General features: G+C 68.6%; 53 protein-coding genes and 1 pseudogene. 35 read left to right on the forward strand and 19 right to left on the reverse strand.

The genetic code is table 11. From position 1 onward, the window contains the following. From N415_RS15545 to nuoN, 8 genes are all read left to right on the forward strand, one after another. Positions 1-760, forward strand: a 760-nt coding sequence (locus N415_RS15545) for a molybdopterin dinucleotide binding domain-containing protein (protein WP_152531418.1), incomplete at its 5' end; no start/stop codon positions are given. A gap of 8 nt (positions 761-768) precedes the next feature. Beyond that, positions 769-2,028 (forward strand): NADH-quinone oxidoreductase subunit NuoH, encoded by a 1,260-nt coding sequence (gene nuoH, locus N415_RS15550; protein WP_161630319.1) that lies wholly within the window; start codon positions 769-771, stop codon positions 2,026-2,028. Continuing rightward, a complete protein-coding gene (gene nuoI / locus N415_RS15555; protein WP_068183431.1) occupies positions 2,021-2,566 on the forward strand; it encodes an NADH-quinone oxidoreductase subunit NuoI in 546 nt (181 codons plus the stop codon). The genes nuoH and nuoI overlap by 8 nt, the downstream gene beginning before the upstream one ends. Next, entirely contained in the window at positions 2,563-3,363 is an 801-nt protein-coding gene (locus tag N415_RS15560; RefSeq protein ID WP_068183434.1) for an NADH-quinone oxidoreductase subunit J, read from the forward strand. The genes nuoI and N415_RS15560 overlap by 4 nt, the downstream gene beginning before the upstream one ends. Further along, positions 3,360-3,659 carry an NADH-quinone oxidoreductase subunit NuoK gene (nuoK, locus tag N415_RS15565; protein ID WP_007168303.1) on the forward strand — a complete coding sequence of 100 codons (300 nt, stop codon included), beginning with the start codon at positions 3,360-3,362 and terminating at the stop codon, positions 3,657-3,659. Before N415_RS15560 ends, nuoK begins: the two co-directional genes overlap by 4 nt. Positions 3,660-3,671: 12 nt before the next feature. Then, entirely contained in the window at positions 3,672-5,558 is a 1,887-nt protein-coding gene (gene nuoL / locus N415_RS15570) for an NADH-quinone oxidoreductase subunit L (RefSeq protein WP_068183438.1), read from the forward strand. Beyond that, on the forward strand, positions 5,555-7,126 hold the full coding sequence (locus N415_RS15575) for an NADH-quinone oxidoreductase subunit M (RefSeq protein WP_161630318.1): 1,572 nt from the start codon (positions 5,555-5,557) through the stop codon (positions 7,124-7,126). Before nuoL ends, N415_RS15575 begins: the two co-directional genes overlap by 4 nt. Further along, positions 7,123-8,703 (forward strand): NADH-quinone oxidoreductase subunit NuoN, encoded by a 1,581-nt coding sequence (gene nuoN / locus N415_RS15580; protein ID WP_068183445.1) that lies wholly within the window; start codon positions 7,123-7,125, stop codon positions 8,701-8,703. Before N415_RS15575 ends, nuoN begins: the two co-directional genes overlap by 4 nt. Before the next feature lie 12 nt (positions 8,704-8,715). Here the strand turns inward: nuoN and N415_RS15585 are convergent, their stop codons facing one another. From N415_RS15585 to N415_RS15605, 5 genes are read right to left on the reverse strand one after another with little or no spacing between them, the layout of a single operon-like run. Then, on the reverse strand, positions 8,716-9,162 hold the full coding sequence (locus tag N415_RS15585; RefSeq protein WP_068183449.1) for a hypothetical protein: 447 nt from the start codon (positions 9,160-9,162) through the stop codon (positions 8,716-8,718). After that, positions 9,159-10,418 (reverse strand): DUF58 domain-containing protein, encoded by a 1,260-nt coding sequence (locus tag N415_RS15590; RefSeq protein ID WP_068183451.1) that lies wholly within the window; start codon positions 10,416-10,418, stop codon positions 9,159-9,161. The genes N415_RS15585 and N415_RS15590 overlap by 4 nt, the downstream gene beginning before the upstream one ends. Before the next feature lie 5 nt (positions 10,419-10,423). Continuing rightward, positions 10,424-11,392: a MoxR family ATPase gene (locus tag N415_RS15595; RefSeq protein ID WP_068102835.1), complete on the reverse strand. Its 969-nt coding sequence runs from the start codon at positions 11,390-11,392 to the stop codon at positions 10,424-10,426. Next, complete coding sequence (locus N415_RS15600; protein ID WP_068183455.1) at positions 11,389-11,871, reverse strand: hypothetical protein; 483 nt, start codon at positions 11,869-11,871, stop codon at positions 11,389-11,391. Before N415_RS15600 ends, N415_RS15595 begins: the two co-directional genes overlap by 4 nt. Then, positions 11,868-12,836, reverse strand: a complete 969-nt coding sequence (locus N415_RS15605) for a DUF4129 domain-containing protein (RefSeq protein ID WP_239645579.1) — start codon at positions 12,834-12,836, stop codon at positions 11,868-11,870. The genes N415_RS15600 and N415_RS15605 overlap by 4 nt, the downstream gene beginning before the upstream one ends. Positions 12,837-13,408: 572 nt before the next feature. On the opposite strand from N415_RS15605, the gene N415_RS15610 reads away from it, so the two are divergent. From N415_RS15610 to N415_RS15655, 10 genes are read left to right on the forward strand one after another with little or no spacing between them, the layout of a single operon-like run. Beyond that, complete coding sequence (locus tag N415_RS15610) at positions 13,409-14,170, forward strand: ABC transporter permease (protein ID WP_068139521.1); 762 nt, start codon at positions 13,409-13,411, stop codon at positions 14,168-14,170. Between the two features lie 9 nt (positions 14,171-14,179). Continuing rightward, positions 14,180-15,040, forward strand: coding sequence for an ABC transporter permease (locus tag N415_RS15615; protein WP_068183461.1), 861 nt, complete (start codon positions 14,180-14,182; stop codon positions 15,038-15,040). A gap of 3 nt (positions 15,041-15,043) precedes the next feature. Further along, positions 15,044-16,096: an MCE family protein gene (locus tag N415_RS15620; protein WP_068183465.1), complete on the forward strand. Its 1,053-nt coding sequence runs from the start codon at positions 15,044-15,046 to the stop codon at positions 16,094-16,096. Continuing rightward, complete coding sequence (locus N415_RS15625; RefSeq protein WP_068183469.1) at positions 16,093-17,103, forward strand: MCE family protein; 1,011 nt, start codon at positions 16,093-16,095, stop codon at positions 17,101-17,103. Before N415_RS15620 ends, N415_RS15625 begins: the two co-directional genes overlap by 4 nt. Continuing rightward, complete coding sequence (locus tag N415_RS15630) at positions 17,103-18,125, forward strand: MlaD family protein (protein WP_068183474.1); 1,023 nt, start codon at positions 17,103-17,105, stop codon at positions 18,123-18,125. Before N415_RS15625 ends, N415_RS15630 begins: the two co-directional genes overlap by 1 nt. 1 nt (position 18,126) lies before the next feature. Further along, complete coding sequence (locus N415_RS15635; protein WP_068183477.1) at positions 18,127-19,284, forward strand: MlaD family protein; 1,158 nt, start codon at positions 18,127-18,129, stop codon at positions 19,282-19,284. After that, complete coding sequence (locus tag N415_RS15640) at positions 19,281-20,354, forward strand: MlaD family protein (RefSeq protein ID WP_068183479.1); 1,074 nt, start codon at positions 19,281-19,283, stop codon at positions 20,352-20,354. The genes N415_RS15635 and N415_RS15640 overlap by 4 nt, the downstream gene beginning before the upstream one ends. Then, a complete protein-coding gene (locus N415_RS15645) occupies positions 20,351-21,316 on the forward strand; it encodes an MlaD family protein (protein WP_068183482.1) in 966 nt (321 codons plus the stop codon). Before N415_RS15640 ends, N415_RS15645 begins: the two co-directional genes overlap by 4 nt. A gap of 16 nt (positions 21,317-21,332) precedes the next feature. Then, positions 21,333-22,088, forward strand: a complete 756-nt coding sequence (locus tag N415_RS15650; RefSeq protein WP_068183490.1) for a hypothetical protein — start codon at positions 21,333-21,335, stop codon at positions 22,086-22,088. A 46-nt stretch (positions 22,089-22,134) separates the two neighbouring features. Further along, entirely contained in the window at positions 22,135-22,872 is a 738-nt protein-coding gene (locus tag N415_RS15655; RefSeq protein ID WP_068183575.1) for a hypothetical protein, read from the forward strand. Between the two features lie 4 nt (positions 22,873-22,876). Here N415_RS15655 and N415_RS15660 read toward each other — a convergent pair whose 3' ends face one another. Beyond that, entirely contained in the window at positions 22,877-23,254 is a 378-nt protein-coding gene (locus N415_RS15660; protein WP_068183494.1) for a hypothetical protein, read from the reverse strand. A gap of 89 nt (positions 23,255-23,343) precedes the next feature. Between N415_RS15660 and N415_RS15665 the strand changes: the two genes are divergently transcribed. Both N415_RS15665 and N415_RS15670 read left to right on the forward strand, forming a co-directional pair. Next, positions 23,344-24,726, forward strand: a complete 1,383-nt coding sequence (locus N415_RS15665; protein ID WP_068183497.1) for a 13E12 repeat family protein — start codon at positions 23,344-23,346, stop codon at positions 24,724-24,726. Between the two features lie 29 nt (positions 24,727-24,755). After that, positions 24,756-25,361, forward strand: a complete 606-nt coding sequence (locus tag N415_RS15670; RefSeq protein ID WP_068183500.1) for a class I SAM-dependent methyltransferase — start codon at positions 24,756-24,758, stop codon at positions 25,359-25,361. On the opposite strand, the gene N415_RS15675 is transcribed toward N415_RS15670, so the two are convergent. Then, positions 25,348-26,220 carry an SDR family NAD(P)-dependent oxidoreductase gene (locus tag N415_RS15675; protein ID WP_068183503.1) on the reverse strand — a complete coding sequence of 291 codons (873 nt, stop codon included), beginning with the start codon at positions 26,218-26,220 and terminating at the stop codon, positions 25,348-25,350. The genes N415_RS15670 and N415_RS15675 overlap by 14 nt on opposite strands. Continuing rightward, a complete protein-coding gene (locus tag N415_RS15680; RefSeq protein WP_068183506.1) occupies positions 26,217-26,819 on the reverse strand; it encodes a TetR/AcrR family transcriptional regulator in 603 nt (200 codons plus the stop codon). The genes N415_RS15675 and N415_RS15680 overlap by 4 nt, the downstream gene beginning before the upstream one ends. Positions 26,820-26,878: 59 nt before the next feature. Here N415_RS15680 and N415_RS15685 point away from each other — a divergent pair, with 59 nt between their 5' ends. Both N415_RS15685 and N415_RS15690 read left to right on the forward strand, forming a co-directional pair. Further along, positions 26,879-28,036, forward strand: a complete 1,158-nt coding sequence (locus N415_RS15685; RefSeq protein ID WP_068183509.1) for a phosphotransferase family protein — start codon at positions 26,879-26,881, stop codon at positions 28,034-28,036. Then, a complete protein-coding gene (locus tag N415_RS15690) occupies positions 28,036-29,151 on the forward strand; it encodes a hypothetical protein (protein ID WP_068183512.1) in 1,116 nt (371 codons plus the stop codon). Before N415_RS15685 ends, N415_RS15690 begins: the two co-directional genes overlap by 1 nt. Here the strand turns inward: N415_RS15690 and N415_RS15695 are convergent. Beyond that, positions 29,148-30,143 (reverse strand): TIGR03617 family F420-dependent LLM class oxidoreductase, encoded by a 996-nt coding sequence (locus N415_RS15695; RefSeq protein ID WP_068183515.1) that lies wholly within the window; start codon positions 30,141-30,143, stop codon positions 29,148-29,150. The genes N415_RS15690 and N415_RS15695 overlap by 4 nt on opposite strands. A gap of 81 nt (positions 30,144-30,224) precedes the next feature. On the opposite strand from N415_RS15695, the gene N415_RS15700 reads away from it, so the two are divergent. Next, positions 30,225-31,571, forward strand: coding sequence for a flavin monoamine oxidase family protein (locus N415_RS15700; protein WP_068183518.1), 1,347 nt, complete (start codon positions 30,225-30,227; stop codon positions 31,569-31,571). Here the strand turns inward: N415_RS15700 and N415_RS15705 are convergent. Continuing rightward, positions 31,566-32,495 (reverse strand): alpha/beta hydrolase, encoded by a 930-nt coding sequence (locus tag N415_RS15705; RefSeq protein WP_068183520.1) that lies wholly within the window; start codon positions 32,493-32,495, stop codon positions 31,566-31,568. The genes N415_RS15700 and N415_RS15705 overlap by 6 nt on opposite strands. Positions 32,496-32,653: 158 nt before the next feature. On the opposite strand from N415_RS15705, the gene N415_RS15710 reads away from it, so the two are divergent. Further along, positions 32,654-34,000 carry an NAD(P)/FAD-dependent oxidoreductase gene (locus N415_RS15710; RefSeq protein WP_081665294.1) on the forward strand — a complete coding sequence of 449 codons (1,347 nt, stop codon included), beginning with the start codon at positions 32,654-32,656 and terminating at the stop codon, positions 33,998-34,000. A 6-nt stretch (positions 34,001-34,006) separates the two neighbouring features. Here N415_RS15710 and N415_RS15715 read toward each other — a convergent pair whose 3' ends face one another. The 3 genes from N415_RS15715 to N415_RS15725 are packed head-to-tail and all read right to left on the reverse strand — an operon-like array spanning position 34,007 to position 36,713. Next, complete coding sequence (locus tag N415_RS15715) at positions 34,007-34,444, reverse strand: SRPBCC family protein (RefSeq protein WP_068183526.1); 438 nt, start codon at positions 34,442-34,444, stop codon at positions 34,007-34,009. A gap of 47 nt (positions 34,445-34,491) precedes the next feature. Next, on the reverse strand, positions 34,492-35,562 hold the full coding sequence (locus N415_RS15720) for a helix-turn-helix domain-containing protein (protein WP_068183528.1): 1,071 nt from the start codon (positions 35,560-35,562) through the stop codon (positions 34,492-34,494). Then, on the reverse strand, positions 35,559-36,713 hold the full coding sequence (locus N415_RS15725; protein WP_081665295.1) for a glycosyltransferase: 1,155 nt from the start codon (positions 36,711-36,713) through the stop codon (positions 35,559-35,561). Before N415_RS15725 ends, N415_RS15720 begins: the two co-directional genes overlap by 4 nt. A 165-nt stretch (positions 36,714-36,878) precedes the next feature. Here N415_RS15725 and N415_RS15730 point away from each other — a divergent pair. Then, positions 36,879-37,735 (forward strand): annotated as a pseudogene (locus N415_RS15730) (chemotaxis protein CheB). Between the two features lie 13 nt (positions 37,736-37,748). Here N415_RS15730 and N415_RS15735 read toward each other — a convergent pair. The 3 genes from N415_RS15735 to N415_RS15745 are packed head-to-tail and all read right to left on the reverse strand — an operon-like array spanning position 37,749 to position 41,419. Beyond that, the gene (locus N415_RS15735) at positions 37,749-39,596 is read right to left on the reverse strand and encodes a CheR family methyltransferase (protein ID WP_068183577.1); all 1,848 of its coding nucleotides are present in this window, start codon (positions 39,594-39,596) and stop codon (positions 37,749-37,751) included. Positions 39,597-39,648: 52 nt separating this feature from the next. Continuing rightward, complete coding sequence (locus N415_RS15740) at positions 39,649-40,407, reverse strand: STAS domain-containing protein (RefSeq protein WP_068183580.1); 759 nt, start codon at positions 40,405-40,407, stop codon at positions 39,649-39,651. Continuing rightward, entirely contained in the window at positions 40,400-41,419 is a 1,020-nt protein-coding gene (locus N415_RS15745; RefSeq protein ID WP_068183535.1) for a chemotaxis protein CheB, read from the reverse strand. The genes N415_RS15740 and N415_RS15745 overlap by 8 nt, the downstream gene beginning before the upstream one ends. A 97-nt stretch (positions 41,420-41,516) precedes the next feature. Between N415_RS15745 and N415_RS15750 the strand changes: the two genes are divergently transcribed. Together N415_RS15750 and N415_RS15755 are read left to right on the forward strand one after the other, a co-directional pair. Continuing rightward, positions 41,517-43,646 (forward strand): catalase, encoded by a 2,130-nt coding sequence (locus tag N415_RS15750; RefSeq protein WP_068183538.1) that lies wholly within the window; start codon positions 41,517-41,519, stop codon positions 43,644-43,646. A gap of 19 nt (positions 43,647-43,665) precedes the next feature. Then, a complete protein-coding gene (locus N415_RS15755) occupies positions 43,666-43,923 on the forward strand; it encodes a Rho termination factor (protein WP_068183541.1) in 258 nt (85 codons plus the stop codon). A 134-nt stretch (positions 43,924-44,057) separates the two neighbouring features. On the opposite strand, the gene N415_RS15760 is transcribed toward N415_RS15755, so the two are convergent. Beyond that, a complete protein-coding gene (locus N415_RS15760; RefSeq protein ID WP_068183544.1) occupies positions 44,058-44,642 on the reverse strand; it encodes a nucleotidyltransferase in 585 nt (194 codons plus the stop codon). Positions 44,643-44,809: 167 nt separating this feature from the next. Between N415_RS15760 and N415_RS15765 the strand changes: the two genes are divergently transcribed. Genes N415_RS15765 through N415_RS15780 form a run of 4 tightly spaced genes read left to right on the forward strand, consistent with a single transcriptional unit; the run spans position 44,810 to position 47,874 of the window. Then, positions 44,810-45,754: an acyl-CoA dehydrogenase family protein gene (locus N415_RS15765; protein WP_068183547.1), complete on the forward strand. Its 945-nt coding sequence runs from the start codon at positions 44,810-44,812 to the stop codon at positions 45,752-45,754. After that, positions 45,751-46,524, forward strand: a complete 774-nt coding sequence (locus N415_RS15770) for a PIG-L family deacetylase (RefSeq protein ID WP_068183549.1) — start codon at positions 45,751-45,753, stop codon at positions 46,522-46,524. The genes N415_RS15765 and N415_RS15770 overlap by 4 nt, the downstream gene beginning before the upstream one ends. Then, positions 46,521-47,078, forward strand: a complete 558-nt coding sequence (locus N415_RS15775; protein WP_068183551.1) for a class I SAM-dependent methyltransferase — start codon at positions 46,521-46,523, stop codon at positions 47,076-47,078. The genes N415_RS15770 and N415_RS15775 overlap by 4 nt, the downstream gene beginning before the upstream one ends. A 31-nt stretch (positions 47,079-47,109) precedes the next feature. Next, a complete protein-coding gene (locus N415_RS15780; protein ID WP_068183554.1) occupies positions 47,110-47,874 on the forward strand; it encodes an endonuclease/exonuclease/phosphatase family protein in 765 nt (254 codons plus the stop codon). Positions 47,875-47,878: 4 nt separating this feature from the next. Here the strand turns inward: N415_RS15780 and N415_RS15785 are convergent, their stop codons facing one another. Next, positions 47,879-48,154 (reverse strand): DUF3349 domain-containing protein, encoded by a 276-nt coding sequence (locus N415_RS15785; RefSeq protein ID WP_068112193.1) that lies wholly within the window; start codon positions 48,152-48,154, stop codon positions 47,879-47,881. 112 nt (positions 48,155-48,266) lie between these two features. Further along, a complete protein-coding gene (locus N415_RS15790; protein ID WP_068183557.1) occupies positions 48,267-48,503 on the reverse strand; it encodes a general stress protein CsbD in 237 nt (78 codons plus the stop codon). Positions 48,504-48,672: 169 nt separating this feature from the next. On the opposite strand from N415_RS15790, the gene N415_RS15795 reads away from it, so the two are divergent. The 4 genes from N415_RS15795 to N415_RS15810 form a co-directional block, all read left to right on the forward strand. Next, complete coding sequence (locus tag N415_RS15795; RefSeq protein WP_068183562.1) at positions 48,673-49,515, forward strand: NAD(P)H-binding protein; 843 nt, start codon at positions 48,673-48,675, stop codon at positions 49,513-49,515. Between the two features lie 270 nt (positions 49,516-49,785). Continuing rightward, a complete protein-coding gene (locus N415_RS15800; protein WP_068183564.1) occupies positions 49,786-50,184 on the forward strand; it encodes a heme-binding protein in 399 nt (132 codons plus the stop codon). 111 nt (positions 50,185-50,295) lie between these two features. Beyond that, positions 50,296-51,351, forward strand: coding sequence for a DNA topoisomerase IB (locus N415_RS15805; RefSeq protein WP_068183567.1), 1,056 nt, complete (start codon positions 50,296-50,298; stop codon positions 51,349-51,351). Positions 51,352-51,667: 316 nt separating this feature from the next. Continuing rightward, positions 51,668-52,656: glycosyltransferase (locus N415_RS15810; RefSeq protein WP_068183569.1), on the forward strand; the 989-nt coding region annotated here is incomplete at its 3' end.

Below are 52,656 nucleotides of genomic sequence, written 5' to 3' on the forward strand. Positions count from 1 at the left end.
CGACGGCATCCTGGCCGCCGCCGCCGACGGGTCCCTGGCGGCGCTGGTGGTCGGCGGCATCGAGCCCAACGACTTCCCCGATCCGGAGGCGGTGCTCGCCGCGCTGGACGCAGCCGGATTCATCGTCAGCCTGGAGTTGCGGCACAGCCCCGTCACCGAACGCGCCGACGTGGTGTTCCCGGTCGCGCCGACGACCCAGAAGTCCGGTGCCTTCGTCAACTGGGAAGGGCGCTACCGCGCGTTCGCGCCGGCGCTGCGCGGCACCACCGGCGAGGCCGGCCAGTCGGACCACCGGGTGCTGGACACGCTGGCCGACGAGATGGGTGTCTACCTGGGAACGACCACCGTCGAGGCGGCCCGCGAGGAACTCGCCGCCCTGGGCACCTGGGACGGCGGACACGTCGCCGACCCGCAGGTCGCGGCGTCGGAACCGGCCACACCCGGGCAAGGGCAGGCCGTGCTGGCGGGATGGCGGTTGCTGCTCGACGAGGGCCGAATGCAGGACGGCGAACCGCATTTGGCGGGTACCGCCCGCAAGCCCGTCGTGCGGCTGTCGGCCGAAACCGCCGCCGAGGTCGGCGCGGCCGACGGTGACAACGTCACGGTCAGGACCCCGCGTGGCTCGATCATGTTGCCGCTGGCCATCACCGACATGCCCGACCGGGTGGTGTGGCTTCCGCTGAACTCGCCGGGTTCGGCGGTGCACCGGAAGTTGGGCGTAACCCTGGGCAGCATTGTCGAGATCGGAGTGGGCATATGACGGTCCCCTTGTCCGCCTTCGGACACGATCCGTGGTGGTTGGTGCTCGGCAAGGCGCTGGCCATCTTCGTCTTCCTGATGCTGAACGTGCTGCTCGCGATCCTGCTAGAACGCAAGATCCTGGGCTGGATGCAGCTGCGGCCCGGACCGAACCGGGCGGGTCCATGGGGCGCGCTGCAGAGCCTGGCCGACGGGATCAAGTTGGCATTGAAGGAGAGCATCACTCCGGGCGGCGTCGACAAGTTCGTGTACTTTACGGCGCCGGTCATCTCGACGATTCCGGCGTTCACCGCGTTCGCGTTCGTCCCGTTCGGTCCGGTGGTGTCGGTGTTCGGCCACCGCACGCCGTTGCAGCTGACCGATCTTCCGGTGGCGGTTCTGTTCATCCTCGGCCTGTCGGCAATCGGGGTGTACGGCATCGTGCTGGGCGGCTGGGCGTCGGGGTCCACCTACCCGTTGCTCGGCGGGGTGCGCTCCACCGCGCAGGTCATCTCCTACGAGGTGGCGATGGGGTTGTCGTTCGCCGCGGTGTTCCTTTATGCGGGCTCCATGTCGACGTCGCAGATCGTCGGCGCACAGGACCGCGTCTGGTACGTCTTCCTGCTGCTGCCGTCCTTCGTGATCTACCTCATCTCGATGGTCGGCGAAACCAACAGGGCGCCATTCGATCTGCCCGAGGCCGAGGGCGAGCTGGTCGCCGGATTCCACACCGAGTACTCGTCGCTGAAGTTCGCGATGTTCATGCTGGCCGAGTACGTCAACATGATGACGGTTTCGTCGCTGGCCACGGCCCTGTTCTTCGGTGGCTGGCATGCGCCCTGGCCGCTGAACATGTGGGCGGGCGCCAACACCGGGTGGTGGCCGGTGCTCTGGTTCACCGCCAAGATGTGGACCTTCCTGTTCATCTATATGTGGCTGCGAGCCTCACTGCCCCGGCTGCGCTACGACCAGTTCATGGCGCTGGGCTGGAAGCTGCTGATCCCCGCCTCGCTGGTGTGGGTGCTGATCGCAGCGGTGATCCGCACCGCGCGCAACCAGGGGTACGCGCATTGGACGCCGATCCTGGTGGTCAGCAGCCTGGTCTTCGCCGCGGTGCTGGTGCTGCTGTTGCGAAAACCGTTCAGCACGCCGACGATTCGCGCGCTGGAACGCGAGCTGCGCCGCGAGGGCGGGGAAGGTCCCGGCCCGGAAACAACCGAGCCGGCGTTCCCGACACCGCCGCTGCCGGCACAAAAGGTCGGCGCGAGCAAGGAGAAAGCACGTGCCTAGATTCTTCGACGCCGTAGCAGGTTTCGGCGTGACGTTCGCGTCGATGTTCAAGAAGAGGGTCACCGAGGAGTATCCGGAAAAGCCGGGTCCGGTCGCGCCGCGCTATCACGGGCGCCACCAACTCAACCGGTATCCCGACGGGCTGGAGAAGTGCATCGGCTGCGAGCTGTGCGCCTGGGCGTGTCCCGCCGACGCGATCTACGTCGAGGGCGCCGACAACACCGAGGAGCTGCGGTATTCGCCGGGCGAACGCTACGGCCGCGTGTACCAGATCAACTATCTGCGCTGCATCGGCTGCGGCCTGTGCATCGAGGCCTGCCCGACCAGGGCGCTGACCATGACCAACGACTACGAGATGGCCGACGACAACCGCGCCGACCTGATCTACGAGAAGGACCGGCTGCTCGCCCCCCTGCTCCCCGACATGACCGCGCCGCCGCACCCGAGGGCGCCCGGCGCCACCGACAAGGACTACTACCAGGGCAACGTGACCGCTGAGGGATTGCGGGCGCGCGAGAATGCGGGAGACAACCGATGATCGCTGTGCTCGCCTCAACCCCGCTCGCCTCGGAGACCATCGTTCGCACCTCCACCGGCGAGGCGGTCACGTTCTGGGTGCTGGGCGCCGTGGCGCTGATCGGCGCGGTCGGGGTGGTGCTCGCCGTCAACGCCGTGTACTCGGCGATGTTCCTGGCGATGACCATGATCATCTTGGCGGTGTTCTACATGATCCAGGACGCGCTGTTCTTGGGTGTAGTTCAGGTGGTCGTCTACACCGGTGCGGTGATGATGCTGTTCCTGTTCGTCCTGATGCTGATCGGCGTCGACTCCGCGGAATCGCTGAAGGAGACGCTGCGGGGCCAGCGCGTGGCCGCGGTGGTCACCGGCCTCGGGTTCGGGATCCTGTTGCTGGCCGGCATCGGCAACGTGGCGACCGGAGGGTTTCTCGGGCTCACCACCGCCAATTCGGGCGGCAACGTGGAAGGCCTGGCCGCGCTGATCTTTTCGCGTTACCTGTGGGCCTTCGAGCTGACCAGCGCCCTGTTGATCACCGCGGCGGTCGGCGCGATGGTGCTGGCGCACCGGGAACGTTTCGAGCGGCGCAAGACCCAGCGCGAGCTTTCCGAAGAACGCTTCCGGGCCGGCGGGCGCCCCACCCCGCTGCCCAACCCGGGCGTCTACGCGCGCCATAACTCCGTCGACGTCGCCGCGCTGCTGCCCGACGGCTCGTACTCGGAGTTGTCGGTGTCCCCCATCCTGCGGATCCGCGGCGCGGACGGCGGAGACGTCGCAGCGACGCGCTCCACCGAAGCCGTCAAGGGCGGTGCGTCGTGAATCCGGCCAACTACCTTTACCTTTCGGCGCTGCTGTTCACCATCGGGGCGTCGGGGGTGCTGTTGCGCCGCAACGCCATCGTGATGTTCATGTGCGTGGAGCTGATGCTCAACGCCGTCAACCTGGCGTTCGTCACGTTCGCGCGAATGCACGGCCACCTCGACGGACAGATGATCGCGTTCTTCACGATGGTGGTGGCCGCGTGCGAGGTCGTCGTCGGCCTGGCCATCATCATGACGATTTTCCGTGCCCGCAAATCCGCTTCCGTCGACGACGCGAACCTACTCAAAGGCTAAAAGAACGCCGAGATGACTGACTACACCTGGCTGCTGGTGGCGCTGCCGTTGGCGGGTGCCGCGATCTTGTTGTTCGGGGGCAGGCTCACCGACGCGTGGGGCCACCTGCTGGGTTGTGCCACCGCGCTCGCGGCGTTCGGGGTGGGCGCGACGCTGCTCGCCCACATGCTCGGCCGCGGCGAGGCCGACCGCGCCATCCACCAGAAGCTGTTCACCTGGATCCCCGTCGGGCAACTCCAGGTCGACCTCGGGCTGCAGATCGACCAGCTGTCGATGTGCTTCGTGCTGCTGATCACCGGGGTCGGATCGCTGATCCACATCTACTCGGTCGGCTACATGGCTGAAGACCCCGATCGCCGAAGGTTTTTCGGCTACCTCAACCTGTTCCTGGCCTCGATGCTGCTGCTGGTGGTCGCCGACAACTACGTGGTGCTCTACGTCGGCTGGGAGGGCGTCGGCCTGGCCTCCTACCTGCTCATCGGTTTCTGGTACCACAAGCCGTCGGCCGCCACCGCGGCCAAGAAGGCGTTCGTCATGAACCGGGTCGGTGACGCCGGGCTGGCGGTGGGAATGTTCTTGATGTTCAGCACCTTCGGCACGCTGTCGTACGCCGGGGTGTTCGCGGGCGCGCCTTCGGCCTCGAGCGGCGCGCTAACCGCGATGGGGTTGCTGTTGCTGCTGGGCGCCTGCGCAAAGTCCGCGCAGGTTCCGCTGCAGGCGTGGCTCGGCGACGCGATGGAAGGCCCGACACCGGTGTCCGCCCTGATCCACGCGGCCACCATGGTGACCGCCGGCGTGTACCTGATCGTGCGGTCCAATCCGCTCTACAACCTCTCGCCCGGAGCGCAATTGGGCGTCGTCATCGTCGGCGCCGTCACCCTGCTGTTCGGGGCGTTCATCGGCTGCGCCAAGGACGACATCAAGCGCGCCCTGGCGGCGTCCACGATGAGCCAGATCGGCTACATGGTGCTGGCCGCCGGCCTCGGCCCGGCCGGCTACGCCTTCGCGATCATGCACCTGCTCACCCACGGCTTCTTCAAGGCCGGCCTGTTCCTCGGGTCCGGGTCGATCATCCACGCGATGCACGAGGAGCAGAACATGCGCCGCTACGGCGGCCTGCGCAAGGCCCTGCCGGTCACGTTCGCCACGTTCGGGCTCGGATATCTGGCGATCATCGGCGTGCCGCCGTTCGCGGGCTTCTTCTCCAAGGACGCCATCATCGAGGCGGCGCTGGCCGCCGGCGGCACCCGCGGTTACGTGCTGGGCGGTGCCGCGCTGCTGGGCGCCGGCGTCACCGCGTTCTACATGACCCGGGTCATGCTGATGACCTTCTTCGGTGAAAAGCGTTGGGCCCCCGGCGCCCACCCGCACGAGGCGCCCGCCGTGATGGCGTGGCCGATGATCCTGCTCGCCGTCGGTTCGGTGTTCTCCGGCGGCCTGCTGGCCTGGCGGGGCACCATGCAGCACTGGCTCGAGCCCGTCGTCGGGGTGCACGAAGAGGCCGCGCACGCCCTGCCGGCGTGGGTCACCACCGTCATCGCGTTGGGTGTCGTCGCCGTCGGAATCGCGGTGGCCTACCGGATGTACGCCACCGCGCCCATCCCGCGGGTCGCTCCCGTGCGGGTCTCGGCGCTCACGACCGCCGCGCGCGCCGACCTCTACGGCGACGCGCTCAACGAGGAGGTGTTCATGCGCCCCGGCGCGCAGCTGACCGAGGCACTGGTCGAGGTCGACAACGCCGGCGTCGACGGCTCGGTCAACGCCCTGGCCGCGCTCGTCAGCCGGACGTCAAACGGCCTGCGGCGCTTCCAAACCGGATTTGCCCGCAACTACGCATTGTCGATGCTCGCGGGCGCCGTGCTGGTGGCCGCACTGATCCTGGCGGTGAGGGTGTGGTGAGTAACGTGCCGTGGCTGAGCGTCCTGTGGCTGCTGCCGCTGGCGGGCTCCCTGCTGATCATCCTGCTGCCGCCGGGGCTGCGGCAGCTCGCCAAGTGGACCGGCCTGATCGTCGGGGTGCTGACGCTGGCGGTGGCGATCGTCATCACCGTCGGCTTCAAGAGCGGCGGCCCCACCTATCAGTTCGTCGAAAGCCACAGGTGGATACCGGCGTTCGGCGCCGGCTACTCGCTCGGCGTGGACGGCATCGCGGTGGTGCTGGTGCTGCTGACCGCGGTGCTGATCCCGCTGCTGCAGGTGGCCGGGTGGAACGACGGCAACAAGGGCACGCAGGCGAATACCCGTAGCGTGCACGCCTACGTCGCGCTCACGCTGGCCATCGAGGCGATGGTGCTGATCTCGGTGGTCGCGCTGGACGTGCTGCTGTTCTACGTCTTCTTCGAGGCCATGCTCGTGCCGATGTACTTCCTGATCGGCGGCTTCGGGCAGGGTTCCGGCCGGTCGCGCGCGGCGGTGAAGTTCTTGCTGTACAACCTGTTCGGCGGCCTGATCATGCTGGCGGCCGTCATCGGGCTGTACGTGGTCACCGCGCAGCACGGCTCGGGCACCTTCGACTTCCGTGACATCGTGGCCGGCGTCGCATCGGGCCGCTACGGCGCCGATCCGGCGGTGTTCAAGGCGCTGTTCCTCGGCTTCATGTTCGCGTTCGCGATCAAGGCCCCGCTGTGGCCGCTGCACCGCTGGCTGCCCGATGCCTGCGTCGAGGCCACCCCGGCGACGGCGGTGCTGATTACCGCCGTGATGGACAAGGTCGGCACCTTCGGCATGCTGCGCTACTGCCTGCAGCTGTTCCCCGACGCCTCAACGTATTTCCGTCCGGCGATCGTGACGCTGGCGATCATCGGCGTGATCTACGGCGCAATCGTGGCGATCGGCCAGACCGACATGATTCGCCTGATCGCCTACACGTCGATCTCGCACTTCGGGTTCATCATCGCCGGCATCTTCGTCATGACCAGCCAGGGGCAGAGCGGGTCGACGCTCTACATGCTCAACCATGGCATCTCCACCGCCGCGGTGTTCCTGATCGCGGGATTCCTGGTGACGCGGCGCGGCAGCCGGGCGATCGCCGACTACGGCGGCGTCCAGAAGGTCGCACCGATCCTGGCCGGCACGTTCCTCGTCTCGGCCATGGCCACCCTGTCGCTGCCCGGGCTGGCGCCGTTCGTCAGCGAATTCCTCGTCCTGCTGGGCACTTTCAACCGGTACTGGCTGGCCGGCGCCTTCGGGGTAACCGCCCTGGTGCTCGCGGCCATCTACATGCTGTGGCTCTACCAGCGGATGATGACGGGACCGGTGGCCGAGGGTAACGACCGGATCACCGACCTGCGGGCGCGCGAATTGGTCGTCGTGGCACCGTTGCTCGCGCTGCTGTTCGTGCTGGGCGTCTATCCCAAGCCGGTGCTCGACATCATCAACCCCGCCGTCGAGAACACCATGACCACCATCGGCCAACATGACCCAGCGCCGAGCGTGCCGCCCCGGACTGCCGAAGGACCGCACCGATGACCCTGCCCACCCCCAGCGTCGAGTACTTCCTGCTGTGCCCGATGCTCATCGTCTTTTCCGTCGCGGTCGTCGGCATCCTCGTCGAGGCCTTCCTGCCCAGGCGGATTCGCTACGCCGCGCAGATGACGCTGGCCCTCGGCGGCCTGATCGCGGCGCTTTTCGCGGACGTGGAAGTCGCCGAGTCGATTCCCGCGTCCGGTCGCACCGCCGTGCTGGGCGCGGTGGCCATCGACCGGCCGACGCTGTACCTGCAGGGCACGGTGCTGCTGGTCGCGGTGCTGGCGGTCATCTTCATCGGCGAGCGGACCCAAGCCAAGGCGGAGAGCAAGGTCGCCGCGCGGGTGGGCGCTGGCGGATTGGATTCCTTTACACCGCAGGCGTCCGCGGTTCCCGGGGGTGAGGCGGAGCGCGAGGCCGAACGGGCCGGGGCCGCGCAGACCGAGCTTTTCCCGCTGGTGATGCTGTCGGTCGGCGGCATGATGGTGTTCCCCGCGTCCAACGACCTGCTGACGATGTTCGTCGCGCTGGAAGTCTTGTCGCTGCCCCTGTACCTGATGTGCGGGCTGGCCCGGCATCGCCGCCTGCTGTCCCAGGAAGCGTCGATGAAGTACTTCTTGCTGGGCGCGTTCTCCTCGGCGTTCTTCCTCTACGGCGTCGCGCTGCTCTACGGCGCGACGGGCACGCTGCTGCTGCCCGGGATCCGAGATGCCCTTGCCGCCCATGGCGATAGCTCGATGGCGCTGATCGGCGTCGCGCTGCTGTCGGTCGGCCTGCTGTTCAAGGTGGGCGCCGTCCCGTTCCACTCCTGGATTCCCGACGTCTACCAGGGCGCGCCCACCCCGATCACGGGATTCATGGCGGCGGCCACCAAGGTGGCGGCGTTCGGCGCGCTGCTCCGCGTCGTCTACGTTGCGCTGCCCCCGCTGCACCACGAGTGGCGCCCGGTGCTGTGGGCCATTGCGATCCTGACCATGGCCGTGGGCACCGTCACGGCGGTGAACCAGACCGACGTCAAGCGGATGCTGGCCTATTCCTCGGTCGCGCACGTGGGCTTCATCCTCACCGGCGTGATCGCCGACAACACCGCCGGCCTGTCCGCCACGCTGTTCTATCTGGTCGCCTACAGCTTCAGCACCGTGGGCGCGTTCGCCATCGTGAGCCTGATCCGCAACGCCGACGGCGTCGAAGACGCGAAGATCTCACACTGGGCCGGGCTCGGGCAGCGCTCCCCCATTGTGGGCGTGATGTTTTCGATGTTCCTGTTGGCCTTCGCCGGCATCCCGTTGACGAGCGGATTCGTCAGCAAGCTCGCGGTGTTCAAGGCCGCCGCCCAGGGCGGCGCCGTGCCGCTGGTCATCATCGGCGTCATCGCCAGCGGTGTGGCCGCGTACTTCTACGTGCGCGTCATCGTGTCGATGTTCTTCACCGAAGCGACCGACGACACCCCGCACGTCGTGGAGCCCGGCATCCTGAGCAAGATCGCGATCGCGGTATGCGCCGCCGTCACAGTGCTTTTGGGGATCTTCCCGCAACAGCTGCTCGAGCTGGCCGACCAGGCGGCCCAGCTGCTGCACTAGAAATCCCCCGCGTCAGCTCACGAACGGGCGGGTCGCCAGCACGTAGATCGCCAGCACCCCGACCGGCGCGGCCAACGGCAACCACGGCAGCTGCAGCGGGAAGGCCGTCGCGACCAGGCCCGCGAACATAAAGCCTACGGCCGCAACGGCGGTCGGCCAGCTCCACATGACGCCGCCGACCGTCCCGACCGCGTGCCGGCACACCAGATATGCGACCGCGCACAGCCCGGACCAGGCGGCGAAGACGAGCGAGGGGTCCGACGCCAGGATGGTCGCCACCGACAACAGCACGGCGACGGTCGCCGCCGGGCGGAAAACCACGGAGACAGCCACCGCGACGGCGGCCGCGACGCCCGCGACGACCGCCGGCCCGTGCGAGCCGAACGCGGCCAGCCCCACCATGAGTGCGCCGAAAACCGTTGAGATGCCCAGTGTTGCGGGACGCGCGATCGAGCTCATGCCCGCAGCCGTCCCCGGACGCGATGGCGGCGGTCGGGCAGGACGGCCATCGACTGATCCAGCGTGCTGTCACCTCGCCACGCCACGATGTCGACGCCGACCGTCGCCATGTCGCGATACATGGCCGAGCGCTGCAGCGCCCACATCCGGTCGATCAGCGGATCCTGCTGGCTTTCGAAGGGCGAGGTGTCAAGGATGTCGACGGCGATCACGACGTGGCCCCGCTTGCGCAGGTCGATCAGGGCCAGCGCGAATTCCGTGTCGAGCAGCGTGGAGAACGCGATGACGATCGCGCCCACGGGAACCGCGGCGCGCGGCGCCAGTGTGCCGGTGGTGTTTTCGAATCGGTCGCCGGCGCCTAGGACGGTGTCGAGCACCCGGTAGAACTGGCGCTGTCCGATGTCGGCGCCCAGCCAGCGCGGGCGGTTGCCACCCAGGGCGACGATCCCGGCGCGATCGCCGTGCCGCAGCGCGGTCTGCACCACCTGCGCGGCGCCGCGCACGACGCGTTCGGTGGCTTCGGTTGCCGGGCCGGCGGGTTGGCGATACGTGTCGATCAGCACCACCACGTCGGCGGCGCGATCGGTCAATCGCTGGGTCACGTGCAGCTGACGCCGGCGCGCGCTCACCGGCCAGTTCACCGCCCGCAACTGGTCACCGGGCACGTAGGGGCGGATGTCGGCGTACTCCACACCGGGGCCGATGTGGCGGGTCAGGTGGGCACCCAGCCGGTCGAGCAACTCGATCTGCGGGATCGGTGTCGACTGCGGGGGCGTCAGCGGGAACACGATCACGTCGGCGGCGTCGACGGTGCCCGTTCCCGTCAGCAACCCGCCCCGCGCCAGCACCTCGACCCGCGCCCGCACGGGGTAGCGGCCCCAGCGCTGTGCCGTTGCCGCAACGGTTTTCGCGTGCCGGGAATCGGCATCGAGCGCTTCGAGCTGCATGCCCGCGACGGGCCGCACGGTCAGCTCCACCGCCGAGGGCCCGGCGTCGCCCTCTTCGCTCAGCCACACACGCACCCGCGCCTGTTCGTTTTCAAAGCATCGCTGCGAATCGGGTGCGCCGTGCACGCGAATCTTCGGCACCGCGGGTTGCCAGCTGATCGAACACAGCACACCCAGCAGTGGCGCGGCGAACGCGAGCAGCTGCCAGCGTGCGCCGATCACCGCGGCCGCCAGCGCAACCCCGGCGCAGGTCGCGATCGAGAGGGTCAACGGCGATGCGCGCCAACGGAACTCGACTTCGGTGCCCATCGGGGTCAACCGTGTCCCCCGCTCGTTCGGGGCACCGGCAAGCGTCGCAGCAATTCTCCGACCACGTCGGCCCCCTGGATCTTGCGAACCCACATCTCCGGCCGCAGGGTGATGCGATGCGCGACGGCCGCGACGGCGAGCGCCTTGACGTCCTCGGGGATCACATAATCGCGGCCGAGCAACAACGCCCGCGCGCGGGCGAGTTGAACCAGGTCGAGTTCGGCGCGCGGGCTGGCGCCCACGGCGACCTGCGGGTGGTGCCGGGTGGCGGTGGCCAGCGACACCACATAGTGCAGGACGTCCTCGTGCACGGTCACTTGCTCGACCGATTCGCGCATCGCCAGCAGGTCGTGCCCGTCCACCACCTGGTTGACCGTCGGCTCGGCCGAGCCGCGTTCGAGGCGGCGGCGCAGCATCGAGGTCTCGTCGCGCTCGGAGAGGTATCGCAGTTCCAGCCGGATCGCGAACCGGTCCAGCTGCGCCTCGGGCAAGGGATACGTGCCCTCGTACTCGATCGGGTTGTCGGTCGCCAGGACGATGAACGGCGTTGGCAGCTTGTGGGTTTCGCCGTCGATGCTCACCTGGCCTTCGGCCATCGCTTCGAGCAGCGCCGCCTGGGTCTTCGGCGGCGTGCGGTTGATCTCGTCGGCGAGCAAAAGGTTGGTGAAGATGGGTCCGGACCGGAACGCGAAGTTGCCGGACTGCATGTCGTAAATCGTCGAGCCGAGCAGGTCCGCGGGCAGCAGGTCCGGGGTGAACTGCACCCGGGTGAATCGAAGCCCCAGCGCGGCGGCGAAGGACCGCGCGATCAGCGTCTTGCCGAGGCCGGGCAGGTCCTCGATGAGGACGTGGCCGCGCGCGAGCACCGCGGTCAGGATGAGCGTCAGCGCCGAGCGCTTCCCCACCACCACCCGTTCGATTTCGTCGAGGACAGCCTCGCAGCGTGCGGTGGTGGTCGCGACCGGCAGCGTCATATTTGCTCCAACCTTCGCAGAATCTCCTCCAGCACCCCGCGGCCGGGCCCGGGTTCGCGGTCGCCGGTGCGCGTGACGTTGTTCGGATTGACCCATTCCCACAGTTCCGGGCCGAAAAGCATTCGGCCGCTGGCGTGATAGGCGCCTGCGTCCTTGGATTGCTTGTGCCCCGTGGTCATTTCGTAGCGCCGGGCGAGCATGGGGCGCAGATGCCGGTCCCAGTCCGCCCGGGTGGAGTCCGACCGCCGGATCGTCGCCTCGGTGGTGGACAGCCAGCGGCGCAACGAATCCCCCAGCTCGTCGTAGTCCGGCTCGGCCGCCGGTTCGTTGCCGCGCCCCACGTAACGGCGAACGTTGAGCAACACCAGGGCCAGTCCGACACCGGAGGCGGCCAACAGGAAGCGGCGGCCGTGCAGCGTCAACGCCAGCAGCTCGATCCCCACGACGAGGCAAACACCAAGGACGACAAGCCTTTTCATACCGGGCTCCGCAACTCGGCAAGCACCAGCCGCAACACGTCGACCGCCACGTCGCGATGCCCCTCGTTCATCACGTGCGGGGAAAAACGCGCCTCTTCGAACAGGTTGACCAGCCGCTCCGCGTTCTCGGCGTGCAGCGCATGGTGTTCGACGGCCCGAACCAGTACCTCGGTCGGCGTATCGAAGTCCTGCGGCGCGGCGCCGGGCACGCGGGCGAGCTCACGTTCCATCGCCGCGTAGCACGCGATGATCGCCTCACGGGGTTCGCGGCTGAGGTCGCCGATCTCGGCCAAACCGACTTCGGCCGCGCGGGCCAGCGACTCCGACGGCGGCTCCGGTGCCGGCGATTCGATGCGATCGTCGGCCGCCAGGACCGGTCTGGGGACCGGCCTGGGCGCCCGCCACCGCCGCCGCGCCATGATCAGCGTCCCGGCGACTATCACCAGCATCATCGGGATCGTGCCGGCAAGCAGAACACCGAACATGTCCCCCGAACCATTGCCCGGGCGCGGCTGGTTCGCCGAGCCGCTGGGGGGGCTCGATGTCCGTGCGGCGGGGACTTGGGTGGGGGCCGACGGATTGGCGTGGTGCGGCACCAGGTAGCGGACCAGCAGGGTCACGATCAGCAGCCAGGCCACGATCAGCAGCAATCCGATCAGCAACACGCGCCAGCTGGGCCGGCCCTTGCCGATGCCGAGCAGGTCGGACAGGTCCGCCTGAGCGGGTGCCGGCGCGCGCGGATCCCGTAGCCGCGCGATCACCGCGATCGCCAGCAGCGCGAGCGCCCCGCTCAGGGCAGCGATGACGAAAAGCAGGGCCGCCCGGCCGCCGCCCGGCTCGCTATGAGCCGCATGGCCTTGGGCCGGGAAGTACCCGCGCAGCGCGGCGGCGGCAAAGATCAACAGGGCGATCAGGGCAACCACGCGCCCCGTCGGCTTGTCAATACCGGGCTTCATAACGGGCAAGGGGCACCACCCGACCGGTTGCATACGCGGTTGCGGCTCTGTCTTGGTTCATACTGGCACGTCAAGCGGCCATCCCGCCAGGAACGACGCCGGCGCCGACGCGCGCCGCCGACCCCGGGACGGACCTCGGTTGCGGCTTTGTCCACAGGCCAGAACCGCCGCCGCTCACGGTGTGCAACTTCAACGGATTGTGGCGTACATCACACTCTCGCTACCGCCGGTACAACCCGCGTACTCGGTGCGACTATTGGACGCACGTCGACCAAGCCCCCAATCTTTGATTGGCTGAGAACCCGTGGCAGCGATTAAGGAGGGACCCGCCGTTGACCGCCGTATACAACGCGACAGCGGCTGAACCACCGACTGAGACCGAAGGCGACGCAGTCGCCTGTATCGACGCCGACGCCGGCATCACGACAAACGGCCAGCCTGCCCCCAGTCAGGCGGTGGAGACGCCTGACCAACCGGACGAGGGCCAGGCGGCCCCGGAGGCCGCGGCGCCGACGGGCCGGCGGACCGTCACGGCACTGGGCAAACCCTTCCGATACGTCCTGCGTCAGCTCGATTCCTCGATGCAGACGCTGGGCCGTTTCTTCGACCTGGCCGCCCAGTCCTTCAGGTACCTGATCACGGATTTGATCCGGTTGCGCCACCCCTGGCGGGACACCATCAACCAGGCCTGGTTCATCATCAGCGTCACCGCGATACCCGCGTTGCTGGTGTCGATCCCGTTCGGGGTCATCGTGGCGGTGCAGGTGGGGAACTTCGTCCAGCAGGTCGGCGCCTCGTCGGTGTCGGGCGCGGCCGGCGGCCTCGGGGTGATCCGGCAGGGTGCGCCGGTCGTCGCCGCGCTGCTGCTGGGCGGCGCGGCCGGTTCGGCGGTGGCCACCGATCTCGGCGCCCGCACCATTCGCGAAGAGGTCGACGCGCTGCGCGTCATGGGCATCAACCCGGTGCAGCGGCTGGTCACCCCCCGGCTGGCCGCGATCGTCATCGTGGCGCCGGTGCTGTGCTCCTTCATCATCTTCATGGGGCTGGCGGCGGGCTACGCGATCAACGTCGGCTTCCAGTCCGGCACCCCGGGGAGCTACATCGCGTCGTTCGCGTCCTTCGCCAGCGTCAACGACGTCGTGGTGGCCGTCCTCAAGACCTGGCTGTTCGGCGTGATCGTGATCCTGGTGGCCTGCCAGCGCGGGCTGGAGACCAAGGGCGGCGCCCGGGGCGTGGCCGACGCGGTCAACGCCTCCGTGGTCATCGGCATCGTCTCGGTGTTCGTTATCAACCTGGTGATCACGCAGGGGCTGTCGATGTCCATGCCGCTGCGAGTGGGCTGACGGCCGCCGATGACACAGCCGGCTCGATACGTACCGACGCCTTTGCGGGCCCCGCGATGGTTCGCGCACCGGGGCGACTCGCTCGTCCAGCGCCTCGGTCACCAGGTCACCTTCGGCGCCCAGGTGCTCGGCGCGATTCCGCACACGCTGAAGCGCTACCGGCACCAGACCGGCGTGCTGCTGGTCGACATGATCTGGGGAAACGGGTCGCTGATCGTCGGCGGTGGCACCATCGGCGTGCTGGTGTTCATGGGCGCGGCGGTCGGTGGTTCGGTCGGGGTCGAAGGGTACGGGGCCCTCGACATGGTCGGCATGGGCCCGCTGACCGGCTTCGTCTCCGCGTACGCGAACACCCGCGAGATGGCGCCGATGATTGCGGGGATCGGCTTCGCGGCCCAGGCCGGGTGCCGCATGACGGCAGAGATCGGCGCCATGCGGATCTCGGAGGAGATCGACGCGCTGGAAGCCCTTGGCATTCAGTCGGTCCCGTTCGTGGTCACCACCCGGGTGATCGCGGGCATGATCACCATCGTCCCGCTGTACGTGGTGACGCTCGCGTTGAGCTACGCGTCGTGCGCGATGGTGGTCAACGTGCTGCACGGGCAGTCGTCGGGCACCTATTACCACTACTTCGACTCGTTCATCCAGCCGACCGACGTGGTGTTCTCCGTGCTCAAGGCCGCCATCTTCGTGACGCTGATCATCGCCATCCACTGCTATCAGGGCTACTACGCCAGCGGGGGTCCCGAAGGTGTCGGGCGGGCCTCGGGCCGGGCCATCCGGGCCAGCATCGTCACCGTGGTCGCCGCGGACATGGTGCTGACGCTGTTGTTCTGGGGCAACAGCCCCGGCATTCGGATATCGGGATAGCCCATGGCGACACTGCCGGGTTCGGACCAGGGAGCGCGGGCGCCCAGCTCACGCTCGTTGCGGATCCGTGGACTGATCTCCGCCGTAGCGCTGGCGATCGCGGGCATCGTGCTGTATCAGCTGGGCACCGGCGGCTACGCCGACACGTTCACGCTGACGGTGGTGGCCGATTCGATCGGTGAGGGCCTGACGCCGGGCGCGGAGGTCAAGTTCCGCGGCCTGACGATCGGATCGGTGAAGACCCTTCAATCGGTCGGATACAACAGGCAGAAGATCACGGTGGAACTCGAGCCGCGGCAAGCGAGGGCACTGGCCGCCGACACGACGGCGAACTTCATGTCGTCGAACACTTTTGGCCTCGCGGCGGTCGAACTGGTCAGCAGCGGCGTCGGTCCCCGGCTGCGGCCGAACCAGATGCTGCTGATCGGCGCCAACGCGCGGTCGGCCTCCATCACCGGGCTGCTGCGTCAGGGCCAAAAACTCGGCCGGATCGCGGACTCGCCCGATGTCGACCACATCATCGAGGTGGTGCGCCGGCACGCCGACCTGACCGAGCCGGTCACCCGGTCGTACTTCGACCTGGTCAAGATGCTCGTCGACTCCCAGAAAGTGCCGTTCTCGCAATCGCTTTCGGTGTTCGCCTCGGTGGTCAACGGCGCCAGCGACTCCATCCCCCTCATCGGCCTGGCCTACGACCTGCTCAACGGGATGGAGTTCCTGGCTCAGCCCGACGGCGTCGAACGCATGAACACCATCCTGGACCAGAGCGCCAAGCTCCTCTTCACCAGCGACAAGATGATCGTGAAGAACGTCTCGTGGCTGGCCCCGTTCATGCGCGCGACGACGGACGTCTTGCTGCCGCTGTCGTACATGCAGGGCAGCATGGCGCCGGTTTATGACCGGCTCTCGGGTCTGCTGGACCGCACCAGCGCGGCGTTCCCCGTCATCGACGGCAAGGTCCGCATGCAGATCGAGGTCACCCTGGACACGATGCCCGGGCTGGCGGCGGCCCTGCCCTCCCCACCGCCAGCGGCGCCGCAGCGGGGTGGCCGATGAGAAGTGTCACCAAATCGGTGGTGTGGCTGACGATCTTCACCGCGGTCGCGGTGGTGTGCACGCTGATCGTGCTGACCGCCTTGCGTTCGCCGGTCACCGGGGCGGTCTCCCGCTACACCGCCGCGTTCTCCGACGTGTCGGGGCTCTACGTCGGTGACGACGTCCGCATTTCCGGTGTGCAGGTCGGCAAGGTGGAAACCATCCGGCTCGACGGGCGGATCGCCAAGGTCGATTTCACCGCGCAAAACGATCACCCGGTGTTCGCCAACACCGTCGCCGCGGTGCGCTATCAAACCCTGCTCGGTCAGCGCTACGTGGAACTCGTCCAGCCGGCCAAGCCGGAGCAACGGCTGCCGGCCGGGGGCACCATCGCGCTGGCGCAGACGATCCCGTCGTTCGATGTGGCCAAGCTGTTCAACGGGTTTCGGCCGATCTTCCAAACCCTCGACCCCGCCCAGTTCAACCAGTTGGGCGAGAACCTGCTGCGGCTGATCCAGGGCGACGAAAACGGCATCGGCCCGTTCCTGCACGACCTCGACGTCATTTCAAAGCTGGCCGTGGACCGGCAGGCGGTCATCGCCGGCGTGCTGCGCAACCTCAGCGCGATCTCGGCCGACCTGGGCGGCAAATCGCAGCAACTGTTCCACCTCATCGCCACGCTCAACGACGTGGTGACGAAGTTCGCCTCCAAGGGCGAGGAGTTCAGTCAGGCGATGGAAGCCGGACTGCCCGTCTTGCGCAACACCACCCATTTCCTGCAGTACTTCGAGCGCATCTTCGACGGGACGACGGTCCCGCTGTACGACCTGTTCAGCCGGATGTGGCCGCAGACCGCGACGATCATCGCGGGCCTGTCGCTGGCGCCGTCGCTGATCCAGGGCATGCGGGACTGGCTGGCCGACGAAAAGCCCGCCACGCCAACGTTTAACTGCTCGCACGGCGAAGTGACGCTGCCCGGGATCGGTCAGGTGTCGTTCGCGCAACAGAACTTGGTGGTGTGCCGGTAATGGTGTTCGGCGACAAGGGGACGGGACGGCGGCGTCCCGTGCTCGACGAGCGTGCCGCTGCCGTCCGCAATCGCCGCAACGGCATCGTGGGCGTCGTCGTCATCGTTGCGGCGTTGGCCGCGACCGCGATGGCATACCTGAATCCCACCGGCCAGACCGGCTACACCGCACACCTGCCCAACTCCGGCGGCGTGCGCGCCGGCGACCAGGTTCGGATCGCGGGCATCCCGGTCGGGAAGGTGACCGGCGTCCGGCTCGCCGGCGCCGTCGTCGAGATGAAGTTCGACATCGAGCAATCGGTGGTAGTCGGTTCGGAATCCACCCTGGACATCAAGCTGCTGACCCCGTTGGGCGGCCATTATGTGGCGCTCGACCCGAAGGGCGGTTTGCCCCTGGGCCACAAAGTGATTCCGCCGCAACGTGTCACGCTGCCGTTCGAGGCCAACGACATCATCCAGGCGGCGACGCCCCTGATCAAGCAAGTCGACGGCCAAGTCATCCACGACACCTTCACCGAGGTGGCCAACGCCGCCAACAGGTATCCCGACGCAGTGCGCGACCTGCTCCGGTCGGCCAACGCGCTGACCGCGTCGTTAAGCAAGACAACGGCCGACTTCCATCGCGGCCTGGACTTCGTCAACAACGGCCTGCGCGCCACGGTCGCCGAGCGTAAGCAGCTCATCACGCTGTTCGAGCAGCTCGACATCCTCGGCCAGGCCTACACTTCGAGGTCGGTCGACATCATCGAATTCTTCGGCCTGTTATCCGAATTGGCCCGCATCATGGACCGCATCACGGTGTTTTGGGGGCGGGAGGTCGCGCCGGTCGTCAACGGGCTGGACGACATCAGCGAGACGCTGGGCGCCCACCCCGAGCGCATCGGCGAGGCGCTCGAGAACCTGGGTCAGACCCTCAACATCGTGGGGCCGATGCTCAGCGGGAACGGGGTCGTCTTCGACAAACACAACCGGCTGGTGCCCGGGCAGGATCTGTGCCTGCCCAACATCATGAGGAACTGTTGAGGTGGCCCGGATTTCGGCGCTCGGCTCGCGGCTGCGGTCTCCACTGGGGATCGCAGCGGTGCTGGCCGTCGTCGCGGCGGTCGCGGCGGCGGCGGTCATCGGCGCCAAGCTCCTCGCGCCGGGCCACAGCCGGGCGATGTGCGCCGAATTCACCGACGCGGTAGGGCTTTACCCGGGCAACAAGGTGGCGCTGCTGGGCATCGAGGTCGGCTCGACGACCGCGATCCTCAACAAGGCCGACCACGTCGAGGTCGACTTCACCGTCCCCACCGACCTCGATCTGCCGGCCGACGTCGGTGCGGTCACCTACTCGCAATCGATTGTCACCGACCGCCATATCGAACTGACCAAGCCCTACACCGGGGGCCCGAAATTCACCGGCCCGGGCTGCATCAAGCTGAAGTCCACCAAAACGCCGATCAGTGTCAGCGAAACCTTCTCCGCCGTAGGCAAGCTCGCCGACACCATCATGGGTCCCCAACCCGGCCAGGACCCGTCGAAGTCGCCGGGCGTGCAGGCCATCAACGACAGCCTGCGGGCGTTCAGCCGCTCGCTGGACGGCACCGGCCCCGGGCTCAACCAGACGCTCGGCAACCTGGTGACGATGCTGGCCGACCCGTATAAGGCCGACGCCGACTACCGGCAGCTGTTCGAGAACAGCGAGATCCTCACCTCCGACTTTCTCAAGAACTGGGACAGCTTCGCCTCGTTCGTCCGGATGCTGCCGACCACCACCGAATTGATCGAGGGCCTCTCGGACAACTTCGGCGCGGCCCTGAGCCACATGTCGCACCTGCTGCCGATCCTGGTCGAGGCGCTGGACCGGTGGGGGCCGCGGCTCTATCAGAAGCTGGACAAGGCGATCACCTGGCTGCGCGACATGCTGAACCGGCACACCCCGGCAATCCTCGCGATGATCAACTCCTGGCCGCAGTTCAGCCACTGGCTCAGCGACATCTACGAGCCGGCGTGGGGAACCCACAACGTCACGTATATCCCTCCGCAGGTGGCGATTTCGCCGACGCAGGCCGGCGCCATCTGCGAGGGGCTGCGGAAACGCAACGTCCCCGGTGCCGCGGCGGCGTGCGCGTCGGGCACCGCGTCGGATCCGGTCACCCTCGGCCTGACCGATCTAATCCTGGGGGCCGCGCTGTCATGAGCCGACGAGCGATGCGCGTACTGGTAGCCCTGCTGACGATCGGCCTGACCGCGGCATGTTCGCTGGATCCGACGCGGCTGCCGGTCCCGGGCGCCTACAGCCCCGACCACTCCTACCGGGTCAAGATCCAGTTCTCCAGCGTGCTCAACCTGCCCGCCCGCGCCAAGGTGGACTTCGGCGGGATCCAGATCGGTGTGCTCGACCACGTCCAGCTCGACGGCACCACGGCGGTCGCCTACGTCGATATCGCCGGCGACAGCAGGCTTCCCGCCAACACCCGTGCCGAACTGCGCCAGGCCACCCCGCTCGGGGACATCTACATCGCGCTGCTGCCGCCGGAGGATCGGGCTGGGGATCGATCCGGGGATGGATCCGGGGACCGGTCGGTGGCGCCGTTGCGCGACGGCGACACGATTCCGTTGCGCAACACCGCGCCGGCCGACAACGTCGAAGACGTGTTGCGCTCGGTGTCGAACCTGGTGGCCGGCGGCGCGATCGGCACGCTGCAAAGCACCGTGGTGAACCTCAACCACGCGTTCCCCAAGGATCCCGCCGAGCTGACGCGGGCCCAGCAGACCGTCGCCGGCGTGCTCAACGACCTGGCGGCCAACCAGGACACCATCGACGGGATCCTGTCCAGCATGGACAACATCACCACCAACGTGGCCGCCAACACCACGGTGTTCAACCGGCTCGTCACCGAAGGCCCGCCCAAGCTCCAAGGGCTGTCGGCGATCACCCTGGCCATCCTGAGCGTCGTCGGGGACTCCAGAGAAATCGGCGACCTCGGCGGGCAGATCCTCAACCCGGTCGCCGGGGACATGATGCAAATGCTTTCCTACATCACGCCATTGGTCGGAACCGTCGCGACCCTCGACACCACCATTCCGGTGCTGGCCGACAAGCTGATCGCGTTCCTGCACTACAAGCTTCTCGGATTTTTCCGCAATGGCGGCCCGAAATACATTGTCTCCGAACTTCATCCACCCACCGGCCACGAGGGCGTCGATCCCGCCGACAAGGCTGATGCGGCCGTCTCGGCGATGCAGACGATGGGAATGCTGCCATGAAGTTCAATGCCGGCGTCACGCTGGCCATCCTGGCGGTGATGACGCTGCTCGGCGCGGCCTACATGTCGATCGGCGTGCTCGACATCGGGCCGACGAAACAGGTCACCCGACTCACCTTGCTGCTCAACACTTCCGGCGGCCTGATGCCCACATCGGAAGTCACGATGCGCGGCATCAAGGTCGGTCGGGTGACCGGCATCCAGACCACCGCGACCGGGCTGGCGGTCTCAATCGACCTCGACCGCGAACACCCGGTGCCCGCCGACAGCCCGATCAGCGTGGAAAACCTCTCCGCCGCCGGCGAGCAGTACATCGACTTCAAACCGAAACTCATTGCGCCGCCGTACTTCGCCGACGGCGCGGTGATCCCGCCGGACCGCGTCGCGCCGATGGTTACCGGCGCCGACTTGCTCACCAAGGTGAATGCCCTGGTCTCGGCACTCAACCTCGACCAGGTACGCACCATCATCAGCAACGTCGCCGCCGCGTTCGCCGGCAACGACGCCACCCTCGATTCCCTGGCCACCACGGCTGGGTTGACGGCCAAGGTGATCCACGACGACAAGCAGTTGATGGCCACCCTGTTCGAGAACGTCTCGACGATGACCACCAACCTGGGTGACATCAACGCCGGCGAGGTGATCAGCGATACGGGAAAACTGCTGCCGCGTTCGGTGCCGGCATTCCTGCGGATGGTCCACGAATTCGAAACCCTTTCGCACACCGGCGTCGGCGTGGTGGGCCCGGACGACCCGGTCGGCATCCTGGTGGGCAAGATGAGCCAGTACATCGACATGCTGGCCGGTCCGCTGAGCACCTTCGCCACCGTGCTGGAACCCGCGCTCGCACCGCTGCACGACGTCAAGGTCGACGCCGGGCATTGGCTCGACTTCTGGGAATCGACCTTCAACGACACCGGCGGCATGCGGGTTCAACTGAACGTCCCGGCATGGCACCAATGATCAAGAAAGAACGGGCATGACCAACTCAACTGTCGACAAAGATGAAACCGTGGACGACACCGAGCCCACGGCGCCCGAGGACGGCGCAGAAGACACCGTCGAGGCCGACGAGGCCGTCGAGGCCGACGAGGCCGACCCGCCGCCCCGACGATTTTCAAGGTTCCGGCCGAAGATCTCGAGGCGATGGGGGGCGGCCGTTGTCTCGGCGGCGGTGCTCGCCGGCGGGGTGTTCGGGTTCATCAAGTACCACCAGGTGACCGGCCAGCTCGCGCAGCTGCGTCAGCAGCAAGCCGACCGCGACGCCGCGGCACAGCTGGCCAAGGAGTATGCGCTGAAGTCGCTGACGTACAGCTTCGAAGACCCGGACGCCTTCTTTCGTTCGGTCGAAGACGGTGTGTCGCAACAACTTAAGGACAAATACGTCAACGCCTCCGATTTGCTGAAGAGCATCATGCTGCAGGCGCAGGTCACCTCCACCGGTGAGGTGCTGGCCACGGACCCGGTGGCCCAGCCCGGCGGGGTCTACCAGGTGGTGGTGTCGGCCCATCAGACCACCCGCAATCTGCAAAACCCGACGCCGAAGGTGTCGATCATCCTGCTGCAGGTCACGGTGAACAGGGTGGGCAATGCCTGGCAGGTCGCCGACATCGGCCCCAAGGCCGGCGCCCGCCCGCCGATCGAGCAGCAGCTCCCGGCGCCCGAGCCGCCTCCCCCGGCCGCTCCTGCTCCGGCGCCCAGTCCGGCTCCGGCCAAGCCGGCACCGAAACGGTAGGCGCGCACCCGTGCGGCGGCTGGCCCTGCTGGGCGCGATCGTGACGATGGCGACGGCGGGCACGGTGTGCCCGATCGCGTCCACCGACACGTCGTTGCCTTCATGCCCGCAGACAGCCGCGGTGATCGCGCCGAGCGCGGAGTCGCCGCACACGGACTGCCGAATGCATTCCGGCGCGCTGGATTTCGCGGTCACCTATTGGACCGTGCCCGAGCTGCCCGGGCCCCGCGCGGTCAAGGTCGTCGTGACCGACGCGTCGGGCGAGGTGGTGCAGACGATCGACGAGCTGTTGGAGCCGTCCAGCCCCGGCGGCGTCGGGTTGGAGGACATCGACGGCGACGGGCGCGACGAGCTGATCATCCCGATCGCGCGACACCCGTTCAACGGCAGCCCGAATACCCGGTTCACGGTGTGGCGGGCGCCGGGCGACCGGCTGCATTTCGAACGCACCCAGATGGTCGCGCAGGCCGCGTATCCCAGCGGCGACGGCTACCTGGTGACCAACGCCGGGGCGCTGGACAGCCGAGACCTGACCTTCTATCTGCCCACGGGAGCCGGCTACACGCTGGTCGTCGTGTTGACCATCGAGGCCGAGCAGGTCGACCCCGACACCCACCGGGTCCTGACCGTCATCTGCCGCGCCCACCAGGAAGACGGCCTCCACGCGGTCGACATGAGCCTGCGCCAGGCGGAGGAAACGTTCTGCGCGTCGCCGGCCGCCATGGCTATCTGGCCGGGCGCCGAGCGCCTTGACATCCGGCGCTGGCGCCGTGGGCAGCAATAACGTTTCAAGGTGCGCACGCTGCGCGGGACACCGCCAGCTGTTGTCGCGCCTGGACGAGATCGCCGGCGAGTAGTTCCGGGCTCGCCGGTCGGTAGGGGTCGCTGGCGTCGATCTGCGCCGCCAGCATGTCGGATCGAAGCCGCAGGTCGACCGCGGCCGGACCGCGCAAGCCGTTCAGTGGTGACAGGGCGTTTCTGATCTGGCCCGCCACGTAAGGCGGTGTCCCGGAAGGGCTTACGAGGTCGAGGACGTTCTCGAGTCGGTCGGCCACCGGCACGACAATGCTGCATTCCCAGTCACCGGCGGCCGACGCCGGCGGGCACATCGTGACCGCGGCGACCACGAGCGGTACGGGCAGAATTCGTTTCAAGCGTGGGCGCATTGCCCCTACCTTTATCCACAGTTGAGGTTTTATCCACAGATTGTTATTTGACCGGCCCGATTCGCACATTTGTTCGATAGGTTGGTGGTGTGGGATTCATCAGCGCGGAGGCGGCACGCGAGCGGATCAGCGCCGCTTTGGACGCGATCGACGCCGCCCACGATGTGCTGCGGGAGACCTCGTCGGATCTGGTGGGCAACGACTTTCGGGTGGAGGTGGCCCAGCGGCTTGAGACCCAGGCGCGGGTGAATCGGGGGTTGATGTATCGGGTGTTCGCCGAGATCGCCGAGCCGCCCGACGGCGCCGAGTCCAGCCCGGGGCTGCGGGGCCGGGTGTGCGCGCGACTCCGTCTGACTTCCGGGGAGGTGACGCGCCGGTTTCGGTTGGCGGCCCGGATTCGGCCGCGGCGCTCGCTGACCGGCCCGCCCCTGCCGCCCGAACTGGAGATGGTGGCGGGAGCGGTCGAGGCGGGCGCGCTGGGTGAGGACCATCTGCGCGTGATCTGTCGCGCCTTGGATGTGCTGCCCGCCGCCGTGGCCCCGGCCGACGTGGCCGAGGCCGAACGCGTCCTGGTCGAGCATGCCTCCAAACTGGACTCCGCCGTGGTGACCCGGCTGGGGCAGCGCATCGCCGACTACCTCAACCCCGACGGCACCTTCACTGACGAAGACCGGGCCCGGCGGCGCTCACTGCACCTGGGCCCGCAAGGCCCCGACGGCATGTCGCGGCTGTCCGGGCTGCTCGACCCCGAGGCCCGCGCCTACTTCGAAGCCATCGCGGCCGCGGTGCGCCCCGGCCGCCACCAACCCGAGGGCACCCCCGCCGAGGAGCGCGACACCCGCAGCCAAGCTCAACGCGGCCACGACGCCTTCAAACTCGCGATGAAAACCGCGATCGGCTCCGGCGAGCTCGGCACTCACCGCGGCCATCCGGTCACCGTGGTGATCACCACCACCCTGGGCGAACTCGACCAAGCCGCCCACGCCGCCGTTAACACCGCGATCCCGATGCCCGCCCCGGCGCGCACCGGCGGCGGATCGCGCCTGCCGATGCCCGATCTGATTCGGATGGCGGCCAACGCGATTCACTACCTCGCGGTGTTCGAGGACCACACCAGCCGCCCGCTATACCTGGGCCGGCAAAAACGCCTCGCCACCGCCGACCAACGCCTCATCTGCCACGCCCGCGACCACGGCTGCACCCGCCCCAACTGCCTCGAATCGGGCTACCACTCCGAAGTCCACCACGTCCCCGACTGGGCCCAAGGCGGACAAACCGACGCCGACAAACTCTTCTTCGCCTGCGGCCCCGACCACACCGGCGCCACCAACGGCGACTACCACACCGAAGTCACCGACACCGGACGACTCGCCTGGACCGACGGCACCAGCCCGCCCGAAATCAACCACGCCCATCACCCCGACGAACTCCTGAACGGAGACCCCGACCCGCCCGACGAAGACGAACCGTGAACCGCCGCGTTGCGTGCCAGACTGGGCGGGTGCCGCCGCACCGCGATCTGGCCGCGTTCAACGACCGAGCGCCCGAGTACGACCGCGGGTGGCGCGGCCGCTTGCACCACGAGATCTCCGAACGCACGGCCGACCTCGCGGTGGCGACCGCCGCGTCCGCCGGCAGCGTGCTGGACGTCGGCTGCGGGACGGGCTACCTGCTGCGCGCACTCGGTCGTCGCTACCCGGACGCCCGGCAGCTTTGCGGCATCGACGCCGCACCGCAAATGATCGCTACGGCAAGGGCTTTGGAGGCCGACGACAGGTTGAGCTTTACCGTCGGGGTGGCCGAGGAGCTCGGCTACCCCGACGGCAGTTTCGACCTCGTGGTCAGCACGACATCGTTCGATCACTGGACGGATCAACAGGCCGGGCTCGTCGAATGCTCGCGGGTGCTGCGCCCGGGCGGTCACCTGGTGCTCGTCGACCAGTTCTCGCTGTGGCTGCTGCCGACCCTGGCCACCAGCCGGCGCGGCAAGGCCCGCACCCGACGCCGCGCCACGGCGCTGCTACTGCGCGCGGGGTTTCGCTCCCCGCAATGGCACCGGCTGTACGCGCTGATCATCAACGGCGTGACGGCAACTAAGCCAGCGTGAAGGGCCGGAAGCTGCCGTCGAGCACGTTCAGGTGCCCGATCGTGCGCCCGGTGACCACCGCCGGATCCACCAGCGCCAATTCGACTGCGGCGCGGGCGAAATCATCGGCAGAGGCGGTGTCGACGAAGCCGCTGGCGTAGTAGGCCAGGCCCGGCGTAAGGATCGGCTTCGACGGCGACAGCGCGTTCACCGCGATGTTGTGGTCGGCCAGGTCGTAGGCCGCGCACTGGGTGAGATGCTCGAGGGCCGCCTTGGATCCGCCGTAGCCGGGCAGGACGCCGCCGCTGCGGTCGGGATAGGGTCCGTCCCCGGGCATCCGCGACGCGACCGAGGTGATGTTGATGATCGAGCCGCCGCCGGCGTCGAACATGTCCGGACACACCAGTTGCATCAGCTCGTAGGCGGCGAACACCGCGATGTCGAAATGCCGGCGAAACGCCTGCAACGGTGTGCTGACGAACCCCGGCCAGCCGGGCTTGGCGCCGCCGCTGGCGGCCTTGGGCGGTTTCGCGCGCGGTTGCGAACCGGGGACCGATGGCCGGCCGGGCGCGGTGAAGGCCGCGTTGTTGACCAGAATCGTGATGGGCCCCAAGGCCTCTCGCGCCTCGCCCACCAGCCGCGCCACGTCGTCGCGGTCGGTCAGGTCGGCGCGGATCGCCACGGCGCGCCCGCCGGCCCCCTCGACCTCGGCGACCGTCTCGCCAATGGTGCCGGGCAGCCGGTCGTCCCACACCTGTTCGGTGCGCCCGACGACGGCCACCGCCGCGCCCTCCGCGGCCAAGGCCAGCGCGATCGCCCGGCCCAGCCCGCGGCTGGCGCCGGTGACGATCGCGGACCGTCCCGCCAATCGCCCCGTCATCCCGTCACCCCGTGCACGACGATGGCGGTCGTCTGCTCCACCCAGGTGTCGTCCAGCTGCTCCTCCGGGCGCAGCAACATCCGCAGCATCGTCGCCCCTCCGATCAGCTCGATCAACCGATCCGGGTCCACGTCGGGATGCGCCTCACCCCGGTCGATCGCCTCGCGCAGCCGCACCCGCACCGCCGTGAACACGCCGGCGAAGCGCGACATCACCCGGGCGTTCAGGGCGGGATCGGCCGTCATGTCGGCGACCAGGCCGGGCAACGCCGCACGTACCACCGGCGTGGTGAAGACGTCGCGGGTGGCCTCGATCATCATCCGCACGTCGGCGGCGATGTCGCCGGCCGGGGCCTGCAGCGCGGTGGGCGCCGTCGGAAACGCGGCCTCGTGCACCAGTTCCGCCTTGCTCGACCACCGGCGATACAGTGCCGATTTGGTGGTCCCGGCGCGTTCGGCCACCGCGGCGAGGCTGAGGTTCGAATAGCCGATCTCCACAAGCAGTTCCGCGGTCGCCGTGAGGATGGCAGAGTCGATGCGCGGGTCCCGGGGCCGCCCGGCGCCCGGGGCCTTGTCAAGGTAAGACGGGTCTGCTTTCATAACGCTACCTACCGTATCGTAATTGCCTCACGGAAGTCTCGAAGAATGGAGGCACCTTGATGTCGAAAACGTCGAACGAACCTGTGCTGGACAAAGTCGACCGACTTCAGCGCTCCAGCCGGGACGTCACAAAGCTGCCCGCGGTGATGTCGCAGTGGCTGTCCACCGTGTTGCCGGGCGGGGTCAAGCCGCAGGTGACGGTCGAAAGTGGCGTGGACGCCACCGGCATGTCGTCGGAAACCATCATCTTGACCGCACGCTGGCAACAGGACGGCGAACCGATCGAACAGCGGCTGGTGGCGCGGGTGGCGCCGACCGCCGAGGACGTGCAGGTCTTCCCGACGTATCGGCTCGACCACCAATTCGAGGTGATCCGCAAGGTCGGCGAAATCACCGACGTGCCCGTCCCGCGCGTGCGCTGGCTCGAGCCCACCGGCGACGTCCTGGGCACGCCCTTTTTCGTGATGGATTACGTCGAGGGCGAGGTGCCGCCCGACGTCATGCCCTATACGTTCGGCGGCAACTGGTTCGCCGACGCCCCCGCCGAACGCCAGCGTCAACTGCAGGACGCCACGGTGGGCGTGCTGGCCAAGTTGCACGCGATCCCCAACGCCGAGGAGACATTTGGGTTCCTCTCCACGCAAGGCGGTGACACGGCGCTGCGCCGGCACTTCAACTGGGTCCGCGAGTGGTACGACTTCGCGGTGCCCGACATCGGCCGATCGCCGCTGCTGGAGCGGACTTTCGCGTGGCTGGAAGACAACTGGCCGGACGAGGCCGCCGCGGCCGAGCCCGTCCTGCTCTGGGGCGACGCGCGGGTGGGCAACGTGCTGTACCGCGACTTCGCGCCGGTCGCGGTGCTCGACTGGGAGATGGTGACGCTGGGGCCGCGCGAGCTCGACATAGCGTGGATGATCTACGCGCACATGGTGTTTCAAGAACTTGCGGGCCTGGCGACGCTGCCCGGGTTGCCCGACGTGATGCGCGAGGACGACGTCCGAGCCACCTACCGTCAGCTCACCGGCGTCGAGGTGGGCGACCTGCGCTGGTTCTACGCCTACTCCGGGGTGATGTGGGCCTGCGTGTTCATGCGCACCGGCGCGCGCCGGGTGCACTTCGGCGAGACCGAGAAGCCCGACGATGTCGAATCGCTGTTCTACCACGCCGGATTGATGCGGCGTTTAATCGATGACAGCCTCATCGGAGAGGATCAGTAATGCTTGGCCCGCTTGACGAGTTCCCGGTACATCAGGTTCCCCAACCGATCGCGTGGGCCGGTTCCTCGGACCGCAACTTCTACGACCGCTCCTACTTCAACGCCCACGACCGCACCGGGGACATCTTCGTGATCAGCGGCATCGGCTACTACCCCAACCTCGGCGTTAAGGACGCGTTCTTCCTCGTCCGGCGCGGGGACACGCAGACGGCAGTGCACCTGTCCGACGCCATCGATCAGGACCGGCTGAACCAGAACGTCAACGGCTACCGCATCGAGGTCAGCGAACCGCTGCGCAAGCTGCGTTTGGTCCTCGACGAAACCGAGGGCATCGCAGCCGATCTCACGTGGCAGGGCCTGTTCGACGTCGTGCAGGAACAGCCCCACCTGATGCGGTCCGGCAACCGGGTGACGCTGGATGCGCAGCGGTTCGCCCAGCTCGGTTCCTGGAGCGGGCGCATCGCCATCGACGGCGAGGAGATCGCCGTCGACCCCGCGACCTGGCTGGGCAGCCGCGACCGGTCCTGGGGCATCCGTCCGATCGGTGAGCCCGAGCCCGCGGGCCGGCCCGCCGACCCGCCGTTCGAAGGGATGTGGTGGCTCTACGTGCCGATGGCGTTCGACGAGTTTGCGATCGTGCTGATCATCCAGGAGGAGCCCGACGGGTTCCGATCGCTCAACGACTGCACCCGGGTGTGGCGCGACGGGCGCGTCGAGCAACTGGGCTGGCCGCGGGTGAAAATCCACTACCGCTCGGGCACCCGCATCCCGACCGGGGCCACCATCGATGCGACCGCGCCGGACGGCACCCCGGTGCACTTCGACGTGGAATCCAAGCTGCCCGTGCCGATTCACGTCGGCGGCGGCTACGGCGGCGACTCGGACTGGCTGCACGGCATGTGGAAGGGCGAGAAGTTCGTCGAGCGGCTGACTTACGACATGACCGACCCGGCCATCGTCGCGCGGTCCGGCTTCGGCGTCATCGACCACGTGGGCCGCGCGGTTTGCCGCGACGGCGACGGGGATCCGGTGGAGGGCTGGGGCCTGTACGAGCACGGCGCGCTGGGCCGCCACGACCCGTCGGGCTTCAAGGACTGGTTGACGGTCGCGCCCTAGCCTTTTCGACCCAACTCGCGCAGTTCGTCGACGATCTCCGACAGCGTCTCCACCGCGATAGGCGACGGCTGATACAGGCACACGGTGTCCGAGACGCCGTCGACGCGATCCCGGATGTGGGCGGCGATCTCCTTGGGCGTCCCGCAGGCGGCGATGGTGTGCAGTATCTCGTCGTCGATGAGCCCGCCCATCTCCTCCCACCGGCCCTGTTTTGACATCGCGTTGAGTTCCGGCTGCAGGTCCTCCCAGCCGTGGGCGGCCAGCACCGGCCGGTAGGCGGGGGTGGACCCGTAGAAGGCCAGCAGCCGGCGGGTGGCCGCGTGATCCGAGCCGGCCGACACGATGATCTCGGGAATGACGGCGAACTCCCCGGGCCGCCGGCCGGCGGCCCGCAGGCCGTCGCGCACGGCGGGCATCGTGTGCTCGTGCAGGAACCGCTTGGTGCCGAACGGCATCACCAGCAGGCCGTCGGCGTGCTCGGCGGTGGCGCGGGTCAGCCGTGGCCCCAGCGCGCCAACGTAGATCGGCGGCGGACCGTATGGATTCGGGCCGGGGCTGAAGGTCGGCGTCATCAAGGTGTGCCGGTAGTAGTCGCCGCGAAAATCCAAGCGGCCGCCCGTGTTCCAGGCCTCGAAGATTGCGCGCAGGGCCGCGATCAACTCGGTCATGCGCGCCACCGGGTGGTCGAACTGCGCGCCGAATCGCTTCTCGATCTGCGGACGAATCTGGGTGCCCAGGCCGAGGAAGAACCGCCCGCCGCTCAGCAGCTGGTGATCGTTGGCCTGGTGCGCCAGGTGGATCGGATTGCGCGGAAACGCGATGGCCACATTGGTCATCAGGTCCAGGCCGCCCACCGTGGCGGCCAACGTCAGCGGGGCGAACACGTCGTGCTGACCCTCGAAGGTGGCGACGCCACTGGCGCCGGCGTCGCGCAGCGCCCGCGCCCGCCCGGCCGCGTCGACCGGCCCGTACAACGCCGTGAAGACCCTCATTTGCCCACCTTGAAGCGCGTACTTAGACCGGCAATGGAAATTTATCCTACGAAATCGTCAAAATGCTGTTGACTAGACGGCGTGACAAAGCCGCCGCCGGTCGTCGACGTCGTCGTGGTCGGTGCCGGATTTGCCGGGCTGTCCGCCGCGCGCGAGCTGACGCGGCAGGGACACGACGTCCTCGTCTTCGAGGGCCGGAACCGGGTGGGCGGCCGCTCGTACACCGGCAGCGTCGCCGGGCTGCCCGCCGATCTGGGCGGCACTTTCGTCGGCCCGACCCAAACCGCCGTCCTGGCGCTGGCGGCCGAGCTCGAGGTGCCGACCACTCCCACCCACCACGACGGCAAGAACGTGATCCACTGGCGCGGCTGGGCGCGCCCCTACCGCGGCACCATCCCGCGCGTGTCGCTGACCGGACTGCTCGACATCGGCCGGCTGCGTTGGCAATTCGAGCGGATCGCACGCAGCGTGCCGGTGGCGGCGCCGTGGGACGCCCGCCGCGCCCGCGAGCTGGACGGCATGTCGCTGGGCGGATGGTTGCGCTCGGTGCGCGCGTCGGCGTCCTCGCACGACCTGATGGCGATCGTGGCCCGGGTGACGTGGGGGTGCGAACCCGACGAGGTGTCGATGCTGCACGCCGCGCGCTACGTGCACGCGGCCGGCGGGCTGGACCCGCTGCTCGACGTCGAGAACGGCGCCCAGCAGGATCGTTTCCCGGGCGGCACCCAGCAGATCGCCGAGGCCGCCGCCGCCGAACTCGGCGCGCGCGTGGTGCTGGGCGCGCCGGTGCGGCGTATCGAGCGGCATGGGGCCGGGGTCACCGTCACGACCGACACCGGCTCGGCCGAGGCCGGGTTCGTCATCGTCGCGATCCCGCCGGCCCATCGCGCGTCGATCGAGTTCGCTCCCCCGCTGCCGGCGGAATACGAGCAGCTCGCCGCCAATTGGCCGCAGGGCCGACTCAGCAAGGCGTACGCGGCCTACGAGACGCCGTTCTGGCGCGCCGACGGATTTTCCGGGCAGGCGCTGTCCGACCAGGGGCCGGTGTTCATCACCTTCGACGTCAGCCCGCACCCCGACGGCCCGGGCATCCTGATGGGCTTCGTCGATGCCCGCGCGTTCGACTCGCTGCCCACCGAGCAGCGCCGCCGCGACACGTTGCGTTGTTTCGCGTCGCTGTTCGGCGACGACGCGCTCAAACCCCTCGACTACGTCGATCAGCGTTGGGGCGCAGAGGATTTCGCTCCGGGCGGCCCGACCGCCGCGGTGCCGCCCGGCTCGTGGACGCGATTCGGTCCGTGGTTGCGCGCGCCGGTCGGGCCGATTCACTGGGCAGGCACCGAGACGGCGGACGAGTGGACCGGATTCCTCGACGGCGCCGTCCGGTCCGGACAGCGAGCGGCCGCCGAGATCGCCGCCCTGCTATGAGCTGATCCGGCGCACCCGCGCGTCCTGGGTCACCGATTCCACCAGGGCCCGCAGGTGGCGGTTGACCTCGCGCGGCTGTTCGAGCATCGAGCAGTGGCCGCCGGGCAGCTCGACCAGGCCGACGACGTTGGGCGCGGTTCGGGCGATCCTGCGGGACTGGCCGATCGGTGTCAGGCGGTCGCGCTCGCTGCCGATCACCAGGGTCGGCACCGTCAGCCCGTCCAATTCGAGATGCCGCGAACCCAGCGCATCGACGAGCATCTTGGCGCAGCCGCCGCGCCCGGCTGACGAGGTCTGCGCGAACAGCTCGTAGACGACCCGCGCGGCGTCCGGGTCGGCGTCCTTTGCGACGGCCAGCATCGCGACCACGTAGCGGCTCGGGATCCGGGCCGCGGCCGGCAGGGGGAACCCGCCGAAAGCGGTGATCAAACCCCGGGCCGCCAAAACCCTTGCCGGCGAGAGTTCGCGCGGCACAGACAGCAATTTCACCTGGCGCACCAGGTCCCCGGTGGTGGTGTTGATCAGCGCGACGGCATCGGCGCGCCGGCGGACCTTGTCGCGGTAGTGGGATGACCACGCGGCGATGGCTATGCCGCCCATCGAATGCCCCGCCAGCACCGCCCGCTCGCGCGGCGCCAGCGTCGCCTCGAGCACCGAATCCAGGTCGGCGGCAAGGTGTTCGAGGCTGTAGCCGCCGCGCCGGGGAATGCCGCTGCGCCCGTGGCCGCGATGGTCGAACGCGATGACCCGGTATTCGGTCGCCAGGTCGGCGATCTGGTGGGCCCAGGCGCGGATCGCGCACGTGATCCCGTGCGTCAAGACGATCGGATAGCCGTCGGGCGGGCCGAAAACCTCGGCGTGCAGCGCGGTCCCGTCGGCCGCTCGCACGGTCAGGGTGCGGCTTGGTGGCAGCTCGGCACTCATCGCCGTTCCCCCTTCGAACACGGCCCCATCGCCAGTTCTGGACGTAGGCGAAGTGTAGCCCTACCTCAACGACGAACTGGTGAAAACGGCCCATTACACGCGGCGATTTCGGGCACGATCGTGCAACAACTTGTGAGACGCTGACAGCCGTGAACCCGATGTCCCGTCGGGAGTTCTTCGCGGCCACGACCAGCCTGGTGGGCGGCGGGCTGACGGCCGGCTGCGGCTCGGGGCCGCCGCCCGCGCCGGACAGCAAGGCGGTGCTGGTCGTCGGCGCCGGCATGGCCGGCCTGTCCGCCGCCCGCAGCCTGGCCGACGCGGGATGGCCGGTGCGCGTCATCGAGGCCCGCGACCGCATCGGCGGCCGGGTGTACACCGACCGGGGCTGGGGCACACCGCTCGAGATGGGCGCGTCCTGGATCCACGGCACCACGGACAATCCGGCGATGGAGCTGGCGCAAAAGGCGCGCGCGCAGCTCGCCACCACCGATTACTACGGATGGGCGAAGCTGGCCGTCGACCCGCGGCTCCCCCCGCTGGCCTACGACCCGCAGACCTGGCGCACCTTCGTGAAACGAGCGCGCGGCCGCGTGGACGACGGGAGCCTCGGCGCCGCCGTCGACGCCGCGGCGACCCGCGCCGAGCTCGCCGATTCCGACCGCGCCCAATTGGCCTTCTACCTGACCTCCGAGATCGAGAACGAATACGCCGCCGGCGTGGATCAGTTGTCCGCCAAGACCTTTGACCGCGGCGAGTACGCCGACGGCGACCAGGACGTGATCACCAACGGCTACGACGCCCTGCCCCGGCTGCTTGCCGAGGGCCTCCGGATCGAGCTCAAGACGCCGGTCACGGCGATCGCGCGCCGGGACAGCTCCGTCGTCGTGCGGGCCGGCGACCGGTCGTTCGAGGGGCCCGCCGCGATCGTCACCGTGCCCCTCGGAGTCCTCAAATCCGGCGCGATCGCCTTCGACCCGCCCCTCCCGGACGAACACCGAAAGGCCGTGCAGGCGCTGGGATTCGGCGTGCTGTCCAAGAGCTACTTTCGCTTCGCCCGGCGGACGTGGGACGTAGAGAACGCCTTTTACCAGTACATCGGCAGCGAGCCCGGCGTGTGGTCACAATGGTTCACGCTGCCGAGCGGAGCGGGCCCAATCGTGTTGGCTTTCAACGCCGGTGAGCGCGGCCGGTGGGCGGAGTCGGCCGCGCCGGGCGACCTCATCGCCAACTCGCTGCCGATCGCGCGCCAGCTGTTCGGCGGCGACGGCGCCGCGGTCGACGTGCGGACGTCGAATTGGTCCGTCGACCCGTACGCGCTCGGCTCGTATTCGTTTCATGCGCCCGGTTCCGGTCTCGCCGACCGGCGCCAGCTGGCCGAGCCGATCGGCGATCGGCTGTACCTGGCGGGTGAGGCCGTCGGCGTCAACAATCCGGCCACCGTGACCGGCGCCATGGTCAGTGGGCGATACGCCGCGGGCCAAGTGATGCACCGGCTGAGCGGGTGAGGGCGGTTATTCGGTCTCGAGCGCATTCGCGCAGGCATCAAGGATGGCAAGGAAACTCGAGCGCAGCAGCCGATAGCTGACCACCTCCAGCAGCTTGCCCCCAGCCAGAGTGGGATGGGTGTAGTTGCTCAGCCAGTCCACGTGGGTGCCGTCCCCCGAGCCGGTGAATGTAAGGGTGCCGCCCTCGTGGTTGAACGGCGGAAACGACCGAACGATGAGATATGAATAGCGGCCCGGCCGATCGTAGGCCGTGATCTCCTCCCGGAACCACGTGCCGATGCCGACCACCTCGCGCACCGCGCCCGCGCCGTGGCCGGGCGAATCCTTCGCATAACCGGCCTTGAGAACCAGCGGAGCGGCGGCCGGATTTACGGGGTCGGCCAGCCAGTCGAAGACCTGTTCCACGGGTGCGGCGATGGTTCTTTCCACGTGAATCTCGACCATTCGGCCCATGCTATGCGCCGCTCAGAACCCGGCGGCCGGTAGAGCCGTTACCTCACCTGTTTGAGCGTGGTGTGGGGGCTCTGGCCGTAGGTCTGTCGATACAGCACGGCGAAGCGCCCGGTGTGCGCGAAGCCCCACCGCTGCGCGATCTCGGTGACGGTGGTGCCGGCGCGCTCACCGGCGAGCAGTTCCTGGTGCGCGCGATGCAGCCGCACGCGACGCATGTACTCGGTGGGAGTGGTGTCGAGCTGGCGCCGGAAAAGGTATTGGACCGCCCTGGGTGTCAGGTGCACGGCCCCGGCGATGTCGTTGATGCTCACGTCGGCTGCGGCATGCCGGTGGATGAAAGCCACCGCCTCCTTCAGCGTTTCGGGCAGCGAGGGGTCACCCGCCAGGTCCTGGTCGGTCGCGTTGGACGGGTAGCACTCCAGCAGCGCGCCCGCCAGGAGCGGGGCCATCGCGGCCACGATCATCGGCTGCTGGGCTGTGTCCGGCGCGGCCAATGCCGCGGTCACGTAATCAAGCGCCCGATGCCACGCGCGCACGGCGCCCCGCGACCGTGGGCGCCAGTTGAGGAACCGGATGCGCTGCGACGGCGGCGAGTGCCAGTCCATGGTGATCTTGTGCAACGCTTCGGGCGCGATGGTCACCACATCGAACCGCGCGCCGTTCACCTGCAGCGCGCACGACAAGCCGTGGGCTACCAGGACGGGGCAGTCGACATTCGGGAACGGTCCACCCGTCACGGTCAAGGAACCGGCGCGGGGCTGAATCACGACAACCGTTTCGGCGGGCGGGATTTCGAAGATCGCCGGGCCGTGGATCAGCACTTCGTCGATCGCCAACGAATCCACCGCGCAGCGCCGATAGGTGAGGGCCGAGCGGGTCGTGAGGCCGCTGACGCGCCAGCCCGGGGAGTACGCGCCGGCAAAGAACCGGCGCATGGCGTCGGGCTGGACGGTGCGGAATTGCTCGTACCGGACCGCGACCGCGCCCTGGGCCGGCACCGTGGCGCGCGCCAGGGTGTGCCGGGCGGGGCGCAGGTCGACCTGGATCTCGTCGGGTTCGCCCGCTATGGCGACCGCGCCGGTCGCCACGCCGTCGGCGGTGGTCGTCATGTTCGCGCGGCCGATCGTCGCGCCGTCGCTGCGTCCGCCACGACCGCGGCAGGCCCCGACGGTTGCGAGGCGAGTTGCCGATAGATGTTCAGCGCGTCGAGCCCGATCCGGTCCCAGGAGAAGCGTGAGACCGCGCGGCTTCGCCCCGCCGCGCCCATGCTGTCACACTGAAAGCTTTGGGCCAGAAGGCTTCTCAACGCCGCGGCGACCGCGGCGGGGCTGCGTCGCGGCAGCAGCAACCCCGTGACGCCGTCCACCACGGCATCGGTCAGGACGCCTACCGGTAGCGCGACCACCGCCACACCACTGGCCATGGCCTGCAATACCGCGGTGGCCCGCGGTGGTTGCCGCGGCGTGCACACGACCACGTCGGCGGACCGCAGCAGCGACGGCAGCTCGTCGTCGTCGACCGCGCCCGCGAAGCGGACCCGGTCGGCGACGCCCGACTCGGCGGCGAAACGTTTCAGCTCGGCGCGCGCCCGGTCGTGGCCGGGCTCTCGGGCGCCAGTTTCGGCGATCACCAACTCCGCGCCGACGACCTTGGGCAATATCCGAATGGCAACGTCTAAGCCATTGTCCGACAACGGATTCGGTGCCACGCAGACAATCCGGTGACGTGCGTCGCGGCCGACCGCTGGGCCCACCGGGCTGTATCGCTCGATATCCACGCCGCTGCACAGGACGGCCGCTCGGGCCCGCCCGTGCCGTAGCCGGGCCAGCACGTCGGCGTCGGCGCTGCATTCGCCCGTCACCCACGTCGCGCCACGCGCGAGCAACGGTTCGATTCGTTCGCGTCCACGCTGCGCGGCGGCACCGTTGGAGCGTGACGTCACGGCCAGCCCCTGAAAGCTCTGCACCGTCGGTATCCGGTGCCGGCGCGCGGCCAGCTGGGCGGCCAACCCACCCAGCCAGCCGTAGGCGTGCACGACGTCCGGCCGCTCCGATGACCACAGGCGCTCGAGTGCCCGCGCCCAGTCGCCGACATACGGCAGAACCTCCGCAGCGGGCGCCGGCGCCCCGGGGCCGACCTGGATCGGGCCCTGGCCCCTGGCGTAGACCGTCGCCTCGTGTCCTCGGGTCACGAGCGCGGCACGCAGTTGCTCCGGGTCGTCGCCGGCGAGGTCGTCACCGCAGACGATCGCAACCTTCACCATGACAGCCCTCCAACCCGCGTGCGGCCCGTTCAAGAGAGCTACCCGGCTCACGGCCGGCGAAACGCCGGACTTCGCGCGCTTCGTCCGAGGCGTCGGCGTTTCGCATCGCGGATCTGCGGACATGCGCTGGGACGACGCCCCCGCAGGGAGGAGACTGGGGGCATGACGAATTCCGAGCCACGTCCGCCGGTCGAACTGGTGGTGCTGCTGGCGTCGGCCGGCGGGTTGGACGCGCTGTCCATCGTCCTGCACGATTTGCCGACGGAATTTGCGGCCGCGGTCGTCGTGCAGCAGCACCTCGGCGGCCTTTCCAGCGTGCTTCCGACCATCCTGGGCCGACAGACCCCCATCGGGTCAGCTGGGCGCAGGACGGGCAGGCCGTAGTGCCGGGACAGGTGGTGGTCTGCCCGCCGGGTGTCCACCTTGAGATGACGCCGGACGGTCGCTGTCGCCTCCACAAGATGGTGGCGCTGCTGGAACGCCGTTTCGACGTGCTGCTGGCGTCGGTCGCCAAGTCGTACGGACCGCGCAGCGTGGCGGTGTTGTTGTCGGGGTCCGGCCAGGACGGCGCCGTCGGCACCATCGCGATGAAGCAGGCCGGCGCCCTCGTGATAGCCCAAAGCCCGAACACCGCCCAGTACCCGTCGCTGCCGACCGCGGCCGCGCGCGCGGGAGCCGATTTCGTGCTGCCGATTCACGAGATCGGGCATGTCCTGGCGGACGTCGTCAGCGGGGCACCGCTACCGGCCAAGGACCGGTCGCCAACGCCGCCGAGGTCGCTGCCAGCGGTCACGAAGAACCCGGCAATCGACCGCCGTCCCAACAACGCGGCCACTCGCGCCGAAGCGGCACGGCAGCGCGCGGCCGAACTCCAGCGCCGGCGCCATGAGCTGTCCGAAGGTTTCGGCGCGACCGAGCAGACTGTGTCGATCGCGCGGCGCAGAGCCCAAGAGTCGCTGCGCCGCGCGCAATTGGCGCACCAAGCGGCCTCGGAGGCATCCGCGCGGTGGGGACACTGACCGCCGCGCCACGCTACGACGGGCTCACGACCTCCATCAGCAACAGCGCGCCGCCGACGCTCGCGTCGCCCGATCGAAACGGTGTGCAAACCACCCGCACCCGTGCCGGGCGGCCGCGCCGATTGACAGCGTCGACCACCGTTTCACCGGAACTTTCCCCATCGACGAACGCGTTGCCGATCAGCGGCCGCACGCTGTCGAGCGGCAATCCGATGTCCAGCCCGGTCAACCGAGTGCCCATCGTCTCGTCGGCCCGCAGTCCCCACAGGTCCTCGCAGCCCCGGTTCCACACCACTACCCGCATTTCCCGGTCCACGACGACCATCCCCAGGCGAACCGAGTTGATCAGCGAATCCAGGAAGTTCTTGGCATCGTCCAGCTCCACGCTGCGTTCGCGCAGCGTCTCGTTGATGGTGTGCAGTTCGTCGTTCGTGGACTGCAGCTCCTCGTTCATCGTCTCGAGCTCTTCGTTGGTGGACTGCAGCTCCTCGTTGGTCGTCTCGAGCTCCTCCACCGTGGACTGCAGTTCCTCGTTGGTCGTCTCGAGTTCCTCGTTGGTGGACTGCAGCTCCTCGTACGCCGCCTCGAGCTGGCGGTTGGTCTGCACCACCTTGTCGAGCAAGGCGCGCGTCGCCGTGACGTCGAAGAACACGATCGATACACCGAGCAGGCCGTTCTCGGCGTCGACGAGCGGATTGACGTGAATCTCGAACCACACCGTGTCGGCGCCTGGCCGTTGCCACTTGACGTCCGGGATCCGCGCCGACCGCCGCTCCACCTTGGCCTGCTCGAGGTAGGCACGCAGCTCTACCGGGCGGTAAGACACCTCGAGGTCGCGCAGCAGCCGGCCGATGTCGCGGGCCGAGAGCCCAAAGACGCTCTCGGCCTGCTGGTTGATCATCGCGACGGTGTCCTCGCCGGTGATGACGATCTGGGCGACGGGGCTGGCGCGAAAAGCCAAGTCGCGCACCGTGGTCAAGCCCGGCAGCTCGCCGTGGCGTTCGTAGAACGCGGCGGCCGGGTCGTAGCGATCGCCCGCGATCTGCGTCCCGGCGACCTTGCGGAAGATCCGGTGCTTGAGGTTCAACGGAGCGAAGCGGTCACTGTGGCTCAACAGCATCTCGGCGTGCCCGAGAAACAAGGTTCCCTGCGGAGCCAGCGCGAAATGCAAGCGCCCCACCACGTTTCGCTGTGTCTCGGCGTTGAGATACATCAGGGTGTTGCGGCACACCAGCAGATCGACACGCGAAATCGGCGCGTCTTTGACCAGGTCGTTCCGCCCGAAGATGACCGCGCGGCGCAGATCCTTGTGGAAGACGTAGCGGCCGTTGACCTGTTCGAAATAGCGCGTCAACAGATCCGGCGGCACCGACTCGACGGCCTTGGCGTCGTAGGATGCCGTGCGCGCCTCGGTAAGCGCCTCCTCGTCGATGTCGGTCGCGTAAATCTTGACGCGCTGACGGAACTCATCGGGTCCCATCGCCTCGGCCAGCAGCATGGCCAGCGTGTAGGCCTCCTGCCCGGACGCGCATCCCGCGCTCCACACCCTGACCGGGTCACCCGGCCCGCGCTCGGCCAGCATCCGCGGGATGACCTCTGCGCTGACGAATTCCCAGGCCTCGGGGTCCCGGAAGAAGGCGGTGACGTTGATCAGGATGGTGTTGAACAGCGAGGCGAACTCGTCGGAGCTGGCCTGCAGCACGTCCAGGTATTCCTCGTATGTGGCGTACCCCGCCTGGTCCATGCGGTGCCGGACCCGGCGCATCAGCGACGTGCGCTTGTAGCCCGTGAAGTCGAAGCCCCGGGAATCGCGCATGTAGCGCAACAAAGCCTCGAAGGCCTCGTCCGTCGTGCCGTCCATCAAGGTCCCGTCGCAAGAGCGTTTGCTGTCGGACTCGAACATTACTCCGACGTCACAGGAGATTTTCGCGCCCGACCAGTGCCCAGACCGTCTTGCCCGACGACGTCGGAGTGGCGCCCCAGGCGCGGCACAACGCGGACACGATTGCCAGCCCGGAGACGATCTCGGCTCCGCGATCGCCGTCCTCGTGCCTCCCGGGCAGGCGGTCGCTGCGATCCTCGACCGCGACGGTGATGGTGTCCCGATGGCTCTCCACGATGAGCACCGGCGCGCTCTGCGTGTGGTCGATGACGTTTTCGACGAAGACGGTGCCCACCGCGGCAGCGACCGGGATCAGGTCGCGCTTGTCCCATTTGGTGAGCCAGTCGGTGATTATGGCGCGGGCCAGGCCGACGCTTTGCCCGGCTGCCGGTAGCTCGCTTCGCGCGCACCACCGGATGGCCAAGGGCTGGCCGCGCACGGCGTCCAGCGCCGACAGCCGCGTGGGGTGCACCGGCACGTATCGGGTCACGCCGCCGGCGGCGATCGACCGCCGGACCTGCGGCTGCTCGCACACCAGCAGGATGGGCACGTCCGGCCACACGCTGACGTGCCAGCGGGCGCTGGTGAACACGGTCCATGCCGACGCGGACGGCACGGACAGACGGTTGACGTCGACGATCACCGCTCGCGGCTCGTCGAGCGCGGCCTTGATCACGGTGTCGCGCACGGTCCGGTACGTGGAGCTGTCCAGCACCCCGTCCATCGCCAGGACCGGCACGTCGTGTCGGGGTGCCCTCTCGATCCGGATCGTCGACCGCGGTTCAGCCACCGGGATCACCGGGATCCGGGGCGGTGGCCGCGAGCCGGTCGCCGAGCACGGTCAGTGCCCTTTCGCTTTCCTCGGCAAGCGTGTGGTAGCGGTGAGCGACCGGACCGGGACCCGCTTTTTCGGCCAGCTGCCGGGCCAGTTTGGCCTTCTCTTGCAGGCTGCGCAGGGCCACCCACAGGGCGCCCTCGATCTCGCGGTCCCGCGCCGCGAGCAGAGCATCGGAAGTCCAGGCGTGGCCGACGCGGCAACGGAAGTTGCCCTCGCCGAGGGAGATCAGCGAGCCGTTGCAGTCGGGGCACGTGTACCCCGACGGCATGCCGAGTTCCTGGGTGTCGAATTCGGTCGAAAACCGGGAGGTCATGGCGATACGGTTTTCGAGGTCCAGCGCCGCGTCGGGTTCCATGACCGGGTCCTCGATTCTTCTCTGGGACAGCTCTTTGAGCAGCGCCCCGACCTCGGCCGCGGCGGCCTGCCGATCCAGCACGCCGGCGTCGCGCGCGTTGGTCGGCAGGGCCGGGAACAGCGCGTCCTCGGCCGACTGGCCGATGGTGGTGCCGCCGCGCGAGCGGATCGCGGCCAGCCCCAGCACGCCGTCGTCGAGCACACCCGAGAGCAACACGCCGATCGCGCGGGGGCCGAACGCCACGGCGACCGAACGGAACAAGGCGTTGATCGCGGGCCGGTGCCCGTTCTCGGTCGGCCCCTGAGACAGCACAACGCGATGGTCGGCGACCAGCAGATGACGATCCGGGCCGCAGACGTAGATGTGGCCCGGCTGCAGCGTCGCGCCGTCCTCGGCGGTGACCGCCGGCAGCGGGCCGCTGCGATCGATGATCCGGGCCAGCACGCTCGGCGCACCGGCGGGAACGTGCAGCACGATCAAGTACGCGTACGGCAAATCCGGCGACAGACCGGCGGCGAACCGTGAGAGGGCTTCGACTCCGCCGGCCGAGGCGCCGATGGCGACCACTCCGCGCAGCCCATCGTTTTGGTTGGTCGCGTCAATCACCACCCTCGGCTACCCGCATCAAGCCTACGTAACCGGGCGGTCGTTAGACAGGGAAAACGCAGGCCCGTTTATGACCCGTCAACCGTGGTAACCGAACGCCATGGGAGCCAATGACACGCCTGATCCAAAACAGCGCGACCTCGAGCCGTCGCGCGTGCGCCGCGACACCGGATACCTGACCACCCAGCAGGGCGTCCGCGTCGATCACACCGACGATTCGCTGACCGCCGGCGAACGGGGACCCACGCTGCTGGAGGACTTTCACGCCCGGGAGAAGATCACCCACTTCGATCACGAGCGAATCCCCGAGCGCGTCGTTCACGCGCGCGGCGCCGGGGCGTACGGCTACTTCGAACCCTACGACGACTGGCTGGCCGAATACACCGCCGCGAAATTCCTGACCACGCCGGGCACCCGGACCCCGGTGTTCGTGCGGTTCTCCACGGTGGCCGGCTCGCGCGGCTCGGCCGACACGGTCCGCGACGTGCGTGGCTTTGCCACCAAGTTCTACACCGAGCAGGGCAACTACGACCTGGTGGGCAACAACTTCCCGGTCTTCTTCATCCAGGACGGGATCAAGTTCCCCGACTTCGTCCACGCGGTGAAACCCGAGCCGCACAACGAGATTCCGCAGGCCGCCTCGGCACACGACACACTGTGGGACTTCGTCTCCCTCCAGCCCGAGACGCTGCACACCATCATGTGGCTGATGTCGGACCGGGCGCTGCCGCGCAGCTACCGCATGATGCAGGGGTTCGGCGTGCACACCTTCCGCCTGGTAAACGCCCGCGGCGAAGGCACTTTCGTGAAGTTCCACTGGAAGCCCCGCCTTGGTGTGCACTCGCTGATCTGGGACGAATGCCAGAAGATCGCCGGCAAGGACCCCGACTACAACCGGCGCGACCTGTGGGAGGCCATCGAGTCCGGCCAGTATCCGGAGTGGGAACTCGGGGTGCAGCTCGTGCCCGAGGCCGACGAGTTCAACTTCGACTTCGACCTCCTCGACGCCACGAAGCTCATTCCCGAGGAACAGGTTCCGGTCCGTCCGGTCGGCAAGATGGTGCTGAACCGCAACCCCGACAACTTCTTCGCCGAGACCGAGCAGGTCGCCTTCCACACCGCCAACGTGGTGCCGGGGATCGACTTCACCAATGACCCGCTGCTGCAGTTCCGCAACTTCTCCTACCTGGACACGCAGTTGATCCGCCTCGGCGGGCCCAACTTCGCGCAGCTGCCGGTCAACCGGCCGGTGGCCGACGTCCGCAACAACCAGCAGGACGGCTACTCCCAGCACGCCATCCCGCAGGGCCGGACCAGCTACTACAAGAACACCCTCGGCGGCGGATGCCCGGCGCTGGCCAACGACGACGTGTTCCGCCACTACACGCAGCGGATCGACGGCGCCGCGATGCGCAAGCGCGCCAAGTCCTTCGAGAATCACTACAGCCAGGCACGGATGTTCTGGAAGAGCATGTCGGCGGTCGAGGCCGAACACATCGTCGCCGCCTTCGCCTTCGAACTGGGCAAGGTCGAAGTGCCCGACATCCGTTCGGCTGTGGTGGCCCAACTCGCTCGCGTCGACCACGGGCTGGCCACTCGGGTGGCGGCGAAGCTGGGCCTGCCGGCGCCGCCCGACGAAGCCGTCGACGGCGAGGTCGCCTCCTCGCCGGCGCTGTCCCAGATCGGTGCCGCGAATTCTGCGGACAGCATCGAGTCGCGCAAGATCGCCGTGCTGGCCGCGGACGGCGTGGATGTCGTTGGAACGCAACGCTTCAAGGAGCTGATGGCCCAGCGCGGCGCGATGGTCGAGGTCCTGGCCCCCGTCGCCGGCGGCACCCTGCGCGGCGGTTCGGGCGGGGAGCTCCCCGTCGACCGGGCGTTCACGACGATGGCATCGGTCCTCTACGACGCGGTGGTGGTGGCGTGCGGGCCGGATTCGGTGGCGACGCTTTCCGAGGACGGTTACGCCGTGCACTTCGTGGTCGAGGCCTACAAGCACCTGAAGCCGATCGGCGCGTACGGCAAGGGGATCGACATGCTGCGCGCCGCGCACATCGATGCCCGCCTCGCCTCCGACGGCGACTCAGCCGCCGACGTGGTGAACGACCGGTCCGTCGTGACCACGAAGGCGGCCGCCGACGACTTCCCCGATCAATTCGCCGATGAATTCGCCGCCGCGCTGGCCCGCCACCGCTGCTGGGAGCGCCAAACCGACCCGGTGCCGGCATAACCGTAAAGGAGGAGAAACCATGCCGCGATCGTCGATCAAGAACGAGAAGATGTATCAGGATCTGCGCAAGAAGGGCGAGTCCAAGGAGAAGGCCGCACGGATCTCGAATGCGGCCGCGGGCCGGGGCAAGTCGTCCGTCGGCCGCAAGGGCGGCAAGGCGGGATCCTATGCCGACTGGACGGTCCCCCAGTTGAAGAAGAAGGCCAAAGAGCTTGGCATGTCCGGCTATTCGAGCCTGACCAAGGACAAGTTGGTCGCCAAGCTGCGCAACCACTGACGCGCTCTGCCCAGCCGGGGCCTTCGGACGTTGCGTGTGAATTGGGGTCCTTGCGTGTGAATCCTGGGCGGAAGAATCGCCGGAATCCCACCATCGGTGCACACGAAAAACCGCCAGCGCACCTCTCAACGCGGCTAGCCGGAACGCGACGAGCCAGTTAAGCCCAGCCGGTCGGCCAGCACCAAAAAGGCGACCGCGTAGTCGTTGTCGGCGGTCCGCGACCTGATCTGCTCCCAGTCCAGCCTTTCGCGGACCGCCCGGACCGGCGGCAGCAGCTTGGCGAAGTCGCAGTGATGTTCGTTCAGGGAGCGCAGCTTCTGGATGACCACCATGGTCGGCGGCAGCACCGGCATCGCGATCGCCAACACGTCGCGCTGTTCGGCGCAGTCCAGCGTCGCCGGCTCCACGCGCTCGCCGTTGATGCGGTGCAGGACGTCGACGACGGTGTCGCCGGTGCGCGCCTTGAACAACCAGTCCTCCGGGGGGTGTTCGATCGCGAATCCGGCGCCGGCGAGGGTGGCCTCGGCGCTGGCCACGTCGGTCTCGGCCACGACGAGATCCACGTCGTGGCTGGGCTCGGGCGCGCCGAAGGCCCACAACGCGTAGGTGCCGGCCAATGCGAAGCGCGGCCCGTTTTCCTTGAGCGCCGACGCCGCGCCGCGCAACGCCTCCCGCAGCTCATTGCAGGACACGCCCGAGGGGGTCTGGGTGGCTGTCATCGTGCATAGGTGATACCCCCCTTTCGGTGGCACAACCTGCCGCGGATTCGCGTGACATCGCTCGTCATCCGTTTAAGCGACCCTCACACTGGCAAATCTTGTGTTATGTCAGCCCCTGTCTTGCCCGAGTGCGACGGGGCTGCCGTCGTGATCGTGGGTGATCGGGTGTGACGGCGGGGTTGGTGCGGCATTGGCTCGAGTCGGGACGGCTCGAGCTGCCGTTGCCCGCCTCCGGGCGGACCGCGGAACGCTGGCAACGCCTGGCCCGGCTGGCCGAGGAGGACATCGTGGCGGCCCGGATCGCCGAGGCCCACGCCGACGCCGTCGCGATCCTGCACGAGCTGGGCGGCAAGCCGCCCGATTCCGATCAGCTGTGGGGTGTGTGGGCGGCCGAATCGTCCGACGATGCGCTGATCGCCACCAGAATCCGCGGCGGCGCGATCATCCTCAACGGCACCAAGGTGTGGTGCTCGGGCGCCGGGTTCTGCACCCACGCGCTGGTGACCGCCCGCCTCGACGACGGACGGTGCGGGCTGTTCGCGGTGCCGGTCACCGAACCCGCCGTCAAGGCGCTCCCGACCACCTGGTGGAACGTCGGGATGGCCGGAAGCGACACCAGGGCCGTGCAATTCACCAACGCACGCGCCGTCGCGGTGGGTGATCCCGACGACTACCTGACCCGGCCCGGGTTCTGGCACGGCGCCACCGGCGTCGCGGCCTGCTGGCTCGGCGGTGCGCGGCGGGTCGCGGAGCCGTTATACCGCTGCGCCACAAGCGATTCCGCCGACGCCTACTCCCTGGCGCACCTGGGTGCAGTGGACGCCGCCCTGGCCGCCGGAGAGGCCATCCTGACCACCGCGGCGATGCAGATCGACACCGATCCGTTCGACCGGTCCAATACCGCTCAGCTGCTGGCCCGTCGCGCACGCACGGTCGTGGAACACGCGGTCGACGAGGCCATCACGCGCACCGGCCGCGCCCTGGGGCCGGGCCCGCTGTGTCAGGACGGGCGGCACGCCCAGCGCGTCGCGGACCTGACCATCTACATCCGGCAAAGCCACGCCGAGCGGGACCTGGCCGAGCTCGGGCGCCTCGCCGGGCGCAGGCCATGAAAACCCTGCGGGCGAGCAATTGCGCCAAGTTTGCGGCCAAGCCGCTGACCCGCGGCGGCACGCCGGCGCCGGTGTGGCTGGCAGCGCTGCACTCCGAACCGCTGCCCCCGCTGGACCTGAGCGCGTGTCCCGGGTTGGTCGTCGTCGCGGCCCACCCCGACGACGAGACGCTCGGACTCGGCGCGACCACCGCGCAGCTGGTCGCGTCGGGCGTTGACGTGCAGGTGATCTCGGTCACCGACGGTGGCGCTTCCCGACCGGGTGCGACGGCGCGGGAGCGGACCCGTTGGGAGATCACTCGTAGATACGAACTTTGCCGGGCCGCAAGTATTTTGGGGATCCCCGAGCCGGTATCTCTGGGGCTGCCCGACGGGAACCTGGCCGACCACGAGGACAAAGTCGCCGACCTCCTCACCGGCATTCTCGACGCCGCCGCGCCCGGGACGTGGTGCGCCGCCACCTGGCGGGGCGACGGGCACCCCGATCACGAGGCCGTGGGGCGCGCGGCCGCGGAGGCGTGCCGGCGCACCGGCGCCGCCTTGCTGGAATATCCGGTGTGGATGTGGCACTGGGCCAGCCCGGCCGACCCGACGGTGCCCTGGCACCGCGCCCGGTCGGTGCCCGTGCCCACTCGGGCGCTCGCCCGTAAACGCCTCGCCGCGCATTGTTTTCGCAGCCAGCTCCAGCCGGCCGCCGGCGGGGCGGCGCCCGCCGTCCCACCGTTCGTGCTGCAACGGCTCCTCGCGGTGGGCGAGGTGGTGTTCCGGTGACCACCGCGGCGTATGCCGGCGTCGAGGATCCCCGGCCGCTGCCGACGCCGTGGTACCAACAACGCAGGGACGCCATCACCCTCGCGGTGCTGCCCGACCGCCGGTATCGGCACGCCTTGCAGCCGGGCTGCTCGACCGGGACGCTGACCGCCCAGCTGGCCGCGCGGTGTGATCGCGTGACCGCGATGGATGTGGCCGATGCGGCGCTGCGCAGCGCGGACGCGCGGCTGCGCCGGGCGGGCAGCCGGGATCGGGTGACGCTGTACCGATCGCCCCGGGACGCGCCGTGGCCGCCCGGGCCCTTCGACCTGCTGATGCTCAGCGAGGTCGCCTGCGGCTTGGAGGCCGACACGCTGGCCGCGGTGTTGTCCCGCGAATGCCCGCGGCTGCGGCCGGGGGCGAAAGTCGTTGCCGCACACTGGCGCCACCCCGTGGCGGACCACCCCCTCACCGGCGACGCGGCCCACGCCGTCATCGCGGAGACGCCCGGGCTGACGTCCGTCGCCCGCTACGGGGACCGCGATGTCGTCATCGAGGTGTTCGAACACCGGTGACGGCGGCCCGGGAGTGGGTATCGAAGAGGGTATGCGCGTAGCGACCTTCAACATCCTGCACGGCCGCACCGTCGGAAACGGGGTGGATCCGGCGCGGCTGCGGGACTGCGTGCGCCGCCTGAATCCCGACATCCTCGGGTTGCAGGAGGTCGACTGCGATCAGCCGCGGTCCGATCGCGCCGACCTCACCGCGGTCGCCGCGGACGCCATGGGCGCCGTGGAGCATCGGTTCGTTGCCGCGATCTCCGGCACGCCGGGCGCGACCTGGATGGCCGCTACGGGCAAGGAACAACCCGGCACGGCGGCCTACGGGATCGCGCTGCTGTCCCGGTATCCCGTGGCCAGCTGGCAGGTGGTGCGATTGCCCCGTATTCCCATGCGGTTTCCCATGTATCTGCCCGGACCGAACCGGGTGATGGTCGTCGACGAGGAACCGCGCGCCGCCGTCATCGCGCAGCTGCACACCCCGTGGGGCGGCCTCACGGTGGCCAACACGCATCTATCGTTCGTGCCCGGCTGGAATCGGCGCCAGCTGCGCCGCCTGATCCACGACCTGCGCGGCTTCCCGGGGCCGCGGCTTCTCACCGGTGACCTCAACATGACGCCCGACGCGGTGCGCCGCTGGTCGGGCATGCGGCCCCTGGCCGCGGCCGCAACCTTTCCCGCCCAAGCCCCCAACCGGCAGCTCGACCACATCCTGACCGACGACCCCGGCCTGCGCGGCGGCGCCGTTCAGTCCGAAGTGATGCCGATCTCCGATCACCGGCCGCTGGTGGTCGACCTGGAGCACGCCTGAGCGCTCAGGCCCAGCCCATCGCGTCGAGGCGCCGCTGGACCCGGTCGACGTCGTCCGGCGCGGGCAGCTCGTCGGTGACCCGGAGGATCTCCGCCCCGACGTCGGCGTCGTCGATCGGACGGCGCCCGGTGAGGGCGGTCGCGATGGTGGTGACCTCGTCGTCGCACACTCGCCGCGGCAAGAGCGCCAGCACCGGCGCGTAGCCGAGGGCCGGCGCGCCGCTAGGGTAACCGGCGCGCAGAAACGCGATGATGCTCGACACCGTGTCGCGTAAGACCATCCCTAACCTCCAGCCGCCACGCCGGGCGGTCTTGCCAGGAATAACCCGTCGTTTCCGTTTGAAACCCAAGGGGCCCGGTCCGACTGCCGGACCGGGCCCCAGTGGAGATGGCTTACTGGTTTTCCTTCTGGCGCTCTTCGGCGGCCTGGGCGCCCGCGCGCGCCGACTCGGCTTCGGCTTCCTTCTTGCCCGCGTCGCGCTGGGCGTCGGCCTTGTCCTGCTGAGCCTGTCCCTCTTCGACGAGGTCGTCGCGACCGGTGACGGTTCCGCCAACCTCCTTGACCTTGCCCTTGACGCCTTCGACGGTGCCCTTGACGGCCTCTTGTGGTCCGCTCTTCTGATCGCCCATTGGTCGACCTCCCTCTCGGTGGTTACGTCTTGATTCGCATCTACCGGCTTCCCGCCCGGCGCAGGGCCAAACACCCTCGCCCGGTTGCGGGCCGAGGGTTTCGCTGTGCGGACTCGTTCGTTTGAAAGCGGTAATTCCGGGTAGTTACTGCCCCCGACTGCTCAAGGGGGTGGAGTCACTGAGCACCATCGCTGTCATAGGGGCGACCGGCACGGCCGGGTCCCGCGTCGTCGCCCGGCTGAAGGCCCGCGAGGTCGAGGTCGTCGAGATCTCCCGCGCTCACGGCGTCGACGTCATCTCGGGGCGGGGGTTGTTCCAGGCACTGGCGGGGGTCGACGTCGTCATCGACGTCTCCAACCCGATGCCCGCCGACGGGGGGTCGAACATCACCCAGACGGTGGCCACCGCAACCCGCAACGTCGTGGGAGCGTGCGCCGCCCGCGATGTGCAGCGGCTGGTGGTGTTGACGGTCGCCGGAATCGAAGATCCCTCATTCGACGGGTTTCCGTATTACGAGGCCAAACGCGCCGCCAAGGAGCTCGCGCTCGACGGTCCGGTGCCGGTGACCCTGGTGAAGTCCACCCAGTGGTACGAGTTCGCCACCAACCCCGTCGCGGTGAGTTCCCGCGACGGGGAGGTGGTCGTCCAGGACTGGCTGATCCAACCCATCGCCGTCGACACCGTCGCCGACGTGCTGGTCGAGGCGGCCCTGGCGCAGACGCATCGCCCACGCACGATCGCCGGCCCGCAGGCCGTCCGCCTGCCCGAACTGACGTCGAAACTGCTCGACCGGCGCGGCGACAAGCGCCGCGTGCGCGCCGTCCCGCCCGCGCTCGGTGCGCTCGCCACCGGCGCGCTGTTGGCGTCCGACGGCGCCATCGTCGTCGGCCCCGACCTCGACACGTGGCTGCACTCCCTTTCATCCCCTGGCGCGGACGGCGAGTCGGCCGCGGACGGCGGTGATCCACCGACGGTGCTGCGAACGCGGGATCTCTCCCCCACCAGCCGTTAGGCCCCGCGTGCAAGGTCACGGTTGCGTCACGATCGGTGTCACGATTGGTTAAGAACCGGGCCCGTTCTCTAAGAATTCTCATCATTGGCGGTCGTATTTATTTGCTCACTTAGCGAAAATGTGGCTCATGGGGCGATCGGGCCGCGCGTGGTTCGCGATGTTCTGTTTCGGCGAACGCGGTCCCTTTTGGCTTCCGCTACCTTGGTTTTCGAGGATCGGGAGCCTCTCTGAGAGAAATCAATTGATCAATTTCGAAGGACAAGACTGATCATGAAAAACAGCAGTATCGTCGCGCGCCGGCGAGTTGCCGGCATCAGCGCGGGCTTCCTGCTCGGGGGATTGACTGTCGGCATCATCGGCGCCCCGTCCGCGGCCGCAGCGCCCGATTGCAGCCCCGGCGGTGTGAACGCCACCGTGTCGTCGGTCCAGGGCGCGGCGGAGCAGTACCTGGCCGCCCACCCGGACGCCAACCAGGTGGTAACGGCCGCCTACGGCCAGCCGCGACCGGAGGCCGAGTCGAACCTGCGCGGCTACTTCACCTCGCATCCGCAGCAGTACTACGACCTGCGCGGCATCCTGGCGCCGATCGGCGACACGGAGCGGCAGTGCAACGTCAAGGCGCTGCCGCCATTCCTGGAGTCGGCCTACCAGGAGTTCATGGCCGGCTGACCCCCGCCGAGAGACGACCCGCCACAACGCCGTGGCGGGTCGTTTCGCGTGCACCGCCGGCGGGTATTGAGCGGGTACTTGTGCAGTCAGCCAACGGGACTGGAGGCAACCATGCGGCTGCGTCGCAGCGATCTGGCCAAGCCGGGGATCGCACGCAAACGACGGGGCAAGGGCTTCGCCTACTACGACCCCGAGGGCAACCAGCTGTCCGACCCGGACACCCTGGCACGCATCAAGGACCTTGTCATCCCGCCCGCATGGAAGAAGGTGTGGATTTCGCCGGATCCCAAGGGCCACATTCAGGCCGTCGGCACGGACGCTGCCGGGCGCCGGCAGTACCTCTATCACACGGCCTGGCAGCAGGAGCGGGCCGAGGAGAAGTTCGACCGCGTGCTGGAACTGTCGGTGCAGTTGCCGCTGTGGCGGGCGCGCATCGCCAAAGACCTGACGCGCCGTGGCTTGACGCGCGAGCGGGTGCTGGCGGTCGCGCTGCGCCTGCTCGACCGTGGCTACTTCCGCGCCGGCGGTGAGCAATACGCCGAGGAGCACGAGTCCTACGGATTGGCCACCCTGCTGTGCAGCCACGTGACAGTGCGCCGCCACGCGGTCGCATTCGACTTCCCCGCCAAGAGCGGGGTGCGGCGCACGGTGGAAATCGAGGACGCCGAAATCCTTCGCGCGGTGCGCGCCCTGGTCCGCCGCCCGCAGCGCACCGACCGACTGCTGGTGTGCCGTACCGGATCCGGATGGGTCGACATCCGCTCCGACGACCTCAACGCCCGGTTCAAGGAGATGGTGGGCGACCAGTACACCGTCAAGGACCTGCGCACCTGGCACGGCACGGTGCTGGCGGCGGCTGCCTTCGCCGACGCGGACCCGCCCGTGTCGCAGCGCGTGATCAAGCGCGTTGAGTCCGCGGTCATGAAGGAGGTCGCCGAGGAACTCGGCAACACCCCCGCGGTGGCTCGCGGATCCTATGTCGACCCGCGCGTCGTCAGCGGCTACGAGCAGGGCCTGACGATCCAGACGGCGGTGCGCCGAGCCGAACGCGCCCGTCGACCCGAGGCCAAACAGGAAATCCTGGAGAAGGCGACCCGCATGCTCATACGACGAGTTGCCAAGGGCCACAGCACATCCGGAGCATCACAGCTGCCCAAAACCGCGTGATCCGACGCGTCGCGGCGGCCGACGCGGTCATATCCAGATTGCGAAGTGTTTCTCGCGCGACGAGCTGGGCGGCCGCCAAACGTGCCAGGACAACCGGGGGGCGCTGGCCGCGCGCATGCGACCGATGCCACTGACATTTCGCACAATGGACGGCGGCGGGATGCGCCGCGACACCCGGTCCGTCGTCCGTTCGCTTGAACGTGGTTGCACGGGAATATAACTGGCGCACGAATGCGCTGAGTGACGCGCTCCCCGAGGGAGGAGACGGCGGCAGAAACGTCGTTTATGTAATGACCTATAGGGTATTTCGCTCGCCATGCTCGATTCAGGCTCCGCGAAGAACGTGCTGCTGTGGCACGTCCATGGGTCGTGGACACAAGCGTTCGTCGCGGGCCGCCACCGGTATTTGATTCCGGTGGCCGACGACCGCGGCGCCGACGGGATCGGGCTGGCCGGGCGAAAGTGGCCCAACGCGCGCGAGATCGCGCTCGGCGAACTGGCAGGCCAGCACATCGATCTGGTGGTGTTGCAGCGTCCGCACGAGGCCGCGCTGGTGGCCCGGTGGGCGGGACGCCGCGCCGGCACCGACGTGCCCGCGGTGTACGTCGAGCACAATGCCCCGCGCCCGTTCGCCGAGCGCAGCCGGCATCTTGTCGCGGACCGCGGCGACATCCCGCTGGTTCACGTCACCGATTTCAACCGGCTGATGTGGGACAACGGCCGGGCGCCGACGCGGGTGATCGATCACGGCATGGCCGATCCGGGCCCGCGCTACACCGGCGACGTGCCGAGGGCGGCCACGATGATCAACGAGCCACAGCGGCGCGGGCGCACCGTGGGGGCCGACCTGCTCGAACCGTTGTCGGCATACGCGCCGACCGACGTGTGGGGCATCGGCACGGAGTCGCTGTACGAGAACCGTGGCGGCGTCACCGGGCGCGGTGACGTTTCGGCCCCGCAGCTGTGGGACCAGATCGCCCGGCGCCGTGTGTACCTGCACACTGCCCGCTGGACGTCGTTGGGACTCTCGCTCATCGAGGCGATGTTCCTCGGGATGCCGGTGGTCGCCGTGGGCACGACGATGGCGCCCCTGGTGGTGCCCGGCGAGGCGGGCGTCGTCGCCGCCGACGTCACCACCCTGGGCGGCGGACTGCGGGATTTCATGAACGACCACGCGGCCGCGGTGGCCGCCGGGAAAGCGGCGCGCGAATTCGCCACCGCCCGCTTCGGGCTGGACCGGTTTCTCGCCGAATGGGACGAAGTGATCGCCGAACAGTGCAGTGAATTCAGAAGGAATCTCAATGA

The organism is Mycobacterium sp. UM_CSW, from assembly GCF_000455205.1.
In the GTDB taxonomy this organism is placed as follows: domain Bacteria; phylum Actinomycetota; class Actinomycetes; order Mycobacteriales; family Mycobacteriaceae; genus Mycobacterium.

Excerpts from the sequence above, each read along its gene's own strand:
- N415_RS15560 (WP_068183434.1), top strand. The coding sequence starts at position 2,563 with ATGATCGCTGTGCTCGCCTCAACCCCGCTCGCCTCGGAGACCATCGTT.
- nuoL (WP_068183438.1), top strand. The coding sequence starts at position 3,672 with ATGACTGACTACACCTGGCTGCTGGTGGCGCTGCCGTTGGCGGGTGCC.
- nuoN (WP_068183445.1), top strand. The coding sequence starts at position 7,123 with ATGACCCTGCCCACCCCCAGCGTCGAGTACTTCCTGCTGTGCCCGATG.
- N415_RS15585 (WP_068183449.1), bottom strand. The coding sequence starts at position 9,162 with ATGAGCTCGATCGCGCGTCCCGCAACACTGGGCATCTCAACGGTTTTC.
- N415_RS15590 (WP_068183451.1), bottom strand. The coding sequence starts at position 10,418 with ATGGGCACCGAAGTCGAGTTCCGTTGGCGCGCATCGCCGTTGACCCTC.
- N415_RS15595 (WP_068102835.1), bottom strand. The coding sequence starts at position 11,392 with ATGACGCTGCCGGTCGCGACCACCACCGCACGCTGCGAGGCTGTCCTC.
- N415_RS15600 (WP_068183455.1), bottom strand. The coding sequence starts at position 11,871 with ATGAAAAGGCTTGTCGTCCTTGGTGTTTGCCTCGTCGTGGGGATCGAG.
- N415_RS15610 (WP_068139521.1), top strand. The coding sequence starts at position 13,409 with ATGCAGACGCTGGGCCGTTTCTTCGACCTGGCCGCCCAGTCCTTCAGG.
- N415_RS15615 (WP_068183461.1), top strand. The coding sequence starts at position 14,180 with ATGACACAGCCGGCTCGATACGTACCGACGCCTTTGCGGGCCCCGCGA.
- N415_RS15620 (WP_068183465.1), top strand. The coding sequence starts at position 15,044 with ATGGCGACACTGCCGGGTTCGGACCAGGGAGCGCGGGCGCCCAGCTCA.
- N415_RS15625 (WP_068183469.1), top strand. The coding sequence starts at position 16,093 with ATGAGAAGTGTCACCAAATCGGTGGTGTGGCTGACGATCTTCACCGCG.
- N415_RS15630 (WP_068183474.1), top strand. The coding sequence starts at position 17,103 with ATGGTGTTCGGCGACAAGGGGACGGGACGGCGGCGTCCCGTGCTCGAC.
- N415_RS15640 (WP_068183479.1), top strand. The coding sequence starts at position 19,281 with ATGAGCCGACGAGCGATGCGCGTACTGGTAGCCCTGCTGACGATCGGC.
- N415_RS15645 (WP_068183482.1), top strand. The coding sequence starts at position 20,351 with ATGAAGTTCAATGCCGGCGTCACGCTGGCCATCCTGGCGGTGATGACG.
- N415_RS15650 (WP_068183490.1), top strand. The coding sequence starts at position 21,333 with ATGACCAACTCAACTGTCGACAAAGATGAAACCGTGGACGACACCGAG.
- N415_RS15655 (WP_068183575.1), top strand. The coding sequence starts at position 22,135 with ATGGCGACGGCGGGCACGGTGTGCCCGATCGCGTCCACCGACACGTCG.
- N415_RS15660 (WP_068183494.1), bottom strand. The coding sequence starts at position 23,254 with ATGCGCCCACGCTTGAAACGAATTCTGCCCGTACCGCTCGTGGTCGCC.
- N415_RS15675 (WP_068183503.1), bottom strand. The coding sequence starts at position 26,220 with ATGACGGGGCGATTGGCGGGACGGTCCGCGATCGTCACCGGCGCCAGC.
- N415_RS15680 (WP_068183506.1), bottom strand. The coding sequence starts at position 26,819 with ATGAAAGCAGACCCGTCTTACCTTGACAAGGCCCCGGGCGCCGGGCGG.
- N415_RS15685 (WP_068183509.1), top strand. The coding sequence starts at position 26,879 with ATGTCGAAAACGTCGAACGAACCTGTGCTGGACAAAGTCGACCGACTT.
- N415_RS15690 (WP_068183512.1), top strand. The coding sequence starts at position 28,036 with ATGCTTGGCCCGCTTGACGAGTTCCCGGTACATCAGGTTCCCCAACCG.
- N415_RS15695 (WP_068183515.1), bottom strand. The coding sequence starts at position 30,143 with ATGAGGGTCTTCACGGCGTTGTACGGGCCGGTCGACGCGGCCGGGCGG.
- N415_RS15705 (WP_068183520.1), bottom strand. The coding sequence starts at position 32,495 with ATGAGTGCCGAGCTGCCACCAAGCCGCACCCTGACCGTGCGAGCGGCC.
- N415_RS15710 (WP_081665294.1), top strand. The coding sequence starts at position 32,654 with ATGTCCCGTCGGGAGTTCTTCGCGGCCACGACCAGCCTGGTGGGCGGC.
- N415_RS15715 (WP_068183526.1), bottom strand. The coding sequence starts at position 34,444 with ATGGTCGAGATTCACGTGGAAAGAACCATCGCCGCACCCGTGGAACAG.
- N415_RS15720 (WP_068183528.1), bottom strand. The coding sequence starts at position 35,562 with ATGACGACCACCGCCGACGGCGTGGCGACCGGCGCGGTCGCCATAGCG.
- N415_RS15735 (WP_068183577.1), bottom strand. The coding sequence starts at position 39,596 with ATGGACGGCACGACGGACGAGGCCTTCGAGGCTTTGTTGCGCTACATG.
- N415_RS15750 (WP_068183538.1), top strand. The coding sequence starts at position 41,517 with ATGGGAGCCAATGACACGCCTGATCCAAAACAGCGCGACCTCGAGCCG.
- N415_RS15755 (WP_068183541.1), top strand. The coding sequence starts at position 43,666 with ATGCCGCGATCGTCGATCAAGAACGAGAAGATGTATCAGGATCTGCGC.
- N415_RS15760 (WP_068183544.1), bottom strand. The coding sequence starts at position 44,642 with ATGACAGCCACCCAGACCCCCTCGGGCGTGTCCTGCAATGAGCTGCGG.
- N415_RS15770 (WP_068183549.1), top strand. The coding sequence starts at position 45,751 with ATGAAAACCCTGCGGGCGAGCAATTGCGCCAAGTTTGCGGCCAAGCCG.
- N415_RS15780 (WP_068183554.1), top strand. The coding sequence starts at position 47,110 with ATGCGCGTAGCGACCTTCAACATCCTGCACGGCCGCACCGTCGGAAAC.
- N415_RS15785 (WP_068112193.1), bottom strand. The coding sequence starts at position 48,154 with ATGGTCTTACGCGACACGGTGTCGAGCATCATCGCGTTTCTGCGCGCC.
- N415_RS15790 (WP_068183557.1), bottom strand. The coding sequence starts at position 48,503 with ATGGGCGATCAGAAGAGCGGACCACAAGAGGCCGTCAAGGGCACCGTC.
- N415_RS15800 (WP_068183564.1), top strand. The coding sequence starts at position 49,786 with ATGAAAAACAGCAGTATCGTCGCGCGCCGGCGAGTTGCCGGCATCAGC.
- N415_RS15805 (WP_068183567.1), top strand. The coding sequence starts at position 50,296 with ATGCGGCTGCGTCGCAGCGATCTGGCCAAGCCGGGGATCGCACGCAAA.